This is a genomic window from Mycolicibacterium hippocampi (assembly GCF_010723735.1).
Taxonomy (GTDB): Bacteria; Actinomycetota; Actinomycetes; order Mycobacteriales; family Mycobacteriaceae; genus Mycobacterium; species Mycobacterium hippocampi.
In genome coordinates, this window is the sequence record NZ_BLLB01000002.1 from 285877 (window position 1) to 340333 (window position 54457).

59 protein-coding genes, 3 tRNA genes and 1 pseudogene (2 of these 63 running past the window's edge) are annotated in these 54457 nt (G+C 67.6%); 30 read left to right on the top strand and 33 right to left on the bottom strand.

Annotated features, from left to right (window positions below):
* The 3 genes in view from G6N53_RS02315 to G6N53_RS02325 are tightly spaced (at most 16 nt apart) and all read right to left on the bottom strand, a layout consistent with a single transcriptional unit that may run on beyond the window.
* Positions 1 to 75, bottom strand: the start of a protein-coding gene (locus G6N53_RS02315) for an ABC transporter permease (RefSeq protein WP_163886761.1). Its footprint begins 576 nt before the window's first position; only the first 75 of its 651 coding nucleotides appear in the window; it begins with the start codon at positions 73 to 75; the stop codon falls past the left edge of the window.
* Positions 72 to 1169, bottom strand: a complete 1098-nt coding sequence (locus G6N53_RS02320) for an ABC transporter ATP-binding protein (RefSeq protein WP_163886764.1) — start codon at positions 1167 to 1169, stop codon at positions 72 to 74. The genes G6N53_RS02315 and G6N53_RS02320 overlap by 4 nt, the downstream gene beginning before the upstream one ends.
* 16 nt (positions 1170 to 1185) lie before the next feature.
* The gene (locus G6N53_RS02325) at positions 1186 to 2088 is read right to left on the bottom strand and encodes an ABC transporter substrate-binding protein (RefSeq protein WP_371870793.1); all 903 of its coding nucleotides are present in this window, start codon (positions 2086 to 2088) and stop codon (positions 1186 to 1188) included.
* 150 nt (positions 2089 to 2238) lie between these two features.
* Here G6N53_RS02325 and G6N53_RS02330 point away from each other — a divergent pair, with 150 nt between their 5' ends.
* Positions 2239 to 2595, top strand: coding sequence for a LapA family protein (locus tag G6N53_RS02330; RefSeq protein ID WP_163886768.1), 357 nt, complete (start codon positions 2239 to 2241; stop codon positions 2593 to 2595).
* 3 nt (positions 2596 to 2598) lie between these two features.
* On the opposite strand, the gene G6N53_RS02335 is transcribed toward G6N53_RS02330, so the two are convergent.
* The 3 genes from G6N53_RS02335 to G6N53_RS02345 all read right to left on the bottom strand — a co-directional run bounded on the left by G6N53_RS02335 (position 2599) and on the right by G6N53_RS02345 (position 5183).
* Positions 2599 to 3420 (bottom strand): transglutaminase-like domain-containing protein, encoded by an 822-nt coding sequence (locus G6N53_RS02335; RefSeq protein ID WP_163886770.1) that lies wholly within the window; start codon positions 3418 to 3420, stop codon positions 2599 to 2601.
* A gap of 92 nt (positions 3421 to 3512) precedes the next feature.
* Positions 3513 to 4532: a phosphotransferase family protein gene (locus G6N53_RS02340; RefSeq protein WP_163886772.1), complete on the bottom strand. Its 1020-nt coding sequence runs from the start codon at positions 4530 to 4532 to the stop codon at positions 3513 to 3515.
* 45 nt (positions 4533 to 4577) lie between these two features.
* Positions 4578 to 5183 (bottom strand): histidine phosphatase family protein, encoded by a 606-nt coding sequence (locus G6N53_RS02345; protein WP_163886774.1) that lies wholly within the window; start codon positions 5181 to 5183, stop codon positions 4578 to 4580.
* Here G6N53_RS02345 and G6N53_RS02350 point away from each other — a divergent pair.
* Complete coding sequence (locus tag G6N53_RS02350; protein WP_205390256.1) at positions 5160 to 5963, top strand: SDR family NAD(P)-dependent oxidoreductase; 804 nt, start codon at positions 5160 to 5162, stop codon at positions 5961 to 5963. The two genes, G6N53_RS02345 and G6N53_RS02350, sit on opposite strands and share 24 nt — an antisense overlap.
* Positions 5964 to 6048: 85 nt before the next feature.
* Here G6N53_RS02350 and G6N53_RS02355 read toward each other — a convergent pair whose 3' ends face one another.
* Positions 6049 to 7923, bottom strand: coding sequence for an alkyl/aryl-sulfatase (locus G6N53_RS02355; protein WP_163895342.1), 1875 nt, complete (start codon positions 7921 to 7923; stop codon positions 6049 to 6051).
* A 50-nt stretch (positions 7924 to 7973) separates the two neighbouring features.
* On the opposite strand from G6N53_RS02355, the gene G6N53_RS02360 reads away from it, so the two are divergent.
* On the top strand, positions 7974 to 8525 hold the full coding sequence (locus tag G6N53_RS02360; protein WP_163886779.1) for a cupin domain-containing protein: 552 nt from the start codon (positions 7974 to 7976) through the stop codon (positions 8523 to 8525).
* Here the strand turns inward: G6N53_RS02360 and G6N53_RS02365 are convergent.
* The 4 genes from G6N53_RS02365 to G6N53_RS02380 all read right to left on the bottom strand — a co-directional run bounded on the left by G6N53_RS02365 (position 8509) and on the right by G6N53_RS02380 (position 11365).
* On the bottom strand, positions 8509 to 8922 hold the full coding sequence (locus tag G6N53_RS02365; RefSeq protein WP_163886781.1) for an MmcQ/YjbR family DNA-binding protein: 414 nt from the start codon (positions 8920 to 8922) through the stop codon (positions 8509 to 8511). The genes G6N53_RS02360 and G6N53_RS02365 overlap by 17 nt on opposite strands.
* Positions 8915 to 9418, bottom strand: a complete 504-nt coding sequence (locus tag G6N53_RS02370) for a metallophosphoesterase family protein (RefSeq protein ID WP_163886783.1) — start codon at positions 9416 to 9418, stop codon at positions 8915 to 8917. Before G6N53_RS02370 ends, G6N53_RS02365 begins: the two co-directional genes overlap by 8 nt.
* Before the next feature lie 10 nt (positions 9419 to 9428).
* Positions 9429 to 10613, bottom strand: a complete 1185-nt coding sequence (locus G6N53_RS02375) for a hypothetical protein (RefSeq protein WP_163886785.1) — start codon at positions 10611 to 10613, stop codon at positions 9429 to 9431.
* 176 nt (positions 10614 to 10789) lie between these two features.
* Positions 10790 to 11365, bottom strand: a complete 576-nt coding sequence (locus G6N53_RS02380; protein WP_163886787.1) for a mycothiol transferase — start codon at positions 11363 to 11365, stop codon at positions 10790 to 10792.
* A 466-nt stretch (positions 11366 to 11831) separates the two neighbouring features.
* On the opposite strand from G6N53_RS02380, the gene G6N53_RS02385 reads away from it, so the two are divergent.
* Complete coding sequence (locus tag G6N53_RS02385; protein WP_163886789.1) at positions 11832 to 12077, top strand: hypothetical protein; 246 nt, start codon at positions 11832 to 11834, stop codon at positions 12075 to 12077.
* Between the two features lie 12 nt (positions 12078 to 12089).
* On the opposite strand, the gene G6N53_RS02390 is transcribed toward G6N53_RS02385, so the two are convergent.
* From G6N53_RS02390 to G6N53_RS02410, 5 genes are all read right to left on the bottom strand, one after another.
* Positions 12090 to 13166: a hypothetical protein gene (locus tag G6N53_RS02390; protein WP_237166336.1), complete on the bottom strand. Its 1077-nt coding sequence runs from the start codon at positions 13164 to 13166 to the stop codon at positions 12090 to 12092.
* A 29-nt stretch (positions 13167 to 13195) separates the two neighbouring features.
* Positions 13196 to 14080 carry a DNA-methyltransferase gene (locus tag G6N53_RS02395; RefSeq protein WP_237166337.1) on the bottom strand — a complete coding sequence of 295 codons (885 nt, stop codon included), beginning with the start codon at positions 14078 to 14080 and terminating at the stop codon, positions 13196 to 13198.
* A 142-nt stretch (positions 14081 to 14222) separates the two neighbouring features.
* Positions 14223 to 14636, bottom strand: coding sequence for a hypothetical protein (locus tag G6N53_RS02400; RefSeq protein WP_163886793.1), 414 nt, complete (start codon positions 14634 to 14636; stop codon positions 14223 to 14225).
* 375 nt (positions 14637 to 15011) lie between these two features.
* Positions 15012 to 15641, bottom strand: coding sequence for a hypothetical protein (locus G6N53_RS02405; protein ID WP_163886795.1), 630 nt, complete (start codon positions 15639 to 15641; stop codon positions 15012 to 15014).
* 83 nt (positions 15642 to 15724) lie between these two features.
* Complete coding sequence (locus G6N53_RS02410; RefSeq protein ID WP_205390257.1) at positions 15725 to 16270, bottom strand: hypothetical protein; 546 nt, start codon at positions 16268 to 16270, stop codon at positions 15725 to 15727.
* A 98-nt stretch (positions 16271 to 16368) separates the two neighbouring features.
* On the opposite strand from G6N53_RS02410, the gene G6N53_RS02415 reads away from it, so the two are divergent.
* From G6N53_RS02415 to G6N53_RS02425, 3 genes are all read left to right on the top strand, one after another.
* Entirely contained in the window at positions 16369 to 17127 is a 759-nt protein-coding gene (locus tag G6N53_RS02415; protein WP_163886799.1) for a DUF3800 domain-containing protein, read from the top strand.
* Between the two features lie 203 nt (positions 17128 to 17330).
* On the top strand, positions 17331 to 17822 hold the full coding sequence (locus tag G6N53_RS02420; protein WP_163886801.1) for a DUF4365 domain-containing protein: 492 nt from the start codon (positions 17331 to 17333) through the stop codon (positions 17820 to 17822).
* Positions 17819 to 18949, top strand: a complete 1131-nt coding sequence (locus tag G6N53_RS02425) for a hypothetical protein (RefSeq protein WP_163886803.1) — start codon at positions 17819 to 17821, stop codon at positions 18947 to 18949. Before G6N53_RS02420 ends, G6N53_RS02425 begins: the two co-directional genes overlap by 4 nt.
* A 108-nt stretch (positions 18950 to 19057) precedes the next feature.
* Here G6N53_RS02425 and G6N53_RS02430 read toward each other — a convergent pair whose 3' ends face one another.
* From G6N53_RS02430 to G6N53_RS02460, 7 genes and pseudogenes are all read right to left on the bottom strand, one after another.
* Entirely contained in the window at positions 19058 to 20878 is a 1821-nt protein-coding gene (locus G6N53_RS02430; RefSeq protein WP_205390258.1) for an HK97 family phage prohead protease, read from the bottom strand.
* On the bottom strand, positions 20875 to 21078 hold the full coding sequence (locus G6N53_RS02440) for a hypothetical protein (RefSeq protein WP_163886805.1): 204 nt from the start codon (positions 21076 to 21078) through the stop codon (positions 20875 to 20877). Before G6N53_RS02440 ends, G6N53_RS02430 begins: the two co-directional genes overlap by 4 nt.
* Positions 21066 to 21488, bottom strand: coding sequence for a helix-turn-helix domain-containing protein (locus G6N53_RS02445; protein WP_163886807.1), 423 nt, complete (start codon positions 21486 to 21488; stop codon positions 21066 to 21068). The genes G6N53_RS02440 and G6N53_RS02445 overlap by 13 nt, the downstream gene beginning before the upstream one ends.
* Positions 21489 to 21510: 22 nt before the next feature.
* Complete coding sequence (locus G6N53_RS30045; RefSeq protein ID WP_163886808.1) at positions 21511 to 22620, bottom strand: class I SAM-dependent methyltransferase; 1110 nt, start codon at positions 22618 to 22620, stop codon at positions 21511 to 21513.
* Between the two features lie 860 nt (positions 22621 to 23480).
* Positions 23481 to 23921, bottom strand: coding sequence for a hypothetical protein (locus tag G6N53_RS30050; RefSeq protein WP_237166339.1), 441 nt, complete (start codon positions 23919 to 23921; stop codon positions 23481 to 23483).
* A gap of 330 nt (positions 23922 to 24251) precedes the next feature.
* Positions 24252 to 24449 (bottom strand): annotated as a pseudogene (locus G6N53_RS30575) (helix-turn-helix domain-containing protein); the annotation flags it as partial.
* A 59-nt stretch (positions 24450 to 24508) separates the two neighbouring features.
* Entirely contained in the window at positions 24509 to 24688 is a 180-nt protein-coding gene (locus G6N53_RS02460; RefSeq protein ID WP_163886812.1) for a hypothetical protein, read from the bottom strand.
* A gap of 108 nt (positions 24689 to 24796) precedes the next feature.
* On the opposite strand from G6N53_RS02460, the gene G6N53_RS02465 reads away from it, so the two are divergent.
* Entirely contained in the window at positions 24797 to 25375 is a 579-nt protein-coding gene (locus G6N53_RS02465; protein ID WP_163886814.1) for a hypothetical protein, read from the top strand.
* On the top strand, positions 25375 to 26547 hold the full coding sequence (locus G6N53_RS02470) for a tyrosine-type recombinase/integrase (RefSeq protein WP_163886816.1): 1173 nt from the start codon (positions 25375 to 25377) through the stop codon (positions 26545 to 26547). Before G6N53_RS02465 ends, G6N53_RS02470 begins: the two co-directional genes overlap by 1 nt.
* Positions 26548 to 26614: 67 nt before the next feature.
* Here G6N53_RS02470 and G6N53_RS02475 read toward each other — a convergent pair.
* Positions 26615 to 26690: transfer RNA gene (locus G6N53_RS02475), tRNA-Arg, on the bottom strand.
* Positions 26691 to 26713: 23 nt separating this feature from the next.
* Positions 26714 to 26802: transfer RNA gene (locus G6N53_RS02480), tRNA-Ser, on the bottom strand.
* 83 nt (positions 26803 to 26885) lie between these two features.
* Between G6N53_RS02480 and hisC the strand changes: the two genes are divergently transcribed.
* Genes hisC through G6N53_RS02500 form a run of 4 tightly spaced genes read left to right on the top strand, consistent with a single transcriptional unit; the run spans position 26886 to position 29752 of the window.
* Positions 26886 to 27935 carry a histidinol-phosphate transaminase gene (gene hisC / locus G6N53_RS02485; protein ID WP_163886819.1) on the top strand — a complete coding sequence of 350 codons (1050 nt, stop codon included), beginning with the start codon at positions 26886 to 26888 and terminating at the stop codon, positions 27933 to 27935.
* A gap of 7 nt (positions 27936 to 27942) precedes the next feature.
* Positions 27943 to 28416, top strand: coding sequence for a DUF4334 domain-containing protein (locus G6N53_RS02490; RefSeq protein WP_163886821.1), 474 nt, complete (start codon positions 27943 to 27945; stop codon positions 28414 to 28416).
* Positions 28417 to 28434: 18 nt separating this feature from the next.
* On the top strand, positions 28435 to 28875 hold the full coding sequence (locus G6N53_RS02495; RefSeq protein ID WP_163886823.1) for a hypothetical protein: 441 nt from the start codon (positions 28435 to 28437) through the stop codon (positions 28873 to 28875).
* A 52-nt stretch (positions 28876 to 28927) separates the two neighbouring features.
* A complete protein-coding gene (locus G6N53_RS02500) occupies positions 28928 to 29752 on the top strand; it encodes a crotonase/enoyl-CoA hydratase family protein (RefSeq protein WP_163886825.1) in 825 nt (274 codons plus the stop codon).
* 10 nt (positions 29753 to 29762) lie between these two features.
* Here G6N53_RS02500 and G6N53_RS02505 read toward each other — a convergent pair.
* Both G6N53_RS02505 and G6N53_RS02510 read right to left on the bottom strand, forming a co-directional pair.
* Positions 29763 to 29849: transfer RNA gene (locus G6N53_RS02505), tRNA-Ser, on the bottom strand.
* 10 nt (positions 29850 to 29859) lie between these two features.
* On the bottom strand, positions 29860 to 30372 hold the full coding sequence (locus tag G6N53_RS02510; protein WP_163886827.1) for a MarR family winged helix-turn-helix transcriptional regulator: 513 nt from the start codon (positions 30370 to 30372) through the stop codon (positions 29860 to 29862).
* A 78-nt stretch (positions 30373 to 30450) separates the two neighbouring features.
* On the opposite strand from G6N53_RS02510, the gene G6N53_RS02515 reads away from it, so the two are divergent.
* On the top strand, positions 30451 to 31425 hold the full coding sequence (locus tag G6N53_RS02515; protein ID WP_163886830.1) for an NAD(P)H-quinone oxidoreductase: 975 nt from the start codon (positions 30451 to 30453) through the stop codon (positions 31423 to 31425).
* A gap of 16 nt (positions 31426 to 31441) precedes the next feature.
* On the opposite strand, the gene G6N53_RS02520 is transcribed toward G6N53_RS02515, so the two are convergent.
* Positions 31442 to 32638 (bottom strand): cysteine desulfurase-like protein, encoded by a 1197-nt coding sequence (locus G6N53_RS02520; RefSeq protein ID WP_163886832.1) that lies wholly within the window; start codon positions 32636 to 32638, stop codon positions 31442 to 31444.
* Positions 32639 to 33128: 490 nt separating this feature from the next.
* On the opposite strand from G6N53_RS02520, the gene G6N53_RS02525 reads away from it, so the two are divergent.
* From G6N53_RS02525 to wzm, 4 genes are read left to right on the top strand one after another with little or no spacing between them, the layout of a single operon-like run.
* On the top strand, positions 33129 to 33647 hold the full coding sequence (locus G6N53_RS02525; protein ID WP_163886833.1) for a bacterial proteasome activator family protein: 519 nt from the start codon (positions 33129 to 33131) through the stop codon (positions 33645 to 33647).
* Between the two features lie 7 nt (positions 33648 to 33654).
* On the top strand, positions 33655 to 34485 hold the full coding sequence (gene wzt, locus G6N53_RS02530) for a galactan export ABC transporter ATP-binding subunit Wzt/RfbE (protein WP_163886835.1): 831 nt from the start codon (positions 33655 to 33657) through the stop codon (positions 34483 to 34485).
* Positions 34475 to 35473 carry a galactofuranosyltransferase GlfT1 gene (gene glfT1 / locus G6N53_RS02535; RefSeq protein ID WP_163886837.1) on the top strand — a complete coding sequence of 333 codons (999 nt, stop codon included), beginning with the start codon at positions 34475 to 34477 and terminating at the stop codon, positions 35471 to 35473. Before wzt ends, glfT1 begins: the two co-directional genes overlap by 11 nt.
* On the top strand, positions 35470 to 36300 hold the full coding sequence (wzm, locus tag G6N53_RS02540; protein ID WP_163886839.1) for a galactan export ABC transporter permease subunit Wzm/RfbD: 831 nt from the start codon (positions 35470 to 35472) through the stop codon (positions 36298 to 36300). Before glfT1 ends, wzm begins: the two co-directional genes overlap by 4 nt.
* Here the strand turns inward: wzm and G6N53_RS02545 are convergent.
* Positions 36288 to 36728, bottom strand: coding sequence for a pyridoxamine 5'-phosphate oxidase family protein (locus G6N53_RS02545; protein ID WP_163886841.1), 441 nt, complete (start codon positions 36726 to 36728; stop codon positions 36288 to 36290). The genes wzm and G6N53_RS02545 overlap by 13 nt on opposite strands.
* A gap of 79 nt (positions 36729 to 36807) precedes the next feature.
* Here G6N53_RS02545 and G6N53_RS02550 point away from each other — a divergent pair, with 79 nt between their 5' ends.
* Entirely contained in the window at positions 36808 to 37143 is a 336-nt protein-coding gene (locus tag G6N53_RS02550) for a TFIIB-type zinc ribbon-containing protein (protein WP_163886843.1), read from the top strand.
* Here the strand turns inward: G6N53_RS02550 and G6N53_RS02555 are convergent.
* Both G6N53_RS02555 and G6N53_RS02560 read right to left on the bottom strand, forming a co-directional pair.
* Entirely contained in the window at positions 37140 to 37901 is a 762-nt protein-coding gene (locus G6N53_RS02555; protein WP_163886845.1) for a phosphotransferase family protein, read from the bottom strand. The two genes, G6N53_RS02550 and G6N53_RS02555, sit on opposite strands and share 4 nt — an antisense overlap.
* Before the next feature lie 16 nt (positions 37902 to 37917).
* Complete coding sequence (locus tag G6N53_RS02560; RefSeq protein ID WP_163886847.1) at positions 37918 to 38379, bottom strand: carboxymuconolactone decarboxylase family protein; 462 nt, start codon at positions 38377 to 38379, stop codon at positions 37918 to 37920.
* Between the two features lie 49 nt (positions 38380 to 38428).
* On the opposite strand from G6N53_RS02560, the gene pdxR reads away from it, so the two are divergent.
* A complete protein-coding gene (gene pdxR, locus G6N53_RS02565) occupies positions 38429 to 39835 on the top strand; it encodes a MocR-like pyridoxine biosynthesis transcription factor PdxR (protein ID WP_205390259.1) in 1407 nt (468 codons plus the stop codon).
* Positions 39836 to 39844: 9 nt separating this feature from the next.
* Positions 39845 to 40336 carry a nitroreductase family deazaflavin-dependent oxidoreductase gene (locus tag G6N53_RS02570; protein WP_163886851.1) on the top strand — a complete coding sequence of 164 codons (492 nt, stop codon included), beginning with the start codon at positions 39845 to 39847 and terminating at the stop codon, positions 40334 to 40336.
* A gap of 48 nt (positions 40337 to 40384) precedes the next feature.
* On the opposite strand, the gene G6N53_RS02575 is transcribed toward G6N53_RS02570, so the two are convergent.
* Both G6N53_RS02575 and G6N53_RS02580 read right to left on the bottom strand, forming a co-directional pair.
* Positions 40385 to 40702, bottom strand: coding sequence for a hypothetical protein (locus G6N53_RS02575; protein WP_163886853.1), 318 nt, complete (start codon positions 40700 to 40702; stop codon positions 40385 to 40387).
* A gap of 203 nt (positions 40703 to 40905) precedes the next feature.
* Complete coding sequence (locus G6N53_RS02580; protein WP_163886855.1) at positions 40906 to 41232, bottom strand: hypothetical protein; 327 nt, start codon at positions 41230 to 41232, stop codon at positions 40906 to 40908.
* A 193-nt stretch (positions 41233 to 41425) separates the two neighbouring features.
* On the opposite strand from G6N53_RS02580, the gene G6N53_RS30520 reads away from it, so the two are divergent.
* The 9 genes from G6N53_RS30520 to G6N53_RS02620 form a co-directional block, all read left to right on the top strand.
* On the top strand, positions 41426 to 41815 hold the full coding sequence (locus G6N53_RS30520) for a DUF222 domain-containing protein (protein ID WP_308494819.1): 390 nt from the start codon (positions 41426 to 41428) through the stop codon (positions 41813 to 41815).
* A gap of 37 nt (positions 41816 to 41852) precedes the next feature.
* Entirely contained in the window at positions 41853 to 43046 is a 1194-nt protein-coding gene (locus G6N53_RS02585; RefSeq protein WP_308494820.1) for an HNH endonuclease signature motif containing protein, read from the top strand.
* Between the two features lie 51 nt (positions 43047 to 43097).
* Positions 43098 to 43493 (top strand): GtrA family protein, encoded by a 396-nt coding sequence (locus G6N53_RS02590; RefSeq protein WP_163895349.1) that lies wholly within the window; start codon positions 43098 to 43100, stop codon positions 43491 to 43493.
* 32 nt (positions 43494 to 43525) lie between these two features.
* The gene (dprE1, locus tag G6N53_RS02595; RefSeq protein WP_163886856.1) at positions 43526 to 44920 is read left to right on the top strand and encodes a decaprenylphosphoryl-beta-D-ribose oxidase; all 1395 of its coding nucleotides are present in this window, start codon (positions 43526 to 43528) and stop codon (positions 44918 to 44920) included.
* The gene (gene dprE2, locus G6N53_RS02600) at positions 44921 to 45694 is read left to right on the top strand and encodes a decaprenylphospho-beta-D-erythro-pentofuranosid-2-ulose 2-reductase (protein ID WP_163886858.1); all 774 of its coding nucleotides are present in this window, start codon (positions 44921 to 44923) and stop codon (positions 45692 to 45694) included.
* 36 nt (positions 45695 to 45730) lie between these two features.
* Positions 45731 to 47599 (top strand): galactan 5-O-arabinofuranosyltransferase, encoded by a 1869-nt coding sequence (locus tag G6N53_RS02605; RefSeq protein WP_163895351.1) that lies wholly within the window; start codon positions 45731 to 45733, stop codon positions 47597 to 47599.
* A gap of 4 nt (positions 47600 to 47603) precedes the next feature.
* Positions 47604 to 50822 (top strand): arabinosyltransferase domain-containing protein, encoded by a 3219-nt coding sequence (locus G6N53_RS02610; RefSeq protein ID WP_205390260.1) that lies wholly within the window; start codon positions 47604 to 47606, stop codon positions 50820 to 50822.
* A gap of 71 nt (positions 50823 to 50893) precedes the next feature.
* Positions 50894 to 54109 (top strand): arabinosyltransferase domain-containing protein, encoded by a 3216-nt coding sequence (locus tag G6N53_RS02615; RefSeq protein ID WP_163895355.1) that lies wholly within the window; start codon positions 50894 to 50896, stop codon positions 54107 to 54109.
* Positions 54106 to 54457 carry the 5' portion of an arabinosyltransferase domain-containing protein gene (locus G6N53_RS02620; protein WP_163886860.1) on the top strand. The gene runs 2858 nt beyond the window's last position, so the window shows 352 of its 3210 coding nt (coding positions 1-352); the start codon lies at positions 54106 to 54108; its stop codon lies beyond the right edge, outside the window. The genes G6N53_RS02615 and G6N53_RS02620 overlap by 4 nt, the downstream gene beginning before the upstream one ends.

Genomic DNA, 54457 nt, shown 5'->3' on the forward strand with positions numbered 1-54457 from the left:
CGGGACAAGCGAGAGCCGCAGGTGGATGACCGTCAGCTCCCACCCGTCGTCGAGGTTGTGCAGCAGATAGTTCACGGTGACCGCTGCTGTTTCAGAGCGTCGAGCACGTCGTCAGCGAGCACACCGCCGATCGGCATACCGCCGGCGTCCACGGCCACCCCGAGTCCGGACGGCGAGGACAGCGCGGCGTCGAGCGCCTGGCGCAGCGAATCTTCCGGGCGGAACAGCGAGCCGCCGGCAGTTGTACTGTCGTACAACGACTTCCCGGACCGGTGCAATGTCACGCCGGCACCGTCTATCCACGCATACGGGGCGCCGTCCGGTCTGGTCACCAGCACCCACTCCCCGTCGCGGAGCTCGAGGCCGTCGACTCCGGCCTCGTCCGTCGCCCGGATGTCGTGCATCCGAAGGCCGGTGGCATGCCGAAACTGCAGACCCCGGTATCCGCGGTCGGCACCGATGAACCCGGCGACGAAATCGTTTGCCGGGTTGGACAGCAGGCGCTGCGGTTCGTCGTACTGTTGCAGCACGCCGCCACGTCCGAACACGGCGACGGTGTCACCGATCTTGATCGCTTCGTCGATGTCGTGGGTGACGAAAACGATCGTCTTGTGCAATTCGCTCTGCAGGCGCAGGATCTCGGTCTGCAGCTCTTCGCGCACCACCGGGTCGACGGCACTGAACGGCTCGTCCATCAGCAGGATCGGCGGGTCAGCGGCCAGCGCGCGGGCCACCCCGACACGCTGCTGCTGACCGCCCGACAGCTGTGCCGGATAGCGGTCGGCGAGCTTCAGGTCCAGCCCGACCCGTTCGAGAACCCCCAGGGCGGCCTTGCGCGCCGAGCGTCGCGACTCACCCTTGAGCACGGGCACTGTCGCGACGTTGTCGACGACCCGCAGGTGCGGCATCAGCCCGGCGCTCTGGATGACGTATCCGATGCCGAGGCGCAGCTTCACCGGATCGACCTTGCTGACGTCCTCGCCGTTGACCGTCAGCGTGCCCGAGGTCGGCTCGATCATCCGGTTGATCATCCGCATCGAGGTCGTCTTGCCGCAGCCCGACGGACCGACGAAGACCACGAGGTTCCCGTCGGGCACGACCAGGTCGAGGTCGTCGACAGCTACTGTGCCGTCAGGGTACTGCTTTGTGACACCGGCGAATTCGATCATCGATATCCTCTGCTGCTCACGGCTGGAGCGGTGTGTCGAAGCCCTTGTCCCGTACCCAGTTCTCTGCGGCCTCGTCCGGGTTGATGCCGGCGTTGCCGGATGTCTCCGTGTTCAGCGCGATCAGGTCCTCGGTGGTCAGCTCGGCCGAGACCGCGTCGAGCACGGTCTTGAGTTCGTCGGACTTCTTCTGCGAACTGACCAGCGGCACCACGTTGGCGGCCAGGAAATTGTTCTCCGGATCCTCCAGAACCACCAGGTTGTTCTCCTGGATTGCCGGCGACGTGCTGAAGATGTTGGCTGCGGTCACCGTTCCGTCGGTCAGCGCCCGCACTGTCGCCGGTCCGCCGCCGTCGCTGATCGCGATGAAGTTGCTCGGCGCCACATCGAGTCCGTACTTCTCCCGCAGCCCAGGGATTCCCTCGGCGCGGTTGAGGAACTCCGACGGGCCACCGAACTTGACCTCGGCGGAGTGCGCCGCCAGATCGCCGATCGTCGTGAGGTTCCAGCGCTGCGCGGTCTCCTCGCTGACCGCGACGGTGTCCTTGTCCTCGGCCGGCGAAGGGTTGAGGATCGACAGGTCACCGGGCAGTGTGCGGAACAGCGCCAGCAGCACGTCATCCGGGGTGGTGACCGTGGTCTCGGGGTCGAAGTACTGCAACAGGTTCCCGGTGTACTCGGGGATCAGGTCGATCGAGTTGTCCTGCACCGCCGGGATGTAGGTCTCCCGGCTGCCGATGCCGAACTGCCTGCCCACCGTGAAGCCGTTGGCCTCCAGTGCCTGTGCGTAGATCTCGCCGATGATCTTCGATTCCGGGAAGTCGGCCGATCCGACCACGATCGATTTCAGATCGCCGGAGACCTCACCACCACCCAGCGGGTTCGAGCTACCACAGCCGGCGAGGGCGATCATCAGGGCCATCAGGCCTGCTGACGCCGCAAGCATCCGGTACCGCATTCTCGGTCGGGAACATCTCACTGCGGCGTCCTTTCGCCTCGGCAGACCTTTCGTGACCATAACTCCATCAGCGTGGAGGTTTCATTCGAAGGGCAAAAGGGCAAAAATGGAGCCATGTCCAGCGAACCGTTCGCGTCGGCCGATACGCCGCCTGAAGGATCTCATCCGGTCCCGCCGGCAACCGGGCGCGCAGCGCCTCCCCCCGAGTCGGCGGTGAAGTTCACCAAGGCCGCCGCCATGTGGGGGTCGCTGGTCTTGGGCTTCCTGGTTCTGATCGTTCTGCTGATCTTCATCGCGCAGAACACCGAGTCGGCGGAGTTCGCCTTCCTCGGCTGGCATTGGTCGCTGCCGCTGGGGGTGGCGATCCTGTTCGCGGCGGTGGCCGGCGGGTTGCTCACCGTGGCGGTGGGCGCGGTGCGGATCCACCAGTTGCGGCGCGCGGCGAAGACGAACCTCAAGGCCGGTCTGTAGCGGTCACCGGATCGACACCAGTTGTTCGACCGAATCCCGCGGCAGGTCGCCGTCGACCGTCGCCGTGACCGTCATGTTGTTCAGCGTGATGGCGCCCTTGTGGTTGTCCAGGAACGCGGTGTCCGCCGCATCACGGCCGGTCGCGATCCGCACCAGCGACTGCCGCGGAGCCAGGCAGGTGGCATCGACCACCCGCCACTGTCCGTCGACGAACGCCTCTGCCACCGCGTGGAAATCCATCGGCTGACAGCCCGGCGCGTACACCGAGACCAGCCGGGCGGGCACGTTCACCGCGCGCAGCAGCGCGATCACCAGATGGGCGTAGTCGCGGCACACCCCGGCTCCGGCCAGCACCGTGTCGGCGGCACCGTCGATCGGGTCGCTGGATCCGGGCACGTAGCTCAACCGGGTGCCCACCCAGGACGACACCTTCTCCAGCAGGGTGGCGGTGTCGGCGAACTCGCCGAACTCGGTTGCGGCGAAACCGAAGAACTTGTCGGCCTCGGCGTAGCGGCTGGGCCGCAGATAGGTCGACAGGTCGATGTCGCGCAGCGGCGCCGGATCGGCATGGCCGAGGACGGTGGCGGAGTACCGGACCTCGAGATTGCCCACCGTGGCGTCGAACTTGTGGATCCGGTTGCCGTGTTCGCCCGAGATCTCCTGAACCCCCGTAGGTCCGGTGGACGGAATCTCCTTGCCGTCCAACACGAATGTCAGTGACTCGGTGACCTCTGCGCCCGGTTGCGGAGCCACCGCGATCTGGAACTCGAGTGTGGTCGGCGCGGTGATTTCCACGTCCAACTCCGCAGCGACATCACGCTTCATGGCCGCACGCCTTCTTCCGATTCGGGGGAACAGTCTCACGGCGCTTCTTCGGGCCACGCGACCTTCTACCCACGCAGACTAGGAGCGAAACGTCAGGAAAGCTCGGTGAGTCCCGCGGCGATCAGCGGCGCCACCGCCTCGGCCACCTTGTCGGTGTCGTCGGTGACCCCGCTCTCGCGGGCCCGGTAGGCGATGCCCGCCCCGATGATGGCGAGCTTGAAGTAGGCCAGCGCCATGTAGAAGTCCCAGTGGTCCAGTTCCTGACCGGCAGCTTTGGCGTACTTCTCGGCGAGCACGTCGGCCGGTGGGATCAACTCGCTGGCCCATGCGGCGTCGGCGTGCACCAGGTGGAACGTCGGGTGCCGGTACACGCACATCAGCGCGGCGTCGCTGAGCGGGTCACCGAGCGTCGACATCTCCCAGTCCAGGACGGCGACCACCCTGGTGGGGTCCTCGGCGTCGAGGATGGTGTTGTCGATGCGGTAGTCGCCGTGCACGATGGCCGACCGGCTCTGCGCGGGCAGGGCCTCGCCGAGCCTGGTGTGTAGCCTGCGAACGTCGTCGTCGCACGGGTCGTCGTCGCGCCTGACCAGATCCCACTGCGACCCCCAGCGCCGCACCTGGCGCTCGAGGTAGCCGCTGGGCCTGCCGAAATCGCCCAGCCCGACCGCGTCGGGGTCGACCGCGTGCAGGTCGGCGAGCACGGCGATCAGCGAGTCGACGCAGGATTCGATGGTGGCCCTGTCTCCGAGCGCCTCGAGCTGGTCGGTGTGACGCACCACCCGGCCCGGCACGTACTCCACCATCTGGAACGGTGCACCGAGCACGGAGTCGTCGTTACGCATCGTCACCGCGCGGGCGACCGGCACCGGCGTCCCGGCCAGTGCCGCAACCACCTTGTACTCGCGAGCCATGTCGTGCGCGGACGGTGTGAGGCCGTGCAGCGGAGGTCGACGCAGCACCCACCGCGACGCGTCGTCGGACACCAGGAAGGTCAGGTTGGACCGACCGCCGGAGACCAGTTCCGCGCGCAACTCTCCGGTGCGCGGGATCCCGGTCTCGCGCAGGTGTCGATCCAGGGCGGCCAGATCGAGGCCATCGAGATCAGTCACCGGACTTGTCTACCACCTGCAGCTGTCTGCTCTTCGCGCGAGCGCTCATCGCTGATTTCTGGGGAGTAAGTCCCATACGTGTTCGGTGGCGTTGACCCCTGCCACCGCGAGGCGGCCGGTGCGCGACGACAGCAGCCGGGTCACCGAGGCGTAGTCGACGTGGAACGACAGCAGCCGCTCGGTGCCCAGGATCTGGTGCAGCAGCACGTTGATCACGCCGCCGTGGCTGAACACCGCGACGGTGTCATCGTGGTCGGCGGCGGCGACGAGGTCCGCGACGGCCGCGTCGACGCGTCCGAGGAACTCGGTCTCGTCGACACCGCTGGGCAGCTGTCCATTGATCAGCCTCTCCAGCTCCGCCGGGTTCTCCTTCGCGATCTGCTCCACCGGGATGTAGTGGGCGAGGTCGCGGTCGTACTCGGCGAGACGTTCGTCGACCTCGACCCGCACCCCCAGCGCGTCGGCCAGCGGCTGCGCAGTCTCGATCGCGCGTACCTGCGGGCTGCTGACCACCCGCTGGATCGGGAACCGGGCCAGGGCGCCGGGCAACCTGCCCGCCTGCTCGGCGCCTTCGGCTGACAGATGTGGATCGGAACCCTGCCCGGGTTCGCTGCGTAGCGGTAGCGCATGTCGGACCAGAAGCAATTGCACCGTGACACCATATGGCCCGTGGACGGATATGCAGATCAGCTGTTCGACCTGACCGACCGGGTGGTGCTGATCACCGGCGGCAGCCGCGGCCTCGGCCGCGAGATGGCGTTCGCCGCCGCGCGGTGCGGTGCCGACGTCATCGTCGCGAGCCGCAAGTACGACGCGTGCGTGGCCACCGCCGAGGAGATCAGCGCAGCGACCGGCCGGGCGGCGTTCCCGTATCAGGTGCACGTCGGGCACTGGGACGAACTCGACGGGTTGGTCGACGCCTGCTACGACCGGTTCGGACGGATCGACGTGCTGGTCAACAACGCCGGCATGTCACCGCTCTACGACAAGCTCACCGACGTCACCGAGAGGCTGTTCGACGCGGTGATGAACCTCAACCTGAAGGGCCCCTTCCGGTTGTCGGCACTGGTCGGGGAACGGATGGTTGCTGCCGGCCGTGGGTCGATCATCAATGTCAGCACGCACGGTTCGCTGCGGCCGGAGCCTTTCTTCCTGCCCTACGCCGCATCGAAGGCCGGGCTGAACACTCTGACCGAGGGGCTGGCGAGGGCGTTCGGTCCGACGGTGCGAGTCAACACGTTGATGCCCGGACCGTTCCTCACCGACGTCAGCAAGGCCTGGAACTTCGATGACACTGCCACTCCCTTTGCGAGCAGCGCGTTGCAACGTGCGGCTGATCCCAGCGAAATCGTCGGTGCCGCGCTGTTTCTGATGTCAGACGCGTCGAGCTTCACCACCGGTTCAATCCTGCGGGCAGACGGCGGGGCGTGACCGGCCAACGGGGCCGTCTCGCCGAACTGAGGTTCCGGGCTGTGATCACAGGCCGGACAACGACCGGGAACCTTGGTTCGGCGGATCAGGGAGTGACGATGTTGAACCCGGGGTCGGGCTTGTCGAGCACGCTGACCAGGGACTCGAGAACCGAAGCGTCACCGGTGATCTCCAGCCCGGGCGAGGTGTTGTCACCTGCCACCAGGGTCAGCAACCGCAGCTTGGTCGCCAGCCGCAGCGTCGCCTGCGCGGTCGCCTCGTCGGCGGGCGTCTTGCGGTAGACCAGCACGCCGTTGCGAAGACTCAGCCGGTAATTGGTCTCGATGTCGGAGAAGGTCACGTCGATGGTGAGGTCGAGATCCCACGCGCGCGGCCCGTCGACACTGATCGCCAGCAGGTCGAACATCTGCTCCGGCGACAGCTGGCTCGCCATCGACATCGACGTCGCAGTCGGGGTGCCGAAGTTGCCGTCGCGAAGCTCGGTGGCCCCGGCGAGGAAGAAGTTGCGCCAGGTCGCCGTCTCCGAGCCGTAGGCCAGCTGTTCGAGTGTGTCGGCGTAGAGCTGCCGCGCTCCGGCGTGGTTCTCGTCGGTGAACACCGCATGGTCGAGCAAGGTTGCCGCCCAACGGAAATCACCCTCGTCAAATGCCAACTGGGCGATCTCGACGACACGGTCGAGGCCGCCCATCGCCGCGACGTACCGCGGCCCGATCGCCTCCGGTGGGTGCGGCCACAACCGGGCGGGGTTTCCGTCGAACCAGCCCATATAGCGCTGGTAGACGGCCTTGACGTTGTGGCTCACCGAGCCGTAGTACCCGCGCGCATGCCACGCCTGCTCCAACGCCGGCGGCATCACGAAGGTCTCGGCGATCTCGATCCCGGTGTATCCCTGGTTGAGCTGCCGCAGCGTCTGATCGTGCAGGTATGCGTACAGATCCCGCTGCAGGGACAGGAATTCGACGATGCGGTCCTTGCCCCAGGTGGGCCAATGGTGCGAGGCGAACACCACGTCGGCGCGGTCGGCGAACGTGTCGATGGCCTCAGTGAGGTACCCGGCCCAGCCGTGCGGGTCGCGCACCAGGGCCCCGCGAAGCGTCAGCAGGTTGTGCAGGTTGTGGGTGGCGTTCTCGGCCATGCACAGCGCGCGGTAGCGCGGGAAGTAGAAGTGCATCTCGGCCGGGGCCTCGGTGCCCGGCGCCATCTGGAACTCGATCTCGACGCCGTCGACGGTGTGGGTCTCCCCCGTCTCCCGGATGTCGATCGTCGGCACGATGATGGCCACCTCACCCGTCGACGGGGTCTGCCCGAGCCCACACCCAACCTGGCCCTGGGGTCCGCGTTCCAGCGCCGCGCCGTACATGTAACCGGCGCGGCGCGCCATCGCCGTCCCGGCGTACACGTTCTCCTGCACCGCGTGTTCGGTGAAGCCCTCCGGGGCGAGCACCGCGACCTTTCCGGCGTCGACGTCGTCCTGCGTCGTAACGCCGAGAACCCCGCCGAAGTGGTCGACGTGGCTGTGGGTATAAATGACCGCCCTGACGGCACGATCCCCACGATGCTGGCGGTACAGCGCCAGCGCCGCCGCGGCGGTCTCGGTGGACACCAGCGGGTCGATCACGATGATGCCGGTGTCCCCCTCGACGAAGGTGATGTTCGACAGGTCGAATCCGCGCACCTGGTAGATGCCTTCGACGACTTCGTAGAGCCCCTGCTTGGCCACCAGGGCCGACTGCCGCCACAGGCTGGGGTGCACGCTCGTCGGCGCATCACCGGTCAGGAAGGCGTAGACGTCGTTGTCCCACACCACCCGTCCATCGGCGGCGGTGATCACGCACGGCTGTTGGGAGGCGATGAATCCCCGGTCGGCGTCGGTGAAGTCTCTGGTGTCGTCGAACGGTAGCGCGCCCAGATGCTCGCGGTGGGCGGCTTCGATGGTCGGAGTCGGCGGCTTGTTCTGCATGTCTTCAGAGATTGCCACGCCGGTGGCGTCCCCGGTGGTTGACTGGCGTAATGGATGTCCGCCGAGTGGTCACCGGGCACGACGCGTCCGGCAAGTCCGTTTTTGTCAGCGACGAGGCCGTCGCACCTCGTAAGCCGGTGTTGTTGCCCGGATCGGAATTCACCATGCTGTGGGGCGGTGACTCCACACCGCAGTTCCCCGACGACGGATCGATGCCCAACTGGCACACCTACTTTCCACCAGTAGGCGGGTTCCGGTTCTCGATCTTCACGCTGCCGCCCGGCACCGCCGAGGCCAGGACGGACAGCCTCAGCACCGAAGAGGCAGTGGCCGATGGGGAGCAGAAGCTACCCGGCCTGCTCGGCTACATGGAACTCGACGATCCGGGAATGCACACCACCGACACCATCGACTTCGAGGTGGTGCTGGAAGGCACCGTCGTCCTCGAACTCGACGACGGGGCCGAGGTGACGCTGAACCCGGGTGACACGGTCGTGCAGAACGGCACCCGGCACCGGTGGCGCAACACGGGCGACACTCCGGCTCGGCTGGCCCTCTTCGTGTGCGGGGCGAACCACGCGAAAGTCAAGCGCCCCGGTTGAGCCACTGCTGCGCGCGGCGCTTCGACGCCCTTGAGAGCCACGCGTCCTGAATGACCTCCCGCAACTCGGTGACCCCGAGTTCGCCCAACCTGGCGACGCGGATCAGCACCGAGGGGTGCCCGTCGAAGTGCGCGGTAGTGAAGAACGGTGACGCCGCGTCCTGCACCAGCGCGAGCTTGTCGGCCTCGGATTCGACCCAGAACACGATCACATCCGGGTACTTCTCCCCGGTGTCCGGATCTACGGCGTCCGAACGCGGCGTGCGGAAGAACACGAACGACTTGCCGCCGACCTGGTAGATCGGGTTGCCCGCCCTGGGGCCCTCGATCCGGGTCACGTGCGGCATCGACGTCGCGATCTCGTGGACGTCGGCCTCGGTGGCGGGACGGTCACGCATCGCGGTCCAGTCGGTGCAACTCGACGTCGGTCAACTCGCCGTCCGCCACGGAGGCGGTCATGTACGTGCAATGGGGCTGACGCCGGCGATCCGTGGGTGAGCCCGGATTGAGCAGCCGCAGGCCGGATTTCGAGCATCCGTCCCAGGGGATGTGGCTGTGCCCGAAGACCAGAACGTCGGTGTCGGGGTACATCTTCGCCATCCGTTCGTCGCGACCGGAGGAGGCGCCCGTCTCATGGGTCACGGTGAAGCGGAGCCCGCCCAGCACCACGTCGGCACGCTCGGGCAGCCGGCGTCGCAGCTCGTCACCGTCGTTGTTGCCCCAGCACGCCACCAACCGTCGAGAGCGGGATTCCAGTCGGTCGAGCAGATCCGGTTCGACCCAGTCCCCGGCGTGGATGACCACGTCGGCCTCGTCGACGGCTTCCCAGACCTGATCCGGCAGATCCTTGGCACGCTTGGGCAGGTGCGTATCGGCGATCAGGAGGAGGCGCACGCGTTCCAGGCTACGGCGCGCCTACGCTTTCCCGTTCGCCACTTCTTGCGCCGCGGTCGGTCACCGAGGAACTTTTCGCTTCTCCTGTTCCTCGGTCAACCGGGGCAGTGTCGCCGGCGGTCTCCGACTCGTCTCCGGAGTTGCTTTCGGTGTTGATCTCCGGTTCGTCCACACCCTCAGTCATTTCAGAATCGGATGGGTCCTCTTCACCGTCGAGCACCCCGGACGATTCTTGGTCGAGCTCCAATGGGTCGGTGGTGATCTCTGCGTCGTCCACCCCCACAGGCGTTTCAGGTTCGGATGCGTCCTCTTCGCCCTCGAGTACCCCGGACGATTCTTGGCCGAGCTCCGATGGGTCCGAGTCGGTAACAGACGTGCTGTCCGCGTCTGCAGGTTCCGTAGAGACTTGGTCGATTTCCTCCGCTGTTGGGAGAGAGGGGATCGCCCGCTCGTCTGTAGTCGGTGCCTGCGTCGACGAGACATCGGAGTCAACCGTTGCGAGTGCATTAATGGTCGAAGACCTGATGGGAATTGATTTTGCTATGTCCTGACCCAAGGCGATCAAGAACGAAGGTAGACCCGGGCCCATATTCACTTCGTTGCCCATCGACAACAAGCCGGGAAGGACTAGCGGGCCCAGCCGAGCGTATTCCCCGTTAAGGACTCCGTCGAGAATTGTCGCGGGCACGTTCAGCACTGCGTTGACGACACCGACCACGTCAAGCTCGAAGGCTGCTTCCACGATGTCCCATAACGCCTTGCCGGTCGCAGCGACGCCATTGATCAGCGGTGAAGCCGCGGCCACCAGACCGTAGACGAACCGATCCGGCGAATCGCGGATGGACTCGCCTAAGTAGGATAGCGCTGCCGCAATGGTCTTGAACGGCTGCACGATCGCGTCGATGGCAGCTACTACCGCAGCGGCGAGATCGCCAGCCGCCAAAGCCACGACTGCATCGCGAACCGCAGCATCTTGATTGCTGCGGGTAACCCGCAAGATCGGGAACGGGGCTTTAAGAAACTGTGCGCGCAGATTGTCAGCGTTTCGCGATGCTTCGCCGAACACGCGCGGATAGACCTCGAAGGGACTTGGAACAGCGGCGAGCTGAACCGCTTGCTGAGTCGAGCGGTGATCCACTTCCGCGGCCGTGGCCACAGGATGGACGCCCGCACAGCCGACGATCAATGCAGCCACTGTCGAGTGAAGCACGGGACGGACTCCTGCAGCCATAACAACCCCCCGATTGAATACCGGCTAACTCCAGCCAGCCGAACCTTAGCGCGGTTCGAGACTTTCGAGGGCCGACCCGCCAGCGAATTCCCTGAGTTCTATCGAGCTGCCGCGGAGACAGCCCTCGGCGCACGAAGTCGCTATGCACGCGTGCCGTGCTGGCGAGGCCGCCAACCCGGCGGCGGGTCTTCCCCGACCCGGCCGTCGACCGCCTCACGCAACAGGTCGGCGTGGCCGGTGTGGCGGCCGTATTCCTCGATCAGATCGCACACCAGCCGGCGCAGACTCGCGTGCTCGCCGGCGTCGTTGCTCACCGCGACCAACTGGTCCAAGCCGCCCCGCTGCAGCGCGGCGTTGAACCGTGCCCGGGACCGCTCGACCGCGTCGTCGTAGAGGGTGTAGAGCTGCTCGGGCGTGTCGGTGGCCGCCGAGGTGAACTCCCAGTCCTCGGTGCCGTCGAACACTGATTCCCACGGCTCACCGACCGGGTCACCAGTCAGCTTCTGGGTGGTGATGAAGTCCTCGTTGATGGCCATGTGCTTGAGCAGGCCGCCCAGCGTGAGGGCAGACGCGCCGATGCGAACGGACAACCCGGCGGCGTCCAGCCCGTCGGCTTTCCACAGGAACGTCGTGCGTAGTCGCTCGAGAGCGCCGAGGAGGTGTTCGAGCTCGCTGCCCGCGAGCGGTGGCTCCCAGGGAGTGTCGCTGCCGTCCATGTGACCAACGTTATGGTGCGCCCGAAGGGATTCGAACCCCTAACCTTCTGACGTATCTGAGACGGTAGCTGACCTGCGCCGTGGCGCGTTAGTTGCGTTGTGCCACAGCATAATTCGGTTCACAGTCGTACATGTTCGTTTGCCGACGTTCGGGGGTATTTGGGGACGTTTATACGGGCAAAGTACGGAGTCGATCGGCACGGGCAGGGGGTGAGGCACTCGTTCAGGTGCAGGAAACTCCCTCACCTCACCTGGTGATCCTGGCGCCGAGCCTGTCGTCGACCTCACCGGGTGCTCAACAAGTTGGGGCGCGGACACTTAGGTGTCAAGCGGCACCGCCGTGCCGGTAGAAACGGCACCCTCCAGCCCTGCTTCGTTTTGCGCATTTGCCCGCTGTTGCGCATCTGATCGCCAATTCTGCCGTTGCCCTTGGCAATTCGGCGCCGCCCATGTCAACGTCGACGACATGAACACCACCACAGACCCCGTGCAGCTCATCATCGACCTCGGCTCCGACCGGCCCGGCACCGTCCGCGACGCCCTCACCGACTACGCCGGGCGGCTCGCCGAGGCCGGATGCTTCGACGGGCTGTCCGTGCGAGATGCCCGGCTGGCGGTCGCCGCGATCGCCGTCGATGCCGTACCAGCCGACGATCCTGCGGCCGTTCTGTGCGCCCGGCAGGTCGCTGTCATCGTGCTGGCCAACCTCTAGCCCCGTAGGCGGTCAGTCGGACACCAGCCCTTTCAGCTGGGGGAACGGCGTTACGGCGAGCATTTCGTCGAGCGTCTCCAAGGTGAACACGCGGCCGTCGGTGTACTGAAGAACGGGGCCGAGGGTGTCGTTAACTCGCGCCCATCCGGTTCCGCCTAGGACGGCGATGACGGGCACGCCGCCGAGGCGGGCGCCCTCGGCCTGGAGGAGCCGGAACCGCGTTGCCTTGTCACGGGCGGTGCCGCCGTCATTGGTGGCCTTGCACTCCAGCATGGAGCGCAGCGTGTCGGATTTGTCGAAGACGACGAAGTCGGGGGCGGGTGTCACCGTCACACCAAATCTGGCGGCGATGTCACCCTGGTTGTGGCTGCCGGTGCGGATGTAAGGCACACCAGCGGCCTGGAACAGCGCCTCCACCTCGTCCTCAAGTAAGTCGCCCTTCTTGCCGGAGGTTGCGTTCGTGACCTGGCCGAACGACCCGCCATAGTGACGCTGGTGCAGGAAGGCGCGGTAGGGGACACCGCCGGTAGCGAGCTGCCGCACAGTCAGCCACCCATCGCGGGTATCGAACTTGTCCTGCTTGCTGTGCAGGCCGGGTGGGGCGTCGGTGAATAGCTCCTTGCGCAACAACTGGTCGATGGTGTGGGCGAGCACCCGGGCTTGCTCGGCGGATAGGCGGCCGCCGCGCTTTTCGGCGCCGTCGACGGTAGTGGCTGCGACCGCGAGGCTGCCGCCGCCGAGCTGCTCAGCCACCACGGTTGTGGTCAGCGCGAACTCATTCTTGAGTAGTCCGGTGATCGTGCGGAACACCAACAGGGTGCGTGAGTTCCGCTCCAGCAGCGCCGCCAGCGTCTCTACTTCGACGTCGGTGAAGCCTTTAGTGGCCTCCTCGGCGGCGGCGTACACGCTGTCGAAGTGCTCCTCGTCGTAGAACGGGGCGTCATGGATGAACGCGAAGTCGGGCGCCAGGTACGGCACGTAAAGCTCCCGCGCAAGCGCGGCGTACACCGCGGGTTGGTCGGTCTTGCCGTGCCGCTGAGGGATTAGCCGGACCTCGTTGACCCGTCTGTCCCAGCTGTCGGCGGCCACTATGTCCGCGACTGTGTCGTCGATGGAAGTCACTGACCTACCACGCGCAATTCGGCGGACGGATCGTCGGCGATATCGGCGGCGATGCGGCGGCGCGACTCCGTCACGAACTCCTCATGCAGCTCGAAGCCGACTGCCTGGCGGTCGTATCGGCGGGCCACCACGACGGTGGTGCCGCTACCCGCAAACGGGTCGACTACGAGGCCACCCTTAGGGCTGGCGCACCGGATGAAGAACTCGGCGAGGCCCTCCGGCATCGCCGCAGTGTGGGCGACGCCGCGGTACTGGTTGTACGTCTGCGGCACCGCCACCACGTTGCCGGGGTCGGCGCCGCCGCGTAGGTAGGTCTTCGTGCGGTCGCGGCCGAACCCAGCCTCAGTGGTGCGGCGCCCGTTGAGGTCGCGGTTGCGGCGGGCAATCTCCGCGGCGTCGGCCTTGTACGGAATCCGCACCGCGTCGAGGTCGAAGTAGGGGCGGGGGCCGCGGGCGAAGTGGTAGACGTACTCGAAGCTGTCCTTGGCGCGGGGTCCGAACCGTCCGGGTACAGCGTTCGGTTTCGCCCAGATGTAGGTCTCCACCCAGCGCCAGCCCATCTGTTGCAGCGCGAGGACGAGCTGATAGACGTACGGGTGCCGCTGGCCCTTGAGCGGGCCACGATTGGCCACTCGGTTCTTGATGTTGATCACCAGGCTGCCCGTCTCTGCGGTCGCGGCGAACATCTGCTCCGCGTAGGGCAGGAACCACTCGACGTAGAGATCCGGGTGAATGCGGCTGTAAGCCCGAGCGTCGGCGTAGGGCGGTGAGGTGAAGAACAGATCAACGCTGCCCTCGGGGAGACGAGGGATCAGATCGGCTGCATCCCCGTGAACCACGCCTTCGGTGAGCATGCGATGTAACCGTCCCCTGGGCGCCATGCGGCGATACTAACGATGCCGACCCACACCGCCCGGCAGGCGCGCATGGCGCCTGGCAGGGGCTGCGGCGGTGAGGCGCCAACTGCCAGTCCCCGCGTACGCCTCACGCTTACCGGCCGTTCGGCCGCAGCAGGTGCCGAGGTTACTCCCCCGCCGACCGCGCCACCTTGGCCAGCTCAGCAGCGGCCTGCCCACCGGCCTCCTGCCGCAGCGCCGTCCCCGCCTCCACGTCCAACTCGTCGAAGGTGCAACCGAACCGCTCGACCGCCCACGCCCGCTGCAACTGCCGCATCCGCGCCTTGTACGTGGTGAAGAACTCCGCGGCGACCGGGTCGCCGTCGACATACGCGCCGCGGTACCAGTCGAGGACGAGGCCATCGCCCGGCCCTTGAGCCTCATCCGGACCTGCCACCCCGGCCTGCCGCAGGATGTTGCGCACCGCCGACGGCGACGCCAACCTCACCCTCGGATCACGGGCAATCCGCCGTAGCGACCACCCCAGGCCGTGAAGCCGCACCACCGTCTCGTCCCGGCGCCGCCGCGCCTCAGCACTCACCACCACAACCTCCCAACAGAAAACTGGACACCCGGCGAAATGACACCACTACGCGCCAGTCCGGCACCATCAGCCCCAATCCTCCGAAACTGCCGCTGATCTCGGCGAACACTCCACCGATACCAGCCGCCGCCGACAGGGCTCTTGTCACCTACTGGACACGGGGGGAGATGCCCCGTGCCGGGCCGCTCGGTGGCGTAAGCCCTGGTAGTCGACTTTTGACCCGCCCCCCTATATCCCCTGGTAGGGGGTCTGCCGGAGGGGGCTAGCCGAGGAGGGCTAGCTGCTCGCCGCCGCCTCGGTTGCCCTTGGCGGTGTTGCACCTGCGGTGGGCGCACTGGACGTTGGCGTCGGTCGCCCGCTCCCGCGCCGTCTTCACTTACGCGGGACGGCTTTGCGATCTTGATCGTGGTGAACCTGGGGGGTGCCCAATCTGGTGGTCCATCGGATGTCCTCGGTGATGTCGTGGTGCCGCATGATGGGTGGTGGCTTGCTCGGCGGGCTCCCGGCGTCGCCAGCTACTCGGCGGTGCATTTCGTACTCGGACCACTCGGAGTCATGCCTGCGCTGTTGGCGGGCGGCAGCTGGGAATCGTAGGTCGACGTAGCCGTCGGTGAGGCGGTCTGCTGTGTCGCTGGCGTGCTCGCCGTCCACGCTGACGTCGATCGCGACCTGGCGCGCTTCGTCCGCACCGTGTTTCGTCACGCGGTAGATGCCGCGGGCCACCCAATCGCCGGTCCAGCGGACGTCGTGGGGTTCGGTCTCACGGGCCTCGGCGCGGTGGCTGTAGTCGTTGGCTTCCCTGGCCAGTTCCCGTGCTTCACTGGCGATGGTGTTCGATTCGCAGGCGAGGCTGTTCGCCTCGACGGCCAGGCCCTTGCTGTCGGTGGCGATGGTGTTCGAGGTGTCGGCCTTGGTGTTGGCCTTATGTGCGTAGATCAGGGCGATGGCCGCGGCGATGGCGCCGCCCGCGCCGCCGAGGCCCCCAATTACAGCCCAGACCATCGTCGCCTCCTCACTCACACTTCGAGATGTAGCACACCCTCGGCAGTTTCGACCCGGACCTTGAGGAGGTTTCGACCGCTGGCCTACCCGGCGGTGCCAACGTGAGTGAGCTCGCCGTCGGTGTCGGTGGTCCAGATGTTGCCATTGGCGTCAGTGAAGCGGACAGTCGCGCTACTGAAGCTGGCAGGCGGCAGGCCGACGAACATCCGGCGGTCATCGGGGGTGGTCTCGGACAACGCGATTGATACGCCGTCGGTTTCACGCACGATCTCACCGACGAGCATCCTTGGCGGCCCTCCGTCTCTCAGAGGCTGGACGGCGCGGATGGCCTCACTTCCGTGGCGCGGCGCCCATCGAATGGGGCCACTCTGGCCTTGATTAGCCACGCTCTCAACTGCGACGTCGAGAATCGGCTGGGCGCCGTGATTGGCAACCTCGATGTTGTAGTACATGTCGCTGTCGCCGTCGTTGATCTCGACTAACACGAGTCGAGCTTGGGCGCGGGCGGCTGCGCGACGTTCGTCGCGTCGGTCGCGGCGATCGCGGGTGGCAATCGCGAGCGCCGCAACGGCGGCTCCGACAGCTCCGAGTGCGGCCAGGCCGTTGACAATCAACTGAGCGATATCCATCAGGCGAAGCCTAAAACTGTCGCACGGCCTGGCGTCTGCCTGGCGCGCCCGTCGCATCGACTTTCAAGTTGTCCCGGATCTGTCTAGCGTTTTTCGGCGTGGATGATCACAGCTACGTGGCCTTCATCGATGAGTCCGGGCAACGATCGCGGCGCGGCAAGTCGAGCCCTCACTTCGTGATGTCAGCGGTCGTGGTCCCCACTCACCGATTCACCGCCGCCACGCAGTTCCTCGCTGGTCTGCGTAGATCGCTCGGCCGCAAGGAGGGCGACGAGCTGCACTGGAAGAACTACAACCAGCATGATCGTCGGTTGCTCGCGTGCCGGGAAGTGGCCCGCCGCGCAGACCTCCTGCGCATCTGCTCCGTCGTTGTGTGCAAGGACCATCTCGGACCGCCGCCGGCTGGATGGGGCCAGGACGTGGCGTATCTCTACACCTTGCGTTTCTTGCTGGAGAGGCTGTCGTGGCTGTCCCGCGACAGCCCGCGCAACGGCGGCCTCGCCTACACGTTGGCCCACGTGCGGCGGTTCCCGATGTGGAAGCTCCGAGAGTACGAGAAGCGGCTGCGGTTCACACCTACGCAAATCAGTTGGGAGCAGTTCGATCCCTCTGGCGGGAAGATTGATCAGCCGTCACGGGCGGAATTTCTGCAGCTCGCCGACCTGTCAGCCTCGGCGACAGCGGCCGCCTTCAACCCGCGGCAGGGCGACGGGACCACCAACCGGCAGTACATCACTGAGCTGGCGCCGGTCCTTTACCGGCCGTACCCGACCAGCCCGATCACCTCATACGGGTTGAAGATGCATCCGTGGAACCCAACGACTAGAGCCGCCTACCCGTGGGCGGCGGCTCTATGACGGGGCGCGTCGACCGGCTTAAACCTCGCAGAGGGTGCTGGCTTGAGCCACCAGCAGACGGCCACCCGCGCCTTCCCTGAGTGTTGCAGTGAGCATTGCGTGAACGCAAGAGGCGCGCCGCGGCCCCGGATGACCCGATGCCACCTGCCGAGTTCCGCGAACTCGCAAGTGCCGGTGGGCGCTGTGCGGCTAGGGTCACGTCCGTGGCGGGGGCGACAGCGGTCAAAGGCACCGACAAGACCGGGCGCTTGGGCGTCATGTACGTCCGGTCAATCCTCGCCCAAGCCGGAGTTGTGAATAGTGAAGTTCCAGGCGGCGAGGATCACCTCGCGGTCGACATTGCCGTCGTACTCCCGATGGGCCCAATCACCGTCCAAGTAAAAGCTGGCACGAAGAAGCCCAACAGAGATGGCAGCATCTCCGTTCCCACGACCAAGGAGTGGCGCGAAAAGTGGGCGGCGGCAAAGACGCCGGTATTCCTCGTCTACGTTCGACTCGAGAAGGCACTCGCCTCCGAATGGGTCGATCACGAGCAATTGCAAACGGTTGTACACGCGCGAGCCCACTGGCTGAAGGTCAACGACCTGTCGGTGGCCAGTGCGAAACTGCCCGCGCAGAATCGTCTCACCGCGGAGACTTTCGACGAATGGGCTGAGGAGCTCAATAGGTTGTTCGGGGAGGTGGCAGGCGCGTGAGCACTCCCTACGAACGGTTGACTCGCTATCTCGCGGCCACCGGATGGATTGCACCTAGAAATCCCGGACCGGTGGGCGGCTTGTGGAAACACCCCGGTTCAGAGTTGCTGCTCCCAGTGCCCGACACCCTCGTTGAAGGCGGTATCGATTGGCGCCGTCTCGTCGAGCGCCTCGCCGCGACAGAGGACGCGGCGGTCGCAGATGTGCTAGCGCGGCTCGACGGCCGAATGGTCGACATCGCGAACTTGCGAGCGGCCAACGACATTGTCATCGCGGACACGATTCCCTTCGGTGCCGGTGTGACTCTTGTCCGCGAAGGCTGGACGATGTTGCGCTCGTCGGCGACTACCTCGCTCGGACCTCGACCCTTCATTAGTAAATACCGACCGGCGGGAGATGCGCTCATCAAAGCCGCGCGTATGGCGCACTCGAAGCGTGGGTCCTTCATCATTCCCATCCATCTGCCCATTCCTGAGCCTGCCGAGAAGGAAGACGACGCCGACGAGCCAAAGTTCGATGACATGGAGGTAGAGCCCCCCGAATCCGAGCAGCGACGCGTGATGCGGACATTCGCCGAGTCTCTGGCCGCGATCGACGCCGTCGCCGTTCGACCGGAGCGCGAGCCAAACACGGACGACGTCCACGACCTGATACGCGCTGGCGTGAGTCATCAGTTCGCCGCGGCGCTGCACACGGTGTTGGAGGAGGATTCGGTCGCCGAGTTCAGCGCCTCCTTCGAATGGGCGCCCGGCGGCGGGCCGCCCCCCAGTGTCCCGCCGCAGGTCCAAGTGCCATCGTCCGCGCGGGAACGCATCAAGACCGTGTCCCTTCGATTGACGGCTCCGCAGCAACCGAGGCCCAGGGAAGAACTCACCGGCCCGATCATCCGCGTCGAACGTCACACGGACACAGACACGGGGGTCGTCACTGTCCAGGCGGCCCGCGGCGGGCGCGTCGCCCACGTCAACGTCAACGTCTCATCGAAGCGGCTGGATGCAGCTCTGGTCTGGATGAGGGCACGAGAAACGGTCGTCGTAGAGAGCCGCGTCCATCGGTCAAGCGTCGGTCTAATGGCGGACACCGAGGATGCGGTGACGCCGATCAGGACGCGACACCTGCAGTCGTAGGCGAATTCATCGGCCTCCCGGGCCGAACCAGAAATCGCGGCAGCAGCCCGCTTTGCCCTGATTCGGCACCCAGGCCAAGGCACGGCCGCACGCCCTGGCTGCGAACCCTTAGAACTGAGGCTCGGTCAGGCCGGTGATCTCGACGATGGACTGCGGGTACCGCTCCGCGGTGAATGCCACGTAGCTGTAGACCTGCAGCACGACCGAGAGGGTGCCGGACTTGATCTCCGGCAGCACGCGGCTCCTGATCCCGCCCTCGTAGAGGATGAGGTCGTTGCTGCGCTGGACGTACACGACGTCCTCACCGTTGCCGCCGCCTTCACCGTCGTCGCCGAAGTAGGTTCCGATGTTCGGGTCGGTGACGACCGGCAGGCCCTGGAGGCCGCCGACGACCCGCTGCGAACCCACTGCTTCGAGTGTGGCCAGCGAGTTGGCGACGCCGACACCGGGCGGTAGAACAAGCGGCCGCTGATCGTCGTCGACCGCGGCGGTCAGCCAGCCCCACCGGCGCGGGTGCATCACGATGTGTGTCGGCGGCTGGAACCGCGAGGTGTGGACGCGTTGGATGCCGTCGGCGATCGCGTTGTAGAACCCAGACACGGTCACCGCACCGACCGGCAGCGTCACGATGCCTGGGGTGTTGTGCACGCCCAGCACCTGCCCGTTGGAGCCGCTACCGGCCAAGCACGCGATATCGAGCTTGGCGCCGTGGTCGGCGATTAGGTCGCCGAAGATGACTTCATCGAAGTTGATGGGCGACTGGTCGAGCAGTTGCTGGGCGACCGAGGCTTGCCCGGTGACGGTGTGAACCCCGGCCTCGACGGTGTCGGTGTCGGCGTCACGTTCTTCGACGGCGGTGTTGTCGCCGTTCTGGAACGCGGTCGCCGTCCCCGAGGTGACCTTGGGGATCTTGAGGCTGTCGGTCTTCGGCGGTAGCGCGGCGCTCTGCGCCAGGTTCGCGTAGGCGCGGCCCGCCCGGGCCAGGTCGACGTACTCGTCAACCAGCCACGTGGGCGGCACGAATTCTCCGCCTGCACCGTCGGTGCGGTCCATGTCGCGGTACTCGGGGTTGGTCTCCACGTCCGTGGCGTGACGGCGCAGCCGCTCGTCGGCGTCGCGGTAGCCCTCGGTGCGGCGCACCGAGGTGATCAGGTCGGCGAAATAACTGTGCCGACAGTGCTTTTCGTACGTTCGTGGTTCGCGGACGGTGATTAGTGGGATCGACCGAGCCCGGGCCGCGGCCGCCTTCGCGGCCTCAGCGGCGTTCGCAGCGTTGGCCTCCGACAAGCTCATCGGCTTGCGGCGGTCGCCCGGGCGGCGGCCGGCCATTTGAAGCGCACTATCGAGGGTCAACGTGTTGCCCTTCTTCCGCACGGATGCAGAGGTCGTGGGGTTGGCGCCGAAGTTGACCACCGATACGTCGCCCTTGTGCAGGTTGACCTCGGTGATGGTGCGCAGCGCGTGCAGGTCGTCGGGGAAGTCGTCGGTGTTCGACCACTGCTGGGACCGGACGCGGAACGCGAAGCTCATCTCGTCGAGGTCGCCGCGGCGCATCTTCACTTCGAGGCGCTGCACGTCGGGGTCGGTGCGGTCGAGCTTCGCCGAGACCTTGAGGCCCTTGGTGTCGGCGGACAGCGTGAGGGTGCCGGACTTGGTGCGCGCCAGAGGCATGCCCTCGTGGTTGATGAGCAGGTGCAGGTCGGGCTTCTCGCGCAACGACTTGGTGAACGCGCCCTTGTCGAGCTGCTCGATCCAGCCGCCTTGGGCCGGGCCGCCGTACATCTCGTATGGCTCGAACGTCGAGGCGTAGCCGGTCAGGGTGATCGTGTCGTCGTCGGCGGCGCGCAGCTCGACCTGCTCGATCGGGATGCTGCGGTGCTCCGGGGCGTCGGTGATCGCCGTCGGCCGGGACCGGGTCGCCATCGTCATGTGCGCTCCTTAAAGCCATTTCGCAGGGTCTGCCAGAAATCCGGGTCGCCGCCGTCGTCGCAGGCCGCCCCGAGATTGATCGCGGCTCGGTGAACGACATCTGGGTCCAGGACAGCGACGATCGCGTCGAGCACTTCCGGGTCGGTGCGGTCGAGGTCCGCGAGCATGTTTAACGCCTTGACGAGGCTCATCTCGGGCATCGGCGGCGCTCCTTCCTCGCTTCGACGTGGGCCTGCAGCTCATCCGCAGGAATCCACCACCGTCCGCCGCGACTGTTGGCCTGTATCCGGCCTTTCCGACAGAGGTACCGGACCCCGGCTTCAGTCAGGCCCAACGCCGAGGCGGCGGTCTTGACGTCGATCACGCCGGGGTCGAGGTCCAGTGTCGCGGCCACGCCCGCGACCACTTCCGTTCTCGCGTCGACGTGAGGATCTACGTGAGATTGACTGTGACACCGCAAATCCCGCCGCAACTGCTGCAACGGAAGCTGCAACAGCGCGCCGCGGTCGGCAGCGAGCGATTCCAGTGTGTCCAGGGCGGCCACAACATCCTGAGCAGCCTTGTAGGACAAAGCCACTCCCCGCAGCTCGGCAACGTCGTCCTGAGCCATCGGCTGCCTCCGTCTTTCCATCTCAAGCCACCGGACGGCGGCGGGCGTGAACTTCGGTGATCGGGATGTGCATCAGGTCATCGGGTAGGCGGCGTGGGCAGTCGGCGCACTGCGGCTCCCAGCCCGCGGACCGCAGCTGGTAGGTGGTCGCCCCGACATAGGTGATGGCCCAGCCCGTGCCGGTGAGGACCTCGTCGTGGTCGAACACCTCTAGGGCGTGGTTGTGGACGCCGTTGACGTGGCCAGGGCCGAACCCGAACACGATGAGCTTCGCGCCGGGCCGGGTGGCGCGGTGCAGCGCTGCGGAGTACCGGCGCCGCGCCGCGGTGTCCTCAAGGTTGTCGTAGAACTTCGAGTCGACGACGGTGTCGAACCGGCCCTCGTAGGCGCAGAGCTTGGTGGTGACATCGCCCAGGACGAACTGCGCGGCGGCCCCGGCGTTTCGGGCGTTGCGGCGGGCACGCGCGACCGCGGTCAGCGCGGCGTCGATGCCCACGACCTCGCACCCGGCGCGGGCGTATTCGATCGCATGCCAGCCTGTCCCGCAGCCCGGATCGAGGACATGGCCGGTGACGGCGCCGTGCGCGACGAGCTGTCGGATCACCGACTGGGGGCCGCCGATGTCCCACGGGGCCAGGTCGCGCTGGTACAGGATGTCGGCGAACTTCGCGGGCGTGGGCACGGTCACCGGTGGACCTCCTTCGGGGGTCTGCCCAGCGACGACGCCGCCGGGTCGCCGCCTCGGCGGCAGGCTGTCGACCCACGCGCGGCAAGCGGTGACTTCCGGGCAGGCTCGGCAGATGTCGGCGGCCAGCTCATGACGGGCGGCGGCGGCCGCGGCGGCCTCGCCGTCCTGCGGAGGGTCGAAGAGGTCGTGATCGCCGACGCACAGCGCGCCCGGTTCCGGCGCGGGGGGACCGATCGCGGCGGCCAGCTCAGCGAACGCCGGGTCCTGCCGCGGCGGCGGCGCGGGTTGGGTCCGCTGCGACGGCGCCTCGCCGCGCTTCCGGCGCTCCCGGTACTTCACCTGGGCGGCGGCGTTCGCGGCGACGCACACCTCGCAGCGGCAGCCCCGCTTGTAGCCGGAGCGACCGTGCGTCGTGATCGTGGCCTGGGTCGAGTCGGCGCTCATTGGTCGTCCGCGCCGCCGCTGTCACGAGTACTAGTACCGGATTGTGCACTAGTAGCCGTTACGGCGCGGTGAGCGGCGGTACGGCAACGGCCAGAGCAAAACCGTGCATCGGATCGCTTGGCGGTGAACGGGTTGCGACACTGCGCGCACTCGGTCGTTACGGCTACTGTGCGACGATCTTCGGAGACGCACCTGTCGCAAATCGTTCGATTGATGGCGTAGGCGACGGGAGAGAGGGTGAACTGGCTACGCTCATCGCCGACCCAGCGAGGCTCTCTGCACCGGCGGCATAACCGCCATCCCACATACCGCCCCCCGACGTGCCACTGCAGGGCGCAGTGGTTGCACAGCAGGGCTCCCTCAGCGGTGCAACGGGCGTACAACCACCGGAATTTCTCCTCGCGAGGGCACGCGGAGCACGTGAAATGCCCGACGATTCTTGTCTCCCGCCGGAGACTCAGGGGTAACCCGCGCAGGTGCTCGGGCGCAGCCTCGCCGATATCAGTCATCGTCGTCCCCCTGTCCTCGTCGTGGTTCCGAAAAGTCGATGAATTCCCTTGCCGCGCAACGATTGCGCGCCGCTGGTTCGTGTGGACGTTGAACAGCGCGGACGCCCGTATTGGCCTCTGTGCGCGAATCTGCGGGCTGCACACCCTGTCTCGGCTGTAGTTCCTCGTCGAAGAGGTCGTCCGCGCCGTCGTGGGCGACAGGGACGGGCACACGAGGCCGCGCAACACACGGCACCCGCCGCGGCCGGAAGTGCCCGTCCCGGCACCAGCCACCCGGCAAGCTGCCGCACATCGGGCATGCAGCGTCGAGCGCGCCCAGGTACGCCGCAGCGATCGGGCGCCCGGCGCGGCTCATGAGGCACCGCCGTCATCGATGACCTCGGCATCGACGACCTCGGCGCCAGGGCCGCCGTTCGGCGAGGAAGGCTCATGCCCGGGGAAGAACTGCGAAAAGGCGTCGCCGCCCCCCAGCCGGTGAAACAACTCGGCGTGCGCCGCCGTCTTCTCCTCGAACCGGGACGGGCGGCGCGATCCAGGTTGGCCGCCGCGTAGACGCTTCACCGCGTCGCCGTACAGGAGCGGCAGCAGACGAGGGGTCCGCGCATCCGTGCGTCCGGCCCATTCCTGGAGAGCGCTGCCGACGGCGGGCACGACGATGTCGTCCTGGGTGAGGAGCTTGACGAGTTCGCGCTCCATCTCGTCGCGGGTTTGCTTTGCGTGCCCCTGCAGGACGTCGGCGACGGCAGCGGCAGCGGCCTGGCGTGCCTGCGTCTCGCGTGTGCGCGCGGGCACGGGCACGCCGCGCGTGGGCGCGCCACGCAGCTCTTTACCTGGTCTAACCCTGGTCTTACCCTGGTACCCCCCGACCGCGTCGGGGGGACAAACCGGCTCGTTTCGGGGGGTTAAACCGCTCGTTTCGGGGGGTAAAGCACTGCTTGACCCCTGACCCGTTTCGGGGGGTAAAGCGTCATTTGACCCCCCGGTGCCGTCGGGGGGTAAAGGTGGGTCCGCATCACTCGAATCAGACCGGTCGAGCACCGGCTCGCACAGCTCCCATGTGTTTGCTACGCCGTGCCCGCGCCCGCCACCGCCGCCCTTACGTGACAGGCGCAGCCAGCCGCGCTCTACAAGCCTGCGAGTCGCCGCGGAGACCGTGTCGGGGTGCATCTCGCAGTCGGCCGCCAGCCTCGCCACCGAGGGCCGGGCGTTGCGGCCGTCGCGGTCGGCGTAGGTCAGCAGCGTCACCAGGACCCGGTAGTCGCGCGCGCTTATCCCGGCGCCGCGCAGCGTCTCCAGGAACCGGTACTTGGATTGGATCACTACCCGGCAGCCGCCTCACTGTTCATCGGCGCACCACCCAGGGGAGCTTGCAAAGGGACTCACGCCACACCCTCCGCGGCGGCTTCGAGCCGGGCGATGTACTCGTCGATCTGGCGGTCGGTGCTGAAGCGGCGCCGCCCGATGGTGACGCTCGGCAGCTCGCCGCTCTGCCAGAGGTTGAACACCACCGTGCGGCAAACCCCGCCCAGCTTGTCGCTGACAGCCTTCCAATCGTTCACTTCCCGCTCCTATTCGCTGTGCGCAAAGATCCTGCTAGTTACTTGCGTGTACAGCAACAGGCTATAGCCGCTTCCGCTATACGCCAACATACGAGCTATAGTTTGCGTATGGCGAAGAACACGGCGAGCGAAGAGAACGAGCGGGAGTGGGCCGAAAACCTGGTCCGGCACGTCGGCGCGACCGCAAAAGCGTTGCGCGGCAAACGATCTGCGAAATGGCTCAGCGACCGCACCGCCGAACTCGGCTACCGCATCCCCCCAACAGTCATCGCGAAGCTGGACAGCGGACACCGCGGCGCCGTCCTGAGCGTGCCCGAGCTGTTGGTACTCGCGGCCGCTCTCGGCGCGCCACCGCTGGCGCTGCTGCTGCCGACCGACCCGGCCGCGGACGTCGAGGCGCTGCCGGGCAAGGCCATGCCGGTGTCGGAGTTCGTGGGCTGGTTCACCGACGACACCGACGCCGCCCCGGACGGCGTGACTCGCGACCCCGCGGCCCGCGAACGCCTCGCCCTGGCGGCCTCACTCAACACCGCCGCCGGACGCATCCACTTCGCCCGGGATCTGCTGCTACGCGCGGAACGTCAGGGCAACGCCGCCGACGTCGCGCAGTACCGCCAGATGTACGAGGGGGCGGTCGATGACCACGCCCGCATCCGCGAGGCCCTTTTGACCGGGACGGCCCGCTGATGCCCCGCGAACGGATGCGGCCGGGTGAGCACGGCCAGATCACGGTGAAGCTCCGCGCCGGGAAGTGGACCGCGAAGTGCTACGTCCGCGACGCCGACGGCCGCCGCCGTGAGGCCGAGCGCTCCAGCGTGAAGTCAGCTGAGGACGCGCGCCGGTCGTTGCAGCGGCACCTGGCCGGGCGACGGGCACCGGTCACCGGGCAAGCCGTCACCGAGGCGACGACGCTGGCCGAGCTGTTCGAGCTGTGGGTCGAGACGAAGGTCGTCGCCGACGGGGTCAGCCCGCAGACGGCCGGGCAGTACCGGGCGGTCTGGGCCACTCACGGCGCCGACCAGCTCGGCGCGCTGCGGGTGACCGAGCTGCCGACGAGCCGGGCGAACGCGCACCTCCAGCAGATGGGTGCGACCACGCAGGCCAAGCGGCTGCAGATGGTGCTGCGCGGCATGTTCGGGCTGGCGGTGCGGTGCGACGTCCTCCCGGTGAACCCGATCCGTGAGGCGCGCACTGTTAAGACCACCCGCACCGCCGCGCGGGCCGCCACCGCCCAGGAGTTCGAGCAGGTCCGCGCCGCCGTGCGCGCCTACGCCGATCGAGAAGGACCGGGTCCGCGCCCGGGTCGCCTGCTGTTGGCGTTCGTCGAGTTGCTGGCCGCGACCGGCGCCCGGCCGAACGAGGTCCTCGCTCTGCGGTGGGCCAACGTCGACCTGTTGGCCGACCCGCCGACGGCCACGATCACCGGCACACTGATCGACCACGGCCGCGTCCCGGGCAAGCCGCTACACCGGCAGGAGTCCCGCAAGGGCGGCGCACCTGAGCACACGGTGTCGTTGCCGCGGTTCGGCGTGGAGGCGCTGGCCGCGCTCGTCGGCCAGTCGGGCATGGAGGGGCCGGTGTTCGCCAACCGGGACGGTGGCTGGATGAGCCTGGCGAACATGCGTCGCGCCCTGCGGGCTGCGCTACCCGAGGACCTCGCCTGGGTGACTCCGCACAGCTTCCGGCGCACGGTGGCGACGGTGGTGCGGGACGCCCTCGGCCCGGAGAAGGCGCAGCAGCAGCTCTCCCACGCGAAGCTGGCGACGACGGAGGCCCACTACCTCCAGCGCCAGACCGCCGGGCCGGACGTGCGCGATGTGCTGGACGCATACGCGCAGTTCAGCGATAGTACGGGCTGAAAGTACGGGGAAAGTACGAGATTTTGGGCGTGTCGCCTGAGCCGTGACTGGCATTTCCGCTGGAAGATGGTGCGCCCGAAGGGATTCGAACCCCTAACCTTCTGATCCGTAGTCAGATGCTCTATCCGTTGAGCTACGGGCGCTGGGTGAAACTATTTAGTTACCGCGGAGGCGAGAGGATTTGAACCTCCGGTCCGCTTTAAGACGGACAACTCATTAGCAGTGAGTCCCATTCGGCCGCTCTGGCACGCCTCCCGACGTTTACCGCCGCTGGATGAGAGTACACAGGGGCTACCTCGGGAGGCAAAGCAGATCCGAGGCGGCCATAAACTGATCGGGTGTCCGTCCGTTTACGCCCCGAGCTCGCCGACATCCCCGCCTACACCCCGGGCAGAACGGTGCCGGGCGCGATCAAGATCGCCAGCAACGAGACGGTGCACGGACCGCTGCCCAGCGTGCGGGCCGCGATCGCGACGGCGATCGACGGCATCAACCGCTACCCCGACAACGGGTACGTCGAGCTCAAGGAGCGCCTGGCCAAGCATGTCAACTTCGCGCCGGAGCACATCTCGGTGGGATGCGGTTCGGTCAGTCTGTGCCAGCAGTTGATCCAGATCACGTCCACCGTCGGCGACGAGGTGCTGTTCGGCTGGCGCAGCTTCGAGATCTACCCGCTGCAGGTCCGCACCGCCGGCGCCACCCCGGTGCAGGTGCCGCTGACCGACCACACCTTCGACCTCGACGCGATGCTCGCCGCGATCACCGACCGCACCCGGCTGATCTTCGTGTGCAACCCGAACAACCCGACCAGCACCGTCGTCGACCCCGAGGCGCTCAACCGGTTCGTCGCCGCCGTGCCGTCCCACATCCTGGTGGTGCTCGACGAGGCCTACATCGAGTACATCCGCGACGGGTTGGTGCCAGACAGCTTCGGACTCGTCCGGGAACACAGCAATGTCGTTGTGCTGCGAACGTTCTCGAAGGCCTACGGGCTGGCCGGGCTGCGTATCGGCTACGCGGTCGGCGATCCTGACATCATCACCGCACTGTCCAAGGTGTACGTGCCGTTCACCGCCACCACCGTCTCGCAGGCCGCCGCGATCGCCTGCCTGGACGCCGCCGACGAGCTGCTGCACCGTACCGACGCCGTCGTCGCAGAACGCGCCAGGGTCACCGCGGCACTGCACGCCGCCGGATACGACCTGCCGCCCTCACAGGCCAACTTCGTCTGGCTCCCGTTGGTCGGCCGCGCCCAGCAGTTCGCCTCCGACGCCGCCAACAACCGCATCATCGTGCGCCCCTACGGTGAGGACGGCGTGCGGGTGACCGTCGCCGCGGCCGAGGAGAACGACGCCTTTCTCGAATTCGCCCGACGCTGGACCGGATAGGACACAAATGACCGCCGCACGTGAGAAGTTCAACCGCCTGACAGAACGCACCGATCGGATCGACGACACCGAACTCGACAACTTCTGGTCCACGCTCGCCCCCGCCGACATCGAGTTCATGATCGGCGAGTGGAAGGGCGGCGAGTTCGACACCGGACACAAGGCCAACGGGTTCATGAACCGGCTGAACTGGTTCGGCAAGACGTTCCACTCCGCCGCCGAGGCCAAGCCGCTGGTCTGCCTCGACGCCGACGGCAACAAGTTCTCCAACACCGAGGCGATGAACGGCGAAGCCAGCCTGTGGATGGAGGAGTTCCGCGGCGAGATGGTCGCCTCGATGGTCTACGACGGCAAGCCGGTGCACGACCACTTCAAAGTGGTGGACGACAACGCCGTCATCGGCATCATGAACGGCAAGGGCGCGCTGGACACCACCTCGGGCACCCCTCGCCACCTCTACTTCTATCTCGAAAGGGTCTAGCCGCATATCGTGGCGGCAATGAAGACGCATGCACGGGTGACGGCGGCGGTGGTCGGTCTGGGAATCATCGTCGGCTTGACCACGGCGTGCCAGCAGACCACCGAGGGCACCGTCGCGCAGACCACCGAGCCGGGACCACCGCTGACGTCGTCGCCGACGACCGGCAGCCGCGCCCCGGGCATCCCCGGCCTTCCGGACATCCAGATACCGAACATCCCGCTGCCCACGCGCAACACCGACGTCCCCGAGGTCCCGGCACCAGCCAACTCGCTGGAGATGAGATGCGACGAGTTCAGCGAGCTGGACGAGGCCACCAGGGTGGCGGTGATCCGGGAGATCCTCGCTCAGGAGAACAACCCGCTGGGGCCCGACGGTGAGTTCGTGGGCCAGATCCTGGCCGACGCGGCCTGTCAGTTCCTGCCGAGCGCGAAGGTCAGCGAGGTACTGATGGGCGGCTAACCGCCGTACCCATCAGGCGGCTCGCCGTCGTCACTGGCTAGCCTCTTGCTCCATGAGCAACGCACACGAGTCATTGACCGTCGAGATCGCCGATCGCATCGCCGAGGTGACGCTGATCGGGCCGGGCAAGGGCAATGCGATGGGTCCGGCGTTCTGGGCCGAACTGCCGGTGGTGTTCGCCGAACTGGACGCCGACCCCGACGTGCGGGTGATCGTGCTCACCGGGTCCGGCAAGAACTTCAGCTACGGGCTCGACCTGGCCGCGATGGGGGACACGCTCTCGCCGATGCTGGCCGAGGGAGCGCTGGCCCGGCCGCGCGCGGAATTCCACACGCGACTGAAGACGATGCAGCAGGCCATCACGGCGGTCGCGGACTGCCGCACCCCGACCATCGCCTCGGTACACGGCTGGTGCATCGGCGGCGGCGTCGACCTGATCTCCGCGGTCGACATCCGCTACGCCAGTGCCGACGCGAAGTTCTCGGTGCGTGAGGTCAAGCTCGCGATCGTCGCCGACGTCGGCTCGCTGGCCCGGCTGCCGTTGATCCTGTCCGACGGGCATCTGCGTGAACTGGCGTTGACGGGCAAGGACATCGACGCCGCACGCGCCGAGAAGATCGGGCTGGTCAACGACGTCCATCCCGACGCCGAGGCATCTCTGGCCGCCGCCCGCGCCACCGCCGCCGAGATCGCGGCCAATCCGCCGCTCGTGGTGCAGGGCATCAAAGACGTGCTCGACGAGCAGCGCACCGCCGACGTGTCGGCCAGCCTGCGCTACGTCGCGGCGTGGAACTCCGCGTTCCTGCCCTCCAAGGACCTCACCGAAGGCATCACCGCGATGTTCGAGAAGCGGCAGGCGAACTTCACCGGCGAGTGATTCCAGACAGCGGTGGCGGAGGGATTTGAACCCCCGGTCGGTGTTAGCCGACTCTCGCTTTCAAGGCGAGTGCATTAGGCCGCTCTGCCACGCCACCGCGGGACAGTCTAGACGCGGCCGATCTTGGCCGAAGGCGCCCCGGACTTCAGCGCCTCGCTGATCCGCCGGCAGTTCTCGCCCATCGCCGAGATCTGCGGACGGGTCAGCCTGTCGAGGAAGTGGGCGCGGACCGCGCCGCCGTAGGTCAGCATCGCCGCGCCCAAGGCCTCCCTGCCCTCGGCGGTGATGTGGGCGACGACGCCACGGCCGTCGTCGGGGCTCGCGCCGCGACGGACCAGCCCCTGTTTCTCCAGCCGGTGGATCTGGCGCGTCACCCGGCTCGGCAACGACATCAACCCCTCGGCCAGGTCCCCCATCCGCGCCGACCCCGTCGACGACCTGGCAAGCAGATCGAGCAGCCGCACGTCGTTCAATGAAAGCCGGTGCTCGTCCACCAGCGTCCTGTTCATGGTCGCGTACATCCTCAACCCTGCGTCGAGAAAGTTCTGCCATGCGCGTTGTTCAGCAATGTCAAGCCCCGGCGTATCGCTCGCCGTGCGCCCCCCGATGATCCCCTCCATTTGCACATAGTAGGGCGACGACGGTATTGCTGCTATCGGAAAAACTGTGGGTTTCTGCAGCGTAGTAGCGTTGTGGAGATGTTTGCGATCGTGGCCGAATCCTCTGACCGACTCTCCTGGCAACCCGTGCCCGACGTCGCGCCCGCAGCCGGCGAAATCCTCATCAAGGTCGCCGCAGCCGGGGTGAACCGCGCCGACCTGCTGCAAGCCGCGGGCAAGTACCCGCCACCGCCCGGGGCCAGCGACATCATCGGCCTCGAAGTGTCGGGGACGATCGAGGCAGTGGGCGACCACGTCGCCCACTGGTCGCCGGGGCAACAGGTCTGCGCTTTGCTGGCAGGTGGCGGCTACGCCGAATACGTGGCCGTTCCCGCAGGCCAGGTGATGCCCGTGCCCGACGGTGTGGAGCTTGCGCACGCGGCGGCATTGCCCGAGGTGGCCTGCACGGTCTGGTCGAACCTGGTGATGACCGCCGGCCTGCGCGCATCACAGCTGTTGCTGGTCCACGGTGGCGCCAGCGGCATCGGCACCCATGCCATCCAGGTGGCCCGCGCATTGAACTGCCGGGTCGCCGTCACCGCGGGCTCGCGCAACAAGCTCGACCTGTGCGCCGAATTGGGCGCCGAGATCACCATCGACTACCGCAACGAGGACTTCGTCGACGTGGTGCGCAGCGCCGGTGGCGCCGACGTCATCCTCGACATCATGGGTGCGCTCTACCTGGATCGCAACGTCGACGCGCTTGCCGACGACGGCCGCATGGTCATCATCGGCATGCAGGGTGGCGCCAAGGCGGAGTTGAACATCGCCAAGCTGCTCGGAAAGCGCGGCGGAATCTTCGCGACCGCGTTGCGGGCACGCCCGGTCGAAGGCCCCGGAGGCAAGAGCGACATCGTCGCCCGGGTGGTCGACGACGTGTGGCCGATGGTGGCCGACGGACTTGTCCGGCCGGTGATCGGCGCGGAGTTCCCGATCGCCGAGGCCCAGGCCGCTCACGAGCTGCTCTCCTCGGGAGACGTGTCAGGCAAAGTGCTTCTGCGCGTTGATGTCTAGTCGGTGACGGGCGGTTTCACCCGAGCGACGCCAACGCCCGGACCAACTGGTCGACCTCGGCGGTGGTGCTGTAGTGGGCCAGACCAACGGTCACCGCGCCGCCGATGTCGTTGACCCCGATCACGTCGAGCACACGCGAACTCGCGTTCGCTATTGCCAGGATGCCGTTGTCGGCCAACCGCTGCACCACACGCTCGGCAGGAACGTTCTCGATGGCGAAGCTGAGCACCGGGATGCGTAACTCGGGGCTTCCGATCACCATGGCCGTCGGTAGTGAGCGCAGCGACGTCAGCAGGTAGTCGAACAGCCCGCTCAGGTAGCCCTGGGCGGACCGCATCGACACCGAGAGCCGCTCCCGCCGGGTCCCCTGCGCCGAATCTTCAAGGTTGGCAAGGTATTCGATGCTCGCCACCAGGCCGCCGAGCAGCCCGAACTGATGCGCTCCGAGCTCCAACCGAGCAGGGCCGGTGGCGTAGGGGTTCAGCGACACCGATCCGAACGCCTCGATCACCGAGGGGTCCCGGAAGACAAGCGCGCCGATCGGCGGACCACCCCACGCGACCGCGTTCACGGCGACCACATCGGCGTCGATCTCGTCGATGTCGATCAATCGGTACGGCGCCGCGGCGGAATGGTCGACCACCACCAGTCCACCGACCTCGTGCACCAGTTTCGTGACCTCGCCGAGCTCGGTCGCCGTGCCCAAAGTCGAAGATGCAGAGGTGATTGCGACCAACCGGGTGGGCCGGGTCACCAGCGTTTCCCACTGCCAGGGGGGAAGCTCACCGGTCTCGATGTCGACCTCGGCCCACTTCACCTTGGCGCCATAGCGGTTCGCGGCACGCAGCCACGGCGCGATGTTCGCCTCGTCGTCGAGGCGGGTCACCACCAGCTCGTATCCCAGCCCGACACGTCCGGACGCGGCCTCGGCCAGCGACGTCAGCAGCACCGCCCGGTCGGGTCCGAGCACCACACCTGCCGGGTCGGCGTTGACCAGGTCCGCCACCGCCTGGCGGGCCGCGGCGAGCACCGCCGCACTGCGCCGGGCGGAGGGGTGCGGGCCCGACGGTGTCGGCATCGAACCGCGGAACGCGGTCGTCACGGCGCGGCTGACGGAATCCGGCAGCAACATGCCGTGCTGGGCGTCCATATGTACCCAGCCATCGCCCAGCGACGGGTGCAATCCGCGCACCCGGGCGACGTCGTATGCCATGCCAGCCACCTTATTGCGTCAGTGAATTCCGCCGTACCAGCACGAATAGCGCCGGCTCGGCGAATGCCCGACCTTGCATCCTGCTGCCCGCTCCGAGACGGAACGGGTCATCTGCGCAGCCATACTAGTCCAGCGAGCTCCGGGTTCGGAGTGCTAGTTGCGCCGTTGTTGCTGGTGACTGTCGGGGCAACCGCTGTCCGATGTAGCCGATGACCGCTGCCGGGCGTCTGGGCCGCGGGAATCGCACCGTTCGACGCCGTCCGGCCGACGTGTGTGGCCGTGCCCGCGGATTGCTCTCGGCACCGAAATCGATGCCGTCCGGGTTTGCGGGGCTCGGCGCGCCCGCGCGCCGCTGGACAAATCGCGGTGGTGGGAGAAGATCACTCTGGAAAAGACCGCTGTGAAATCCAAGGACGGTAGGGCCCCATACCGAACCGGGTGTGGGAACCCAGCCGCATTCGACAAGCGATGTTGGGGCACTCTAAGGGACATGACAAGCAACACCGACGACGACAACATCGAGATCATCGGCGGGGACCCGGACGACGCGGGCGCGGTGGACATGGCGCAAAGCGACGGGAAGTCGCTGACCGACCTGGTCGAACAGCCCGCCAAGGTGATGCGGATCGGCACGATGATCAAGCAGCTTCTGGAAGAGGTCCGAGCGGCGCCGCTGGACGAGGCCAGCCGCGGTCGACTGCGCGACATCCACCACACCAGCATTCGGGAGCTCGAGGAGGGTTTGGCCCCCGAGCTTCGCGACGAGCTGGAACGGCTGACGTTACCGTTCACCGAGGACACCGTCCCGTCGGACGCCGAGCTGCGGATCGCGCAGGCACAGCTGGTCGGCTGGCTCGAAGGACTGTTCCACGGCATCCAGACCGCACTGTTCGCCCAGCAGATGGCGGCGCGCCAGCAACTCGAGCAGATGCGGGGCGCGCTGCCGCCCGGTGTGAGCGTGCCGGGGCAACGCGGTCCGGGGCATCCCGGCACCGGTCAGTATTTGTGAGCTCGAGGTGGCCACCCCCCACGACCCGCAGCTTTCCTCCGCGCCGCGTATCGAGACGCGCAACGCGTGGGTCGAGTTCCCGATCTTCGACGCCAAGGCACGCTCGCTGAAGAAGGCCTTTCTCGGCAAGGCGGGCGGCGCCATCGGACGCAACGACTCCAACGTCGTCGTCATCGAGGCATTGCGCGACATCACGATGTCGCTTGAGATGGGCGACCGGGTCGGTCTCGTGGGGCACAACGGCGCGGGCAAGTCGACGCTGCTGCGGCTGCTGTCGGGGATCTACGAACCGACACGGGGAATGGCGACCGTGCGCGGGCGCGTCGCGCCGGTGTTCGATCTGGGCGTCGGGATGGACCCGGAGATCTCCGGGTTCGAGAACATCCTGATCCGCGGCCTGTTCCTCGGACAGACCCGCAAGCAGATGCTGGCCAAGATCGACGAGATCGCCGAGTTCACCGAACTCGGCGACTACCTGTCGATGCCGCTGCGCACGTACTCGACCGGCATGCGCGTCCGCCTCGCGATGGGGGTGGTGACCAGCATCGACCCGGAGATCCTGCTGCTCGACGAGGGCATCGGCGCCGTCGACGCGGACTTCCTGAAGAAGGCCCAGACGCGGCTGGCCGCACTGGTGGAACGCTCCGGCATCCTGGTCTTCGCCAGCCACTCCAACGACTTTTTGGCACGGCTGTGCAAGACCGCGATGTGGATCGACCACGGCACCATCAAGATGTCGGGTGAGATCGAGGACGTGGTGCGGGCCTACGAGGGCGAGGACGCCGCACGGCATGTGCGGGAGGTCCTGGAAGAGACGGCGCACACCCATGACCGATGAGCGCTCGCGCGAAGAGCATGTCACCGATGAGCGCTCGCGCGAAGAGCATGCCACCGATGACACCCCGCAGATAACCGCGGTCGTCGTCACCCACCGCCGCCCGGACGAACTCGCCAAGTCGTTGGACGCGGTCTGCTCGCAGAGCAGGCGCCCCGACCACCTGATCGTGGTGGACAACGATTTTCCCAACGACCCGGCCGAACGGGTGCGTGACCTGGTTTCCGGTCAACCGATCCCGACGACCTACCTCGGATCGCACCGCAACCTCGGCGGCGCAGGCGGGTTCGCGCTGGGCATGCTCCACGCGTTGAGCCTGGGGGCGCAGTGGGTCTGGCTGGCCGACGACGACGGACGCCCGCAGGACAGCGAGGTGCTGGCCACGCTGCTGGCGTGCGCCGAGCGGCACGGTCTGGCGGAGGTTTCGCCGATGATCTGCGACCTCGACGATCCGGACCGGCTCGCATTCCCGTTGCGCCGCGGGCTCAAGTGGCGCCGGTTGGTCAGCGAATTGCGCACCGAGTCAGCGCTTCCGGACCTGATGCCGGGCATCGCACACCTGTTCAACGGCGCGCTGTTCCGTGCCGGCACGATCGACGCTGTCGGGGTGCCCGACCTGCGATTGTTCTTCCGCGGCGACGAGACCGAACTGCACCGCCGACTGCTGCGCTCCGGCCTGCCCTTCGGCACCTGCCTGCACGCGGTCTACCTGCACCCGCAGGGCGGCGACGAGTTCCGGCCGATCCTGGGCGGGCGCATGCATGCGCAGTACCCCGACAACCCGACCAAACGGTATTTCACGTACCGCAACCGGGGGTATCTGCAATCCCAGCCCGGGATGCGCAAGCTGGTGCTACAGGAGTATCTGCGTTACGGCTGGTATTTCCTGGTCACCAAACGCGACCCCGCCGGGCTGCGCGAGTGGATTCGATTGCGGCGCTTGGGCCGACGCGAGCGATTCTTCCACGGCGACGGGAAAGGCAACACATGACGATCATGGACGCCGCCGCGCAGTCCCGAACATTCAAGCGGGCCTGGGGCGATCTCCTCGCCGGTTTCGGCAAGCGCGAACTGTGGCTGCACCTGGGCTGGCAGGACATCAAGCAGCGCTACCGGCGCTCGGTGCTCGGCCCGTTCTGGATCACCATCGCCACCGGCACCACCGCGGTGGCGATGGGCGCGCTGTACTCGGTGTTGTTCAAACTCGAACTGTCCGAACACCTTCCGTACGTCACGCTCGGCCTGATCATCTGGAATCTGATCAACGCGTCGATCCTCGAGGGCGCCGACGTGTTCATCGCCAACGAGGGCCTCATCAAACAACTCCCGACCCCGCTGTCGGTGCATGTCTATCGCCTGGTGTGGCGGCAGATGATCCTGTTCGCGCACAACATCATCATCTTCGTGATCATCGCGATCATCTACCCGAAGCCGTGGCAGTGGACGGATCTGACGTTCATCCCGGCGCTGGCCCTGATCGCGCTGAACTGTGTGTGGGTGGCGCTGTGCTTCGGGATTCTGGCGACGCGTTACCGCGACATCGGCCCGCTGCTGGCCAGTCTGGTGCAGCTGTTGTTCTTCATGACACCGATCATCTGGAACGAGTCGACGCTGCGCAGCCAAGGTGCCGGGGACTGGGCCAGGATCGTCGAGCTCAACCCCCTGCTGCACTACCTCGACATCGTCCGCGCCCCACTGCTGGGCGCCGAACAGGAGCTGCGGCACTGGGTGGTGGTCGTGTCGCTGACGATCATCGGGTGGATCTTCGCCGCGCTGGCGATGCGCCAGTACCGCGCGCGGGTGCCCTACTGGGTGTAGTACTCGTCGGGCTCCGGACCGAAGACGAACCGCCGCCCGGTCAAAGTCTCGGGCGTGATGCGGACAAAGCGCAGCTTCTGGGTGGCGACCCAGGGATAGAGCCCGGCATGCCTGGCCTCTTCGATCTCGGCTGAGCCGGACAGCGCATGGGCGGTGCCGCGCACCACCACGCTCCAGCCTTCGGCGACGTTGTGGTCGTCGGCCTCGAACACCACGTGTTCGTTGAGCACCGAGGTCAGAAGCTTGGTGCCTTCTGCGGTGCGAAACAGCAGCGTCTTGTGCTGGACCACGAAGTTGACGGGGAAGATCTCGGTCCACCCGCCCACGGTCGTCACGAGTCTGCCCAGCGAGACACCGGACAGCAGGGCCCAGCTTTCGTCCGCGGTGAGCTCGGTGACCGGTGCGTCGGGTGCGCTAGTCGCGTCCATGCTCACGATGGTCGTCGACGCAGGTCAGGCGTCCTAGGGTCCAATGGCACTTCCCGGCGATGTCGTCCGTTGACCATTCATGAGCATTCCGCCATATGAGCCACCGCCCCTGCCAACCTCGGGTGCCGCCAACACGCTGCTGTGTCCGAAATGCGCAGGCGTCATGAAGACCTACGAACGCAACGGGGTCCACTTGGAGCAGTGCGACACCTGCCGGGGCATCTTCCTCGATTTCGGCGAGCTGGAGTCGCTGACCCAGATGGAGAACCGGTTCACGCAGGCCGCGCCTCCCCCGATGCCGCCGCAACAGCAGGGTTACGGCGGCGGCTACGGCGAGTACGGGCCCGGTTGGGGGCACCGCGGCAACAAGCACTACCGCAAGCAGGGCTTCGGCCGGCTGTTCTTCTCCAGCTAGACCATCCGCTCACAGGCCGCCAGCAGCGCCTGCTGGGTCTCATCACAGTCTCCGTGGGCGAGCCCCGAGGCGGCGGCGTGGACGACCGCCGCCCGGGCGAACGGTTCCAGTACCGACCACGGGTCACCGCCGGGCAGCGCCGGCCCGCTCCCGCGGTATGCGTCGAGAAACGTCCCCCAGTCGGTGTCGGGGATCAGCCCGGCGGCCCAGAACCCCGCCGGCCGCGCCAGGTCCCAGGCCGGGTCACCGACACCGACGTCGTCGACGTCGATCAGCAGCCACGGCGCCGATGCGCTGCGTCGTCCGAGCTGGCCGAGATGCCAGTCGCCGTGCACCAGTGTCAGTGGGTGATCCGGTGACCCGGCGCGCCACACATCGTCGGGCAGGGCGGCGGCAGCACGACGCACCGAACCGGTCGCGTCCTTCAGGTCGGTGACGGCGCGCCGCAGCCGCTGCGGCCATCCGTGCACCGGGGCGCGGGCGGGCGCGGATTCCACGTGCAGCGAGGCGAGCAGCCTGCCCGCCTCGTCCCACGGTGCCCGATCGGGTTCGACGGCGACGGTGTGAACCTTCGGCCAGCTCGTCTGCCAGCGCAGCCCGACACGTTCGGGGACCACCGAGATCGGTGACAGCAGCGACACCGACCCGGACGCGATCCGTAGCCGCTGTGCCAGCGCGCGCGGATCCGTCCCGTTCCGGTGCAGCTTGTGGACGACGTCGCCGTCGACGACGAGCTGCGCACCGGAACGGGTCTGCACGTTGCGACCGTAGACCTCAGCGCCGCGGCGGTGGCGTCCGTACCGCCGCGTTGATGCGGTTCCACGCGTTGATCGTGACAGCCATCGATATCACCTGACCGAGCTCCCGGTCGGCGAACACCGCGGCAGCCTGGCCGTAGACGTCGTCGTTGACACCGCCGTGGCCGACTTCGGTGATGGCCTCGGTCAGAGCCAGCGCCGCGCGCTCCCGTTCGCTGAAGAGCTCTCCCGCCTCTGCCCACGCGGCAAGGAGGTCGAGCTTCTGCTCGGCCACGCCCAGCTCGCGGGCATCACGGGTGTGCATGTCGAGGCAGAACGCGCAGTGGTTGAGCTGCGAGGCACGGATCTTGATCAGCTCACCCAGCTCGGGGTCGAGATCCTTGGCCGCCGCCGCGGACAGCGTCATCATCGCGTCGTACAACTCGGGGGAGGCCTTATAGATCTTGAGCCGGTCCCCGGTGGTCAGTGTCTGAGTCATGACCCCGACGCTAGTACCGAATATCCCGCGCCAATGGTTCAATTTGTCCGTGACTTCGTGGGCCAATTCGGGGAGCCGCGACCTGCACCTCGACCTACGCCAGACGCTCGTTCCCGGTGCTCGTGGCACCAGGGACGCGCTGAGCGCGGCCCTGCGCGACGCAGCCCGATCGGGTCGACTCACCCCTGGGACGATGCTGCCGCCGTCCCGCACCCTGGCCTCCGACCTGGGCCTGGCCCGCAACACGGTCGCCGAGGCCTACGCCGAACTCGTCGCGGAGGGCTGGCTGGCGTCGCGGCAAGGCGCGGGCACCTGGGTGGTCAACACCGCCCGTCCTGTCGCGCCGCCCCGGCCCCACGGCATCCGCGTCACGCCCGTGCACAACCTGATGCCGGGCACCCCCGACGTCTCGGAGTTCCCCCGCAGCCAGTGGGTGGCGTGCACCCGTCGGGCGCTGGCTCACGCACCCCACGACGCGCTGCGGATGGGCGACCCTCGCGGCCGGCCTGAGCTGCGAAACGCCCTGGCCGACTATCTGGCCCGCGCCCGGGGAGTCCGCACGTCACCGGAATCCATCGTGATCTGCTCGGGGGTCCGACAGGGCGTACAGCTTCTGGCGCGCGTGCTGGGCGGACCCATCGCGGTAGAGGCCTACGGGCTGTTCCTGTTCCGTGATGCCATTGCGGCCCTGGGGGTTCCGACGGTGCCGATCGGCGTCGACGGCGACGGCGCCGTGGTCGACGAACTCGATCGGCTCGATGTGCCTGCGGTGCTGCTGACCCCGGCACACCACAACCCGCTGGGGATGTCGCTGCACTCCTCACGACGCACGGCCGTCGTCGAATGGGCGCAGCGCACAGGCGGTTTCGTACTAGACGACGATTACGACGGCGAGTTCCGGTACGACCGTCAACCCATCGGTGCGCTGCAGGCCCTGCGGCCGGAGAAAGTCGCCTACCTCGGCTCCACCAGCAAGAGCTTGTCGCAGTCACTGCGGCTGGGCTGGATGGTGCTGCCCGACACGTTGGTGGATCCGGTGATCGACGCGGCGGGCGGGCAGCAGTTCTCCGTCGACGCCATCGCGCAGCTCACGTTGGCCGAGTTCATCGTCGGCGGGTACTACGACCGCCACATCCGGCGGATGCGGACCCGGTACCGGCGACGCAGGGACGCGCTGGTCTCCGCGCTGTCCCCGTTCGGGATCGCCGTCAGCGGGCTGGCCGCCGGGGTGAGCGCCCTGCTGACACTTCCCGACGGAGCGGAGGCCGAAGTGCTGCACCGGGCCGGCGAGGCCGGAATCGTGCTCCAAGGGCTGTCGATGATGCGCCACCCCGCCGCAGGTGCCGACCATCCCGATCCCGACGGCTTGATCGTCGGCTTCGCCGCTCCGGCCGAGCACGCCTTCGCTCCCGCGGTCTCCGCGTTATGCGATGTGCTGCGGGCCAGCGGACTGTAGCTTGCAGCAATGACAGCTCCGCGCCGTCACATGAGCGTCTATGAACGGGCCATCGAGAAGTTCGCGAGAACCCCGGCCGGGTACTGGTTCGTCAGAAATGTTGCGCCGCGCGTAGACCCGCCGCTGCTACGGATCAGCGGCGGCCGGTTCAGCAGCGTCTACCCGGCGCCGACCATGCTGTTGACGACGATCGGGGCCAAGAGTGGGCGGCCCCGGACACTGCCACTTCTGTATGTCGCCGAGGGCGATTCGCTCATCCTGATCGCATCGAACTACGGCAGGCCGGGACACCCGGCGTGGTACCGGAACCTGACGACGAACCCGCGAGTCGAGGTTCTCGCGGGCGCGCACAGCGGGGTCTATACGGCGACCGAGATCACCGACGCCGAGGAACGCTCGGCGGCGTGGCAGAAAGCTCTCGATCTGTATGCGGGCTACAGCGACTACGAGGCGCGGACCGGCGGCAGGACGATCCCGCTGATCCGACTGCGTCGCCGGTAGCAAAAAGGGGCACCTCCTGGTGGAGGTGCCCCTTCTCTGTCTGCTGGGTTACTTGACGTCGACGAAGACCACGCTGCCGGTGTTCTGCAGAACCCGGCGGTCGCCCTGGGCGTCCCAGACGTATTCCCGGATCGGCTGGCCCTCACGGACCGAGACGACCTCGGCGCTGTCCAGTGCGGTGGAGCCCTGGCGGTTGACGATGACGCGGTTACCGTCAGCCTCGAGTGAGGCGATGGTGTCGGCGGCGCTGCCGGAGCCGGACGGGGCGGCGGCGGCGGAGCCGGCCAGCCCGATGAAGGCGGCGGTGAATCCGGCGGCGATGGCGGTGGCGGCGGTGGCGGCGGTGGCGGCGGTGAAGTTCTTCATGGTCTCTGCTCCCTATGTGTTCTACATCTTGCTGATCTTGTTGGTTCTGATGGCTTAAACCAGCAGGTCAGGGGATTAATTCCGGTGGCAGTAATTGAACGGCTGCTGGCAGGAACACCTCAGTGGAAGGGCTCCCCGAGACCGCGGCCGCTGACGAGAAAGGGGCACCTCCTGGTGGAGGTGCCCCTTTCGGCTCTGTGGGGTTACCTGACATCGACGAAGACCACGTTGCCGGTGTTCTGCAGAACCCGGCGGTCGCCCTGGGCGTCCCAGACGTATTCACGGATCGGCTGGCCCTGACGGACCGAGACGACCTCGGCGCTGTCCAGTGCGGTGGAGCCCTGGCGGTTGACGATGACGCGGTTGCCGTCGGCCTCGAGTGAGGCGATGGTGTCGGCAGCGCCGGCTCCCGAGGGGGCCGCTTTCGGCGGCCACGGCCCGGCAGCGGCGGGACCGGCCAGCCCGATGAAGGCGGCGGTGAATCCGGCGGCGATGGCGGTGATGGTGGTGGCGGCGGTGAAGTTCTTCATGGTCTCTGCTCCCTATGTGTTGGGTCGGAGCCGTGGAGCGAATCTCGCGGTTTCGACGTTCTGTGTGCTTTCTTGTGGTTCTGATGGCCTAAACCGGCAGGTCAGGGGTTTAATTCCGGTGGCAGGATATGAACGACGGCTGGCAGAAACACATCGGTGAAACTTGTCAGTGGGTCGAACTAGTGTTCGAAGCATGTTCGATGAAGGACTCCCCGAAACCGCGGACCTGGCCTCGCTCACCGATGCCGAGTTGGTCGACGCCGCCCGAGGGTGGGCGCGCACCGAAAACGCCGCGTGTGCGCGCAAGTTGTCGGTGATGGCCGAGATCTTCACCCGCCGCACCGACCTGCCCCCCGGGGATCGCGAATCGTGGTGGCTCGACCCCGAAGCCGCCGTGGTCGCCGAACTGGCCGCCGCCCAGAACATCACCCGCTCGTTGGCCTCGCATCAGGCCCACCGCGGGGTCGCGCTGCGTGATCGGCTGCCCAAGGTCGCCGCACTGTTCGACGCCGGGCTGATCAGCGAAATGCTGGTCCGGGCGATCGTGTGGCGCACCTACCTGATCGAAGACCCGCCGCGATGACCGCCGTGGATGCTGAACTCGCCGAGCGGATCGGTGCGTGGGCGCGCTGTCGATCAAGAAGACCGAACCGGCCATCGACGCGCTGATCGAACGCCACGATCCCGGCGCGCTGCGCCGCGCCCGCGAATCAGTCAGCCGCCGCGATGTGCAATTCGGCTCCCCCGGCGACCCACCCGGCTACACCAGCCTGTGGGCTCGACTGTTCAGCGCCGACGCCGCCCTCGACGAGAAACGTGTGCAGGAGATGGCCTACAGCGTCTGTGACCGTGATCCCCGCAGCGCCGAGGAGCGTCGCGCCGACGCCCTGAGCGCGCTGATCCAACAGACCACCATGAGCTGCCAGTGCGCAGATCCCGACTGCGAGACCACCCGCGCCAACCCCAACGACAAGAACACCGTCGTCTACGTCGTCGCCGACCACGAGACCCTCACCGCCGCCAGCCAAGACAGCCCCAGTGACGGTGGGGATCCCAGTGACGGCGGGGATCCCGGTGACGGCGACGCCGGACCCAGCGGGCCCGACGGTGGGTCCGGCGGCGGGGATCCCGGTTACGGCGACCGTGACGACAGCGGCGGTCCCGACGACAAGCCCGAGAACAAGCCCGAATCCTGCACCCCAGCGTCGCCGGCGTTCGTGTTCGGAGCCGGGATCCTGCCCGCGGTCCTGCTCGACCCGCTGCTGGCCCGCGCCCGGCTGCGCACCGTCACCCACCCCGGCCTGGCCCCGCCCGAACCGCGTTACACCCCCTCCCGGGCACTGGCCGACTTCATCCGCTGCCGCGACCTGACCTGCCGCTTCCCCGGCTGCGACGCCCCAGCCACCGAAGCCGACATCGACCACACTGTGCCCTACCCGGTCGGACCCACCCACGCCTCCAACTGCAAATGCCTATGCCGCTTCCATCACCTCCTGAAAACCTTCTGGACCGGCGAGAACGGCTGGCACGACCGACAACTACCCGACGGCACCATCATCTGGACCAGCCCCACCGGCCACACCTACACCACCCACCCTGCAGGGGCGGCCCTGTTCCCCGCGCTGAGCCCACCCACCGCGGCCCTGTGGGACGGCGACCCACCCCGAAACACCAACACCACCACCGACCAACGCGGCGCCATGATGCCCCGACGCCGACACACCCGCGCCCAGAACCGCGCCCACACCATCACCGCCGAACGCCGCCTCAACGACGACCTCGTCGCCGAACACAACAAACCACCACCCTTCTGAAGCGGTGTGGCACACCCCAGCCCGTAAGCTGCCCGGGTGGCCGAGCCCCCGATATCACCGCAGCTGAGCCTCGGGACCCAGATCTGGCGGTTCGTCGCGACGGGCGGGCTGGCCGCCATCGTGGACTTCACGCTGTACGTGGCACTGCTGGCCGCGGGCCTGCACGTCAACGTCGCCAAGACCCTCAGCTTCATCGCGGGCACCACCACGGCGTACCTCATCAACCGGCGGTGGACGTTCCAGGCACCGCCGAGCACGGCCCGGTTCATCGCCGTGGTCGTGCTCTACGCGGTGACGTACGCCGTCCAGGTCGGCATCAACTACATCTTCTACATGGAACTCGACGACAAGCCCTGGCGCGTGCCGGTCGCGTTTGTCATCGCCCAGGGCACAGCGACCGTGATCAACTTCATCGTCCAGCGCACCGTCATCTTCCGCCTGCGCTGACCACCGGGAGCCAAGCGGTACCCTCTGTGACGATGTTGAGCACCGATTTCCCGACCACCGCGAAGCGGCTGACCGGCTGGGGCCGCACCGCCCCGTCGGTGGCGCAGGTGCTGTCGACCCCGGATCCGGACGTCATCGTCAAGGCGGTGACCCAGGTCGCTGACGGAGACGACCGCCGCGGCGGCAGAGGTGTGGTGGCGCGAGGACTCGGGCGCTCCTACGGCGACAACGCGCAGAACGGCGGCGGTCTCGTCATCGACATGAGCGTGGTGAACCGCATCCACTCGATCAACACCGACGACGCGTTGGTGGATGTCGACGCCGGGGTGAACCTCGACCAGTTGATGCGCGCCGCGCTGCCGCTGGGCCTCTGGGTACCCGTCCTGCCCGGCACCCGGCAGGTCACCATCGGCGGCGCGATCGCCTGCGACATCCACGGCAAGAACCACCACAGCGCGGGCAGCTTCGGCAACCACGTGCACTCACTGGACCTGCTCACCGCCGACGGCGAGGTCCGCCACCTGACCGGCAGCGGACCCGGCAGCGACCTGTTCTGGGCGACGGTCGGCGGCAACGGTCTCACCGGTGTCATCCTGCGGGCCGCCATCAAGATGACACCCACCGAGACCGCCTATTTCATCGCCGACGGTGACGTCACCAGCGGCCTCGACGAGACCATCGCCTTCCACAGCGACGGCACCGAAGACAACTACACCTACTCCAGCGCGTGGTTCGATGCGATCAGCCCGCCGCCGGCACTGGGCCGGGCTGTCATCTCTCGCGGCTCCCTGGCCACCGTCGACCAGCTACCGAAGAAGTTGCAACGCGACCCGCTGAAATTCGATGCGCCGCAGTACTTCACCACGCCCGACGTGTTTCCCAGCGGGCTGGGCAACAAGCTGGTCTTCGGCGCGATGACCGCAGCGTGGTACCGAATGGGCAAAACCTACCGCGGCAAGGCGCAGAACCTGACGCAGTTCTACCACCCCCTCGACATGGTCGGTGAATGGAACCGTGCCTACGGCTCAGCAGGTTTCGGCCAGTACCAGTTCGTGGTGCCCACCGAGGCCGTGGATGAGTTCAAGCGGATCATGTACGACATCCAGCGCTCCGGACACTATTCGTTCCTCAATGTCTTCAAGCTATTCGGGCCGGGAAACCAAGCACCGCTGAGCTTTCCGATACCAGGCTGGAACGTCTGCGTCGATTTCCAGATCAAGCCCGGTCTCAACGAATTCCTCAACGGCCTCGACAAGAGGGTGCTCGAGTTCGGTGGCCGGCTCTACACCGCCAAGGACTCGCGCACCACCGCCGAAACCTTCCACGCCATGTATCCCCGCATCGACGAGTGGATCGCCCTGCGCCGCAAGGTGGACCCCGACGGGGTGTTCGTCTCCGACATGGCCCGACGACTGGAGCTTCTCTAGATGGTTTTTGATGCGACCGGCAACCCGCAGAAGATCCTGCTTCTCGGCGGCACCTCCGAGATCGGCCTGGCGATCTGTGAGCGCTACCTGCGCAACGCCAAGGCCCGGATCGTGCTGGCCTGCATGCCCGGCGATCCGCTGCGCGAGGCAGCCAAGAAGCAGCTGGAAGATGCCGGCGCCAAGTCCGTCGAGGTGATCGACTTCGACGCGGTCGACACCGAAAGCCATCCGGCGGTGATCGACGCGGCCTGGGGCGGGGAGCACCCACAGGATGTCGACGTCGCCATCGTGGCGTTCGGACTTCTCGGCGACGCCGAGGAACTCTGGCAGAACCAGCGCAAGGCAGTGCAGATAGCCGACATCAACTACACCGCGGCGATCTCGGTGGGGGTGCTGCTCGGCGACAAGATGCGGGCCCAGGGGTCCGGCCAGATCATCGCGATGAGCTCCGCGGCGGGCGAGCGGGTCAGGCGGTCCAACTTCGTCTACGGCTCCACCAAGGCCGGACTCGACGGCTTCTACCTGGGCCTCGGAGAAGCCCTGCGGGAGTACGGCGTCCGCGTCCTGGTCATCCGGCCCGGCCAGGTGCGCACCCGGATGAGCGCGCACGTCAAGGAAGCTCCGCTGACCGTCGACAAGGAGTACGTCGCCGAACTCGCGGTGACGGCCTCGGCCAAGGGCAAGGACCTGGTGTGGGCCCCAGGCGCATTCCGATACGTGATGATGGTGCTGCGCCACATCCCACGGCCGATCTTCCGCAAGCTACCCATCTGATCCGTGGGTACACGAGCGCTGGCCACCGGGAGCCAGATGGTGGTGGCGGCGCTGGTCGCCGCGGCGCTCGCCGTGGTGGCACTGGCCGCCATCGCCCGGGTGGACTGGCCTGCCTACAACTCGTCGAACCAGCTGCACGCCCTGACCACCGTCGGGCAGGTCGGGTGCCTGGTCGGCCTGCTGGCCGGCGGCTGGCTGTACCGGCGCGGCCGCGCTCATGTCGCATGGCTCGCCTCGACGGTGTTCCTGGCGGCGTTCTCGGTCGTCACCCTCGCGATGCCGTTGGGCGCCACCAAGCTCTACCTTTTCGGCATCTCGGTTGACCAGCAGTTCCGCACCGAGTACGTGACCCGCTTCGCCGACTCCCCGGGGCTCCACGACATGACCTACATGGGGCTGCCGCCGTTCTATCCCCCGGGATGGTTCTGGATCGGCGGCCGCCTCGCCGACCTGACCGGCATACCGGCGTGGGAGATGTTCAAACCCTGGTCGATCATCTCGATCACCATCGCGATCGTGCTGGCGTTCGTTCTGTGGGCCAACATGATTCGCTTCGAGTATGCGTTGGTGGTGGCGACGGCCACCGCGGCCGCAGCACTGGCGTACACCCCCGCCGAACCATACGCCGCCGTCATCGCCGTGTTGCTGCCGCCGGTGTTCGTCCTCGCCTGGTCAGGCCTGAGGGGCCGGACGCCCCCCGGCGAGCCCGGTGTCCGGCCGAGCGGCGGCTGGGCAGCGGTCGTCGGCACCGGTCTGTTCCTCGGCGTCGCCGCGCTGTCCTACACCCTGCTGTTCGGCTATGCCGCTTTCACGCTGGCGATCATGGCGGTGCTGCTCGCCGTGTCACGCCGCCATTGGGATCCGCTGCTGCGGCTGCTGACGATCGCGACCATCTCGGGCCTGCTGGCCCTCATCGGCTGGGGCCCCTACCTGCTCGCCGCGGTCCGCGGAGAACGCGCCGTGAGTGGCACCGCCCAGCACTACCTGCCCGTCGACGGCGCCCAGCTGGCTTTCCCGATGCTGCAGTTCACCCTGCTGGGGGCGTTGTGCATGCTCGGCACGCTGTGGCTGGTGATCCGTGCACGCACCTCGACCCGGGCTGGAGCGCTGGCCGTGGCGGTGCTGGCGGTCTACGCCTGGTCGCTGCTGTCGATGCTCACCACGCTGGCCGGCACCACGCTGCTGTCGTTCCGGCTGCAGCCGACGCTGACGATCCTGCTGACCGCGGCGGGCGCCTTCGGCTTCATCGAGGCGACCCGGGCACTTGCCTCGCGGGTCCGCACCGAGAACGCGGGCAGGGTCGTCGCGGTCGCCACCACGGTGGGCGCGCTCGGCGCGGTCACCTTCAGCCAGGACATCCCCGACGTGCTGCGCTCGGACATCGTCGTCGCCTACACCGACACCGACGGGTATGGACAGCGTGCCGACCGTCGCCCGCCGGGTGCGGCGCAGTACTACGCCGAAATCGACGACCGGATCCAACAGGTCACCGATCGTCCGCGCGACGAAACAGTGGTCCTGACCGCCGACTACAGCTTCCTCTCGTACTACCCCTACTACGGCTTCCAGGGGCTGACCTCGCACTACGCCAACCCGCTCGCGCAGTTCGAGAAGCGCGCCGAGGCCATCGAGAGCTGGTCGGTGCTCTCTGATTCCGACGAGTTCATCGCCGCACTCGACGCGCTGCCCTGGGAGCCGCCGTCGGTGTTCCTGATGCGCCAAGGCGGCTCCGGGGACTCCACTGACACCTATACGCTGCGGCTGGCCGAGGACGTCTACCCCAACCAGCCCAACGTGCGCCGTTACCAGGTGGCACTGGAGGCTGAACTGTTCGAGGATTCCCGGTTCGACGTGACAACCATCGGGCCGTTCGTACTGGCCATCCGCAAGCCAATTAGCATCTAGCCCCGTGGTCCGAGAGCCGAGTAACCACCGCACTGCGCGGCTCATCGCGATAGTCGCCGGGCTGCTGGGGACGATGCTGGCCATCGCCACCCCGCTGCTGCCCGTCAACCAGACCACCGCCGAGTTGAACTGGCCGCAGAATGACGTGCTCAGCAGCGTCGACGCTCCGCTGATCGGGTACGTCGCCACCGACCTGGAGATCAGCGTCCCGTGCAGCGTCGCCGCCGGCCTGGACCGGCCCGGCCGTACCGTGCTGCTGTCCACCGTTCCCAAGCAGGCCCCCAACGCCATCGACCGCGGCCTGCTCATCGAGCGGGTGAACAACGACCTTCTTGTCATCGTCCGCAACACGCCGGTGGTCAGCGCCCCGCTGAGCGAGGTACTCAGCCCGGAGTGTGAGGAACTGACGTTCACCGCACACGCCGACAAGGTGACCGGCGAGTTCGTCGGTCTCACCCACGGGCCCGACTCCGAGTCCGCCGGCGAACCGCTGCGCGGCGAGCGCAGCGGCTACGACTTCCGCCCCCAGATCGTCGGGGTGTTCACTGACCTGTCCGGCCCCGCCCCGCCGGGCCTGCAGTTCTCCGCCACCCTCGATACGCGCTACAGCAGCTCCCCCACCGTGCTGAAGCTGCTCGCGATGATCATCGGGGTTGCGATGACCGTCATCTCGCTGGGTGCACTGCACGCGCTGGACCAGGCCGACGGCATGCGGCACCGGCGCTTCCTGCCGTCTCGATGGTGGTCGATGTCGCCGCTGGACGGGGTCGTCACCGCCGTGCTGGTGTGGTGGCACTTCGTCGGCGCCAACACCGCCGATGACGGTTACATCCTGACGATGGCCCGGGTGTCGGAAAACGCCGGCTACATGGCGAACTATTACCGCTGGTTCGGCACGCCCGAGGCGCCGTTCGGCTGGTATTACGACCTGCTGGCGCTGTGGGCCAACGTCAGCACGACCAGCGTCTGGATGCGGCTGCCGACGCTGCTGATGGGGCTCGCCTGCTGGTGGGTGATCAGCCGCGAGGTCATCCCCCGGCTGGGCTCCGCCGTCAAACACAGCCGCGCCGCGGCCTGGACCGCCGCCGGGTTGTTCCTCGCGTTCTGGCTTCCGCTGAACAACGGCCTGCGCCCGGAACCGATCATCGCGCTGGGCATCCTGCTGACGTGGTGTTCGGTCGAGCGGGGGGTGGCCACCAGCAGGCTGCTGCCGGTGGCGGTGGCGGTGATCATCGGAGCGCTGACGTTGTTCTCCGGCCCCACCGGTATCGCCGCCATCGGCGCGCTGCTCGTTGCCATCGGTCCGTTGAAAACGATTGTGGCTGCGCATACTTCGCGATTCGGCTACGCGGCACTGCTCGCACCGATCGCCGCGGCGGGCACCGTCACTATCTTCCTGATCTTCCGGGACCAGACCCTGGCGGCCGAACTGCAGGCCAGCAGTTTCAAGTCGGCCGTCGGCCCGAGCCTGGCCTGGTTCGACGAGCACATCCGCTACTCGCGCCTGTTCACCACCAGCCCGGACGGGTCGGTGGCCCGCCGCTTCGCGGTGCTGACGTTGCTGCTCGCGCTGGCCGTCGCGGTGGCGATGTCGCTGCGCAAGGGCAGGATCCCCGGCACTGCGCTGGGCCCGAGCCGGCGCATCATCGGGATCACCGTCATCGCGTTCCTGGCGATGATGTTCACCCCCACCAAGTGGACCCACCACTTCGGCGTGTTCGCCGGGCTGGCCGGATCGCTGGGTGCGCTGGCCGCGGTCGCCGTCTCCGCCGCGGCGATGCGCTCCCGCCGCAACCGCACGTTGTTCGCCGCCGCAGTGCTGTTCGTCACCGCGCTGTCGTTCGCGACGGTCAACGGCTGGTGGTACGTCTCGAATTTCGGTGTGCCGTGGTCGAACGACTTCCCGCGGTGGCAGATCGGCTTCACCACCCTGCTGCTCGGCCTCTCACTGCTCACCCTTGTGGTGGCAGCCTGGTTCCACTTCACGGGCCGCGGCGGCGCACCGCCCAACGGTGGCCAACGCCGGTGGCGGGCGATCGCCCAGGCACCGCTGGCCACGGCCACGTGGGCGCTGGTGGTCTTCCAGGTGTTGTCTCTGACGCTGGCCATGACCGGCCAGTACCCGGCGTGGACAGTGGGCCGGTCCAACCTGGAGGCGCTGACCGGCAAGACGTGCGGCATGGCCGAGGACGTCCTGGTGGAACAGGACCCCAACGACGGGCTGCTGACGCCCATCGGGGTGCCGGTCGGCGAGGCGCTGGGAACGGTCGGCTCAGACACCGTGGTGGGCTTCGGCCCCAACGGGATTCCCACCGATGTGTCCGCCGATCCGGTGATGGAGGAGTCCGGCGCGGCCAACTTCGCCGACACCCCGAGCGGCGAACCCACCGAGATCGAGGCGGGCACCGAAGGGGGGACCACCGCCGCCGCGGGGGTCAACGGCTCCCGTGCCCGGCTGCCGTACGGTCTCGACCCCGCCCGCACGCCGCTGATGGGCAGCTGGCGCAGCGGCACCCAGCAACCGGCCAGACTGCAGTCGGCGTGGTACCAGCTGCCCGACGGGTGGAGCCAGGGCGACCGGTCCGACTCGCTGCTCGTGGTGTCGGCGGCCGGGCGGTTCGACAATGCCGAGGTGGCCGTGGAATGGGCCGGCGCTGCGGACGACGAACCGGCAGGCCGCATGGACCTGATCGACGTCGGTGCCGCTCCGGCCTGGCGCAATCTGCGCGCACCGCTGGCGGCGATCCCCGCCGACGCGACCAGGATCCGGTTGGTCGCCTCCGATGACGACCTCAGCCCACAGCACTGGATCGCCCTGACCCCGCCCCGGATCCCGGTGCTGCGCACCCTTCAGGACGTGGTCGGGTCGACGGACCCGGTGCTCCTCGACTGGCTGGTGGGGTTGGCTTTCCCCTGCCAGCGTCCGTTCGACCACCGCAACGGCGTCATCGAGGTGCCGCAGTGGCGCATCCTGCCCGACCGGTTCGGCGCCGAGGCGAACTCGCCGGTGATGGACTACCTGGGAGGCGGCCCGCTGGGCATCACCGAACTGCTGCTGCGTTCCAGGACCGTCCCCACCTATCTGAAGTACGACTGGTTCCGCGACTGGGGCTCCCTGCAGCGGCTGACCCCCTACTACCCTGACGCCGAACCGGCACGATTGGATCTCGGTTCGGCGACGCGCAGCGGCTTGTGGAGCCCAGCGCCGCTGCGTCTCAGCTAGCTCGCCTACCATCGAGCCTCGTGCCTGACCGGACTGCCCGCCTCATCGCGATCGTCGCGGGTGTGCTGGGAATGCTGCTTTGCGCACTCGCGCCGCTGCTACCGGTCAACCAGACGACCGCCACCATTGCGTGGCCGCAGAGCGTCGACAGCGACGGCAACATCGAGAGCGTCACCGCCCCGCTGGTGTCGGGCGCTCCCCGATCGCTCGACGCCGTCATCCCCTGCCAGGCAGTGGCCACGCTGCCCGACGACAGCGAACTGGTGTTCTCCACCATCCCGCCCGGCGGCATCGAGGCCGGCCGCAACGGCTTGTTCGTGCGCGCCTACGCCGATGCCGTCGTCGTGGCGTTCCGTGACTCCGTCGCCGCCGTGGCGCCGCGGGAGGCCGTTGAGTCCGGAGCCTGCAGTGAGATCCGGATGTGGGCGAACGTCGGCGAGGTGGGTGCCGACTTCGTCGGCATTCCCGGCGCTACGGGCACGCTCCCCGCGGAGAAGAAGCCGCAGGTTGCGGGTCTCTTCACCGAGCTGGCGGTGCCGGCCGATACCGGCGTGTCCGCCACCGTCGACGTCGACACCCGGTTCATCACCTCGCCCACCACGCTCAAGCTGGCGGTGATGGTGCTCGGCGTCGCCTGCGTGGTCGCGTCGATCGTGGCCCTGGCGCTGCTGGACCGCGCCGCGGGTCGCAGCCCGCCGAGGCAGGGCCGCCGCAGACGTGCCCGGCTGGCTACGTGGCTCGCCGACACCGGGGTGATCGGGGTGCTGCTGGTGTGGCACTTCGTCGGGCCGCAGTCGTCGGACGACGGCTACAACCTGACCATCGCACGGGTGTCCGGTGAAGCCGGCTACATCACCAACTACTACCGGTTCTTCGGCACCTCCGAGGCCCCCTTCGACTGGTACCAGAGCGTCCTGGCCCAGCTGGCGCAGGTCAGCACCGCAGGCATCTGGATGCGGTTGCCGGCCACCGCCGCCGCCATCGGGACGTGGCTGATCCTGAGCCGCTGGGTGCTGCCGCGCCTCGGCGGCCGACTGGCCCGCAACCGGGTGGCGGTGTGGACCGCCGGTGCGGTGTTCCTCGCCGCGTGGCTGCCGTTCAACAACGGTCTGCGCCCCGAACCGCTGATCGCGTTCGGGGTGATCGCCGTGTGGATGCTCGTGGAGATCACGCTGGGGTCGCGTCGGCTGGCTCCCGCCGCCGCGGCGATCGTGGTCGCGGTGTTCTGCGTGACCCTGGCTCCGCAGGGGTTGGTCGCGCTGGCACCGCTGCTGGTCGGCGCACGCGCCATCACCCGCATCCTCGCCGAGCGCCGCGCGGCCGGTGGAACGGCGGCCGCGCTGGCCCCGCTGGCCACGTTCCTGGCGTCGGCGTCGCTGATCTTCGTCGTGGTGTTCCGCGACCAGACGCTGGCAACCGTCGCCGAGTCGGCCCGCATCAAGTACGTCGTCGGCCCGACCATCCCGTGGTACCAGGAGTTCCTGCGCTACTACTTCGTGATGGTCGAGGACAGCGTGGACGCGTCGCTGACCCGCCGCTTCTCCGTACTGCTGCTGCTGTTGTGTCTCTTCGGATTGCTGGTGGTGCTGCTGCGCCGCGGCACCGTGCCCGGTGCGGTCAACGGGCCCGTGTGGCGGCTGACCGGCACCACCGCGATCGGCCTGCTGCTGTTGTTCTTCACACCCACCAAATGGGGGGTTCAGTTCGGCGTGTTCGCCGGGGTGGCGGGCGCCCTCGGCGCGGTCACCGCTTTCGCGTTCGCCCGCGTCGGCCTGCACAGCCGCCGGAATCTGGCGCTGTACGTGACCGCGCTGCTGTTCGTGCTGGCATGGGCGAACGCCGGAATCAACGGCTGGTTCTACGTCGGCAACTACGGGGTGCCGTGGTTCGACCGGCAACCGGTGATCTTCGGTTTCCCCGTCACCACGATCTTTCTGCTGCTGGCGATCGGTTGCGGCCTGCTCGCCGGCTGGCTGCACTTCCGGATGGACTACGCCGGGCACACCGAGGTCGCCGACACCGGGCGCAACCGGGCGCTGGCGTCCACCCCGCTGCTGGTGGTGGCCACCATCATGGTGTTGCTGTCGGTCGGTTCGATGCTCAAGGCCACTGCCGGGCGCTACCCGGTGTACACCACCGGCGCGGCGAACCTGTCGGCGCTGAAGGCCGCCCTGCCCGGGGGTTCGTCCCGCAGCTGCGCGATGGCCGACGCCGTGCTCGTCGAGCCCGACACGAACGCCGGCATGCTGCAACCGGTTCCGGGCCAGCAGTTCGGTGAGTACGGGCCGCTGGGCGGCGAGGACCCGGTGGGATTCACCCCCAACGGCGTCAGCGACACCCTGGAGCCTGCCGAACCGGTGGCCGCCAACCCCGGGTTGGTGAACTCCGACGGACCGGTCGACAAACCGAACATCGGGATCGCGTACGCGGCCGGGACCGGGGGTGGTTACGGGCCCGAGGGTGTCAACGGATCCCGGGTGTTCCTGCCGTTCGGCCTGGACCCGGACCGCACGCCGGTGATGGGCAGCTACGACGAGAACACCCTGGCCGCCGAGGCGACGTCGGTCTGGTATCAGCTGCCTCCGCGCAGCCCGGACCGGCCGCTGGTGAGCGTCGCCGCCGCGGGTGCCATCTGGTACTACGAGGAGGACGGCGAGTTCAGCTACGGGCAGTCGCTGAAGCTGCAGTGGGGGGTGCTCCGTCCCGACGGCTCCTACGAGGCGCTCAACGAGGTGCAGCCGATCGACATCTTCCCGCAGACGGCCTGGCGCAACCTGCGCTTCCCGTTGTCCACGGCACCGCCGGAGGCGAACGTGGCGCGCATCGTCGCCGACGACCCGAACCTGTCCGACGACCAGTGGTTCGGGTTCACCCCGCCGCGGGTGCCGGTGCTGCAGACCGCGAGTGAGTTCCTCGGCACCGAGACCCCGGTGCTGATGGACATCGCCACCGCAGCGAACTTCCCGTGCCAGCGGCCGTTCGCCGAACACCTCGGGGTGGCCGAGCTCCCGGAGTACCGGATCCTGCCGAACTTCAAGCAGCTGGTGTCCTCGTCGAACCAGTGGCAGTCCGCCGATGACGGCGGTCCCTTCCTGTTCATCCAGGCGCTGCTGAGGACGTCGACGATCCCGACGTACCTGCGCGACGACTGGTATCGGGACTGGGGCTCGATCGAGCGCTACACCCGGGTGGTGCCCCGCGATGAAGCGCCCGAGGCCGCGATCGAGGAAGGATCGACACGAGTGTTCGGCTGGAGTCGCGGCGGACCGATCAGGGCGCTCCCGTGAGCCCGGCCTTCGACGATGTCAGGATCGCCCGCTGGGTCGCCACAGTCGCAGGACTGCTGGGTTTCGTGCTGGCCGTGGCCACGCCGCTGCTGCCGGTCACCCAGACCACGGCGACGCTGAACTGGCCTCAGCAGGGCCAGCTGAGCAACGTCACCGCGCCACTGATCTCCCAGGCGCCGGTCAGCCTGACCGCCACGGTGCCCTGTGAGGTCATCGCGACGATGCCCGACGACGGCGGCCTGGTCCTGGGCACCGCGCCGGCCGAGGGACGCGACGCCGCGCTGAACGCGATGCTGGTCAACGTCACCGAGACCCGCGTCGACGTGATCGTCCGCAACGTCGTCGTGG

What these genes read in the sequence shown, in the direction of transcription:
- G6N53_RS02430 (WP_205390258.1), bottom strand. Translation starts at nt 20,878, where the DNA reads ATGACGATGGCGACCCGGTCCCGGCCGACGGCGATCACCGACGCCCCG.
- G6N53_RS02615 (WP_163895355.1), top strand. Translation starts at nt 50,894, where the DNA reads ATGCTGCTTTGCGCACTCGCGCCGCTGCTACCGGTCAACCAGACGACC.
- G6N53_RS02570 (WP_163886851.1), top strand. Translation starts at nt 39,845, where the DNA reads ATGACAGCTCCGCGCCGTCACATGAGCGTCTATGAACGGGCCATCGAG.
- G6N53_RS02445 (WP_163886807.1), bottom strand. Translation starts at nt 21,488, where the DNA reads ATGGCTCAGGACGACGTTGCCGAGCTGCGGGGAGTGGCTTTGTCCTAC.
- dprE1 (WP_163886856.1), top strand. Translation starts at nt 43,526, where the DNA reads ATGTTGAGCACCGATTTCCCGACCACCGCGAAGCGGCTGACCGGCTGG.
- G6N53_RS30520 (WP_308494819.1), top strand. Translation starts at nt 41,426, where the DNA reads ATGTTCGATGAAGGACTCCCCGAAACCGCGGACCTGGCCTCGCTCACC.
- glfT1 (WP_163886837.1), top strand. Translation starts at nt 34,475, where the DNA reads ATGACCGATGAGCGCTCGCGCGAAGAGCATGTCACCGATGAGCGCTCG.
- G6N53_RS02515 (WP_163886830.1), top strand. Translation starts at nt 30,451, where the DNA reads ATGTTTGCGATCGTGGCCGAATCCTCTGACCGACTCTCCTGGCAACCC.
- G6N53_RS02325 (WP_371870793.1), bottom strand. Translation starts at nt 2,088, where the DNA reads ATGGCCCTGATGATCGCCCTCGCCGGCTGTGGTAGCTCGAACCCGCTG.
- G6N53_RS02410 (WP_205390257.1), bottom strand. Translation starts at nt 16,270, where the DNA reads ATGGATATCGCTCAGTTGATTGTCAACGGCCTGGCCGCACTCGGAGCT.
- G6N53_RS02500 (WP_163886825.1), top strand. Translation starts at nt 28,928, where the DNA reads ATGAGCAACGCACACGAGTCATTGACCGTCGAGATCGCCGATCGCATC.
- G6N53_RS02605 (WP_163895351.1), top strand. Translation starts at nt 45,731, where the DNA reads ATGGTGGTGGCGGCGCTGGTCGCCGCGGCGCTCGCCGTGGTGGCACTG.
- wzm (WP_163886839.1), top strand. Translation starts at nt 35,470, where the DNA reads ATGACGATCATGGACGCCGCCGCGCAGTCCCGAACATTCAAGCGGGCC.
- G6N53_RS02525 (WP_163886833.1), top strand. Translation starts at nt 33,129, where the DNA reads ATGACAAGCAACACCGACGACGACAACATCGAGATCATCGGCGGGGAC.
- G6N53_RS02575 (WP_163886853.1), bottom strand. Translation starts at nt 40,702, where the DNA reads ATGAAGAACTTCACCGCCGCCACCGCCGCCACCGCCGCCACCGCCATC.
- G6N53_RS02510 (WP_163886827.1), bottom strand. Translation starts at nt 30,372, where the DNA reads ATGGAGGGGATCATCGGGGGGCGCACGGCGAGCGATACGCCGGGGCTT.
- G6N53_RS02550 (WP_163886843.1), top strand. Translation starts at nt 36,808, where the DNA reads ATGAGCATTCCGCCATATGAGCCACCGCCCCTGCCAACCTCGGGTGCC.
- G6N53_RS02330 (WP_163886768.1), top strand. Translation starts at nt 2,239, where the DNA reads ATGTCCAGCGAACCGTTCGCGTCGGCCGATACGCCGCCTGAAGGATCT.
- G6N53_RS02405 (WP_163886795.1), bottom strand. Translation starts at nt 15,641, where the DNA reads ATGGTCTGGGCTGTAATTGGGGGCCTCGGCGGCGCGGGCGGCGCCATC.
- dprE2 (WP_163886858.1), top strand. Translation starts at nt 44,921, where the DNA reads ATGGTTTTTGATGCGACCGGCAACCCGCAGAAGATCCTGCTTCTCGGC.
- G6N53_RS02380 (WP_163886787.1), bottom strand. Translation starts at nt 11,365, where the DNA reads ATGGACGGCAGCGACACTCCCTGGGAGCCACCGCTCGCGGGCAGCGAG.
- G6N53_RS02385 (WP_163886789.1), top strand. Translation starts at nt 11,832, where the DNA reads ATGAACACCACCACAGACCCCGTGCAGCTCATCATCGACCTCGGCTCC.
- G6N53_RS02320 (WP_163886764.1), bottom strand. Translation starts at nt 1,169, where the DNA reads ATGATCGAATTCGCCGGTGTCACAAAGCAGTACCCTGACGGCACAGTA.
- G6N53_RS02365 (WP_163886781.1), bottom strand. Translation starts at nt 8,922, where the DNA reads ATGCGTGACCGTCCCGCCACCGAGGCCGACGTCCACGAGATCGCGACG.
- G6N53_RS02440 (WP_163886805.1), bottom strand. Translation starts at nt 21,078, where the DNA reads ATGCCCGAGATGAGCCTCGTCAAGGCGTTAAACATGCTCGCGGACCTC.
- G6N53_RS02350 (WP_205390256.1), top strand. Translation starts at nt 5,160, where the DNA reads ATGTCGGACCAGAAGCAATTGCACCGTGACACCATATGGCCCGTGGAC.
- G6N53_RS02495 (WP_163886823.1), top strand. Translation starts at nt 28,435, where the DNA reads ATGAAGACGCATGCACGGGTGACGGCGGCGGTGGTCGGTCTGGGAATC.
- G6N53_RS02355 (WP_163895342.1), bottom strand. Translation starts at nt 7,923, where the DNA reads ATGCAGAACAAGCCGCCGACTCCGACCATCGAAGCCGCCCACCGCGAG.
- G6N53_RS02490 (WP_163886821.1), top strand. Translation starts at nt 27,943, where the DNA reads ATGACCGCCGCACGTGAGAAGTTCAACCGCCTGACAGAACGCACCGAT.
- G6N53_RS02360 (WP_163886779.1), top strand. Translation starts at nt 7,974, where the DNA reads ATGGATGTCCGCCGAGTGGTCACCGGGCACGACGCGTCCGGCAAGTCC.
- G6N53_RS02335 (WP_163886770.1), bottom strand. Translation starts at nt 3,420, where the DNA reads ATGAAGCGTGATGTCGCTGCGGAGTTGGACGTGGAAATCACCGCGCCG.
- G6N53_RS02520 (WP_163886832.1), bottom strand. Translation starts at nt 32,638, where the DNA reads ATGGCATACGACGTCGCCCGGGTGCGCGGATTGCACCCGTCGCTGGGC.
- G6N53_RS02395 (WP_237166337.1), bottom strand. Translation starts at nt 14,080, where the DNA reads ATGGCGCCCAGGGGACGGTTACATCGCATGCTCACCGAAGGCGTGGTT.
- G6N53_RS02545 (WP_163886841.1), bottom strand. Translation starts at nt 36,728, where the DNA reads ATGGACGCGACTAGCGCACCCGACGCACCGGTCACCGAGCTCACCGCG.
- G6N53_RS02470 (WP_163886816.1), top strand. Translation starts at nt 25,375, where the DNA reads ATGCCCCGCGAACGGATGCGGCCGGGTGAGCACGGCCAGATCACGGTG.
- G6N53_RS02465 (WP_163886814.1), top strand. Translation starts at nt 24,797, where the DNA reads ATGGCGAAGAACACGGCGAGCGAAGAGAACGAGCGGGAGTGGGCCGAA.
- G6N53_RS02580 (WP_163886855.1), bottom strand. Translation starts at nt 41,232, where the DNA reads ATGAAGAACTTCACCGCCGCCACCACCATCACCGCCATCGCCGCCGGA.
- G6N53_RS02560 (WP_163886847.1), bottom strand. Translation starts at nt 38,379, where the DNA reads ATGACTCAGACACTGACCACCGGGGACCGGCTCAAGATCTATAAGGCC.
- G6N53_RS30045 (WP_163886808.1), bottom strand. Translation starts at nt 22,620, where the DNA reads ATGAGCGCCGACTCGACCCAGGCCACGATCACGACGCACGGTCGCTCC.